The sequence below is a fragment of the Microbacterium sp. genome (genome assembly GCF_011620665.1).
Lineage (GTDB): Bacteria > Actinomycetota > Actinomycetes > Actinomycetales > Microbacteriaceae > Microbacterium.
Map to the genome: position 1 here is coordinate 61,300 of NZ_WOYQ01000076.1, position 44,878 is coordinate 106,177.

Annotated in this window: 41 protein-coding genes and 3 tRNA genes; 32 read left to right on the forward strand and 12 right to left on the reverse strand. The window is 68.7% G+C overall.

Features of this window, described 5'->3' with window-relative positions; genetic code table 11:
• A partial coding sequence (locus tag QZV81_RS09630) for an ATP-binding cassette domain-containing protein (RefSeq protein WP_292836373.1) occupies positions 1-1,967 on the reverse strand: 1,967 nt, incomplete at its 3' end.
• 24 nt (positions 1,968-1,991) lie between these two features.
• A complete protein-coding gene (locus QZV81_RS09635; protein WP_292836376.1) occupies positions 1,992-2,552 on the reverse strand; it encodes a hypothetical protein in 561 nt (186 codons plus the stop codon).
• 64 nt (positions 2,553-2,616) lie between these two features.
• Here QZV81_RS09635 and QZV81_RS09640 point away from each other — a divergent pair, with 64 nt between their 5' ends.
• Genes QZV81_RS09640 through QZV81_RS09650 form a run of 3 tightly spaced genes read left to right on the forward strand, consistent with a single transcriptional unit; the run spans position 2,617 to position 5,736 of the window.
• Entirely contained in the window at positions 2,617-3,525 is a 909-nt protein-coding gene (locus QZV81_RS09640; RefSeq protein ID WP_292836379.1) for a 1,4-dihydroxy-2-naphthoyl-CoA synthase, read from the forward strand.
• Positions 3,526-3,564: 39 nt separating this feature from the next.
• Positions 3,565-4,737: an AMP-binding protein gene (locus QZV81_RS09645; RefSeq protein ID WP_292836382.1), complete on the forward strand. Its 1,173-nt coding sequence runs from the start codon at positions 3,565-3,567 to the stop codon at positions 4,735-4,737.
• A 27-nt stretch (positions 4,738-4,764) separates the two neighbouring features.
• Positions 4,765-5,736 carry a 1,4-dihydroxy-2-naphthoate polyprenyltransferase gene (locus QZV81_RS09650; protein WP_292836385.1) on the forward strand — a complete coding sequence of 324 codons (972 nt, stop codon included), beginning with the start codon at positions 4,765-4,767 and terminating at the stop codon, positions 5,734-5,736.
• Positions 5,737-5,739: 3 nt separating this feature from the next.
• Here QZV81_RS09650 and QZV81_RS09655 read toward each other — a convergent pair whose 3' ends face one another.
• On the reverse strand, positions 5,740-6,018 hold the full coding sequence (locus QZV81_RS09655) for a DUF4229 domain-containing protein (RefSeq protein WP_292836388.1): 279 nt from the start codon (positions 6,016-6,018) through the stop codon (positions 5,740-5,742).
• A 53-nt stretch (positions 6,019-6,071) separates the two neighbouring features.
• On the opposite strand from QZV81_RS09655, the gene QZV81_RS09660 reads away from it, so the two are divergent.
• Positions 6,072-6,440 carry a PLDc N-terminal domain-containing protein gene (locus QZV81_RS09660; protein ID WP_292836391.1) on the forward strand — a complete coding sequence of 123 codons (369 nt, stop codon included), beginning with the start codon at positions 6,072-6,074 and terminating at the stop codon, positions 6,438-6,440.
• Position 6,441: 1 nt separating this feature from the next.
• Complete coding sequence (menD, locus tag QZV81_RS09665) at positions 6,442-8,235, forward strand: 2-succinyl-5-enolpyruvyl-6-hydroxy-3-cyclohexene-1-carboxylic-acid synthase (protein ID WP_292836394.1); 1,794 nt, start codon at positions 6,442-6,444, stop codon at positions 8,233-8,235.
• Positions 8,236-8,277: 42 nt separating this feature from the next.
• Here menD and QZV81_RS09670 read toward each other — a convergent pair whose 3' ends face one another.
• Positions 8,278-9,516: a chorismate-binding protein gene (locus tag QZV81_RS09670; RefSeq protein WP_292836486.1), complete on the reverse strand. Its 1,239-nt coding sequence runs from the start codon at positions 9,514-9,516 to the stop codon at positions 8,278-8,280.
• A 185-nt stretch (positions 9,517-9,701) separates the two neighbouring features.
• Here QZV81_RS09670 and QZV81_RS09675 point away from each other — a divergent pair, with 185 nt between their 5' ends.
• The 5 genes from QZV81_RS09675 to QZV81_RS09695 all read left to right on the forward strand — a co-directional run bounded on the left by QZV81_RS09675 (position 9,702) and on the right by QZV81_RS09695 (position 13,882).
• Positions 9,702-10,244, forward strand: a complete 543-nt coding sequence (locus QZV81_RS09675; protein WP_292836397.1) for a DUF402 domain-containing protein — start codon at positions 9,702-9,704, stop codon at positions 10,242-10,244.
• Positions 10,237-10,977, forward strand: a complete 741-nt coding sequence (gene ubiE, locus QZV81_RS09680) for a bifunctional demethylmenaquinone methyltransferase/2-methoxy-6-polyprenyl-1,4-benzoquinol methylase UbiE (RefSeq protein ID WP_292836400.1) — start codon at positions 10,237-10,239, stop codon at positions 10,975-10,977. The genes QZV81_RS09675 and ubiE overlap by 8 nt, the downstream gene beginning before the upstream one ends.
• Positions 10,978-11,041: 64 nt before the next feature.
• Positions 11,042-12,103, forward strand: coding sequence for a polyprenyl synthetase family protein (locus QZV81_RS09685; protein ID WP_292836403.1), 1,062 nt, complete (start codon positions 11,042-11,044; stop codon positions 12,101-12,103).
• A gap of 59 nt (positions 12,104-12,162) precedes the next feature.
• Entirely contained in the window at positions 12,163-13,566 is a 1,404-nt protein-coding gene (locus tag QZV81_RS09690) for an FAD-dependent oxidoreductase (protein ID WP_292836406.1), read from the forward strand.
• Positions 13,556-13,882: a hypothetical protein gene (locus QZV81_RS09695; protein WP_292836409.1), complete on the forward strand. Its 327-nt coding sequence runs from the start codon at positions 13,556-13,558 to the stop codon at positions 13,880-13,882. The genes QZV81_RS09690 and QZV81_RS09695 overlap by 11 nt, the downstream gene beginning before the upstream one ends.
• An 8-nt stretch (positions 13,883-13,890) precedes the next feature.
• On the opposite strand, the gene QZV81_RS09700 is transcribed toward QZV81_RS09695, so the two are convergent.
• The 3 genes from QZV81_RS09700 to QZV81_RS09710 form a co-directional block, all read right to left on the reverse strand.
• Entirely contained in the window at positions 13,891-14,541 is a 651-nt protein-coding gene (locus tag QZV81_RS09700; protein WP_292836412.1) for an arsenate reductase ArsC, read from the reverse strand.
• A complete protein-coding gene (locus QZV81_RS09705; RefSeq protein ID WP_292836414.1) occupies positions 14,538-14,954 on the reverse strand; it encodes an arsenate reductase ArsC in 417 nt (138 codons plus the stop codon). The genes QZV81_RS09700 and QZV81_RS09705 overlap by 4 nt, the downstream gene beginning before the upstream one ends.
• A gap of 298 nt (positions 14,955-15,252) precedes the next feature.
• Entirely contained in the window at positions 15,253-15,741 is a 489-nt protein-coding gene (locus QZV81_RS09710; protein WP_292836416.1) for a YajQ family cyclic di-GMP-binding protein, read from the reverse strand.
• A gap of 78 nt (positions 15,742-15,819) precedes the next feature.
• On the opposite strand from QZV81_RS09710, the gene QZV81_RS09715 reads away from it, so the two are divergent.
• The 7 genes from QZV81_RS09715 (at position 15,820) to QZV81_RS09745 (ending at position 19,924) form a co-directional block, all read left to right on the forward strand.
• Positions 15,820-16,314, forward strand: a complete 495-nt coding sequence (locus QZV81_RS09715) for an FBP domain-containing protein (protein WP_292836419.1) — start codon at positions 15,820-15,822, stop codon at positions 16,312-16,314.
• Between the two features lie 78 nt (positions 16,315-16,392).
• Positions 16,393-16,474 (forward strand) — tRNA-Tyr (locus tag QZV81_RS09720).
• 125 nt (positions 16,475-16,599) lie between these two features.
• Positions 16,600-17,454 (forward strand): hypothetical protein, encoded by an 855-nt coding sequence (locus QZV81_RS09725; protein ID WP_292836421.1) that lies wholly within the window; start codon positions 16,600-16,602, stop codon positions 17,452-17,454.
• 191 nt (positions 17,455-17,645) lie between these two features.
• A complete protein-coding gene (locus tag QZV81_RS09730; RefSeq protein WP_292836423.1) occupies positions 17,646-18,428 on the forward strand; it encodes an inositol monophosphatase family protein in 783 nt (260 codons plus the stop codon).
• A gap of 134 nt (positions 18,429-18,562) precedes the next feature.
• A complete protein-coding gene (locus QZV81_RS09735; protein WP_292836425.1) occupies positions 18,563-19,681 on the forward strand; it encodes a M23 family metallopeptidase in 1,119 nt (372 codons plus the stop codon).
• A gap of 62 nt (positions 19,682-19,743) precedes the next feature.
• Positions 19,744-19,815, forward strand: a tRNA-Thr gene (locus tag QZV81_RS09740).
• Between the two features lie 35 nt (positions 19,816-19,850).
• Positions 19,851-19,924 (forward strand) — tRNA-Met (locus tag QZV81_RS09745).
• Here QZV81_RS09745 and QZV81_RS09750 read toward each other — a convergent pair.
• Entirely contained in the window at positions 19,922-20,281 is a 360-nt protein-coding gene (locus QZV81_RS09750; protein WP_292836428.1) for a helix-turn-helix domain-containing protein, read from the reverse strand. The two genes, QZV81_RS09745 and QZV81_RS09750, sit on opposite strands and share 3 nt — an antisense overlap.
• 92 nt (positions 20,282-20,373) lie before the next feature.
• Between QZV81_RS09750 and QZV81_RS09755 the strand changes: the two genes are divergently transcribed.
• The 7 genes from QZV81_RS09755 to QZV81_RS09785 all read left to right on the forward strand — a co-directional run bounded on the left by QZV81_RS09755 (position 20,374) and on the right by QZV81_RS09785 (position 28,016).
• Positions 20,374-21,228: an SDR family oxidoreductase gene (locus QZV81_RS09755; RefSeq protein ID WP_292836431.1), complete on the forward strand. Its 855-nt coding sequence runs from the start codon at positions 20,374-20,376 to the stop codon at positions 21,226-21,228.
• A gap of 146 nt (positions 21,229-21,374) precedes the next feature.
• The gene (locus QZV81_RS09760; protein WP_292836434.1) at positions 21,375-23,102 is read left to right on the forward strand and encodes an ABC transporter ATP-binding protein; all 1,728 of its coding nucleotides are present in this window, start codon (positions 21,375-21,377) and stop codon (positions 23,100-23,102) included.
• Complete coding sequence (locus QZV81_RS09765) at positions 23,099-25,177, forward strand: ABC transporter ATP-binding protein (RefSeq protein WP_292836437.1); 2,079 nt, start codon at positions 23,099-23,101, stop codon at positions 25,175-25,177. The genes QZV81_RS09760 and QZV81_RS09765 overlap by 4 nt, the downstream gene beginning before the upstream one ends.
• Positions 25,174-25,959 (forward strand): sulfite exporter TauE/SafE family protein, encoded by a 786-nt coding sequence (locus tag QZV81_RS09770; RefSeq protein WP_292836440.1) that lies wholly within the window; start codon positions 25,174-25,176, stop codon positions 25,957-25,959. Before QZV81_RS09765 ends, QZV81_RS09770 begins: the two co-directional genes overlap by 4 nt.
• 22 nt (positions 25,960-25,981) lie before the next feature.
• A complete protein-coding gene (locus QZV81_RS09775) occupies positions 25,982-26,431 on the forward strand; it encodes a MaoC family dehydratase N-terminal domain-containing protein (RefSeq protein WP_292836443.1) in 450 nt (149 codons plus the stop codon).
• Entirely contained in the window at positions 26,428-26,862 is a 435-nt protein-coding gene (locus QZV81_RS09780; protein WP_292836447.1) for a MaoC/PaaZ C-terminal domain-containing protein, read from the forward strand. Before QZV81_RS09775 ends, QZV81_RS09780 begins: the two co-directional genes overlap by 4 nt.
• 17 nt (positions 26,863-26,879) lie before the next feature.
• Positions 26,880-28,016, forward strand: a complete 1,137-nt coding sequence (locus QZV81_RS09785; RefSeq protein ID WP_292836488.1) for a UDP-N-acetylmuramate dehydrogenase — start codon at positions 26,880-26,882, stop codon at positions 28,014-28,016.
• Between the two features lie 12 nt (positions 28,017-28,028).
• Here QZV81_RS09785 and QZV81_RS09790 read toward each other — a convergent pair whose 3' ends face one another.
• From QZV81_RS09790 to aceB, 3 genes are all read right to left on the reverse strand, one after another.
• Positions 28,029-29,228, reverse strand: coding sequence for a pyridoxal phosphate-dependent aminotransferase (locus QZV81_RS09790; RefSeq protein ID WP_292836449.1), 1,200 nt, complete (start codon positions 29,226-29,228; stop codon positions 28,029-28,031).
• A gap of 119 nt (positions 29,229-29,347) precedes the next feature.
• On the reverse strand, positions 29,348-30,943 hold the full coding sequence (locus QZV81_RS09795) for an isocitrate lyase (RefSeq protein WP_292836452.1): 1,596 nt from the start codon (positions 30,941-30,943) through the stop codon (positions 29,348-29,350).
• A gap of 60 nt (positions 30,944-31,003) precedes the next feature.
• On the reverse strand, positions 31,004-32,626 hold the full coding sequence (aceB, locus tag QZV81_RS09800) for a malate synthase A (protein ID WP_292836455.1): 1,623 nt from the start codon (positions 32,624-32,626) through the stop codon (positions 31,004-31,006).
• Positions 32,627-32,912: 286 nt separating this feature from the next.
• Between aceB and QZV81_RS09805 the strand changes: the two genes are divergently transcribed.
• On the forward strand, positions 32,913-34,373 hold the full coding sequence (locus QZV81_RS09805) for a helix-turn-helix transcriptional regulator (RefSeq protein WP_292836458.1): 1,461 nt from the start codon (positions 32,913-32,915) through the stop codon (positions 34,371-34,373).
• Positions 34,374-34,426: 53 nt separating this feature from the next.
• Here the strand turns inward: QZV81_RS09805 and QZV81_RS09810 are convergent, their stop codons facing one another.
• A complete protein-coding gene (locus tag QZV81_RS09810; protein WP_292836461.1) occupies positions 34,427-35,956 on the reverse strand; it encodes a PucR family transcriptional regulator in 1,530 nt (509 codons plus the stop codon).
• A 100-nt stretch (positions 35,957-36,056) separates the two neighbouring features.
• Between QZV81_RS09810 and gabT the strand changes: the two genes are divergently transcribed.
• The 7 genes from gabT to QZV81_RS09845 all read left to right on the forward strand — a co-directional run bounded on the left by gabT (position 36,057) and on the right by QZV81_RS09845 (position 44,706).
• Complete coding sequence (gabT, locus tag QZV81_RS09815; RefSeq protein WP_292836463.1) at positions 36,057-37,421, forward strand: 4-aminobutyrate--2-oxoglutarate transaminase; 1,365 nt, start codon at positions 36,057-36,059, stop codon at positions 37,419-37,421.
• Positions 37,422-37,532: 111 nt separating this feature from the next.
• Positions 37,533-38,891 (forward strand): NAD(P)/FAD-dependent oxidoreductase, encoded by a 1,359-nt coding sequence (locus tag QZV81_RS09820; RefSeq protein ID WP_292836465.1) that lies wholly within the window; start codon positions 37,533-37,535, stop codon positions 38,889-38,891.
• Positions 38,888-39,787 (forward strand): universal stress protein, encoded by a 900-nt coding sequence (locus tag QZV81_RS09825; RefSeq protein ID WP_292836467.1) that lies wholly within the window; start codon positions 38,888-38,890, stop codon positions 39,785-39,787. Before QZV81_RS09820 ends, QZV81_RS09825 begins: the two co-directional genes overlap by 4 nt.
• Entirely contained in the window at positions 39,784-41,346 is a 1,563-nt protein-coding gene (locus tag QZV81_RS09830; RefSeq protein ID WP_292836469.1) for an APC family permease, read from the forward strand. Before QZV81_RS09825 ends, QZV81_RS09830 begins: the two co-directional genes overlap by 4 nt.
• Entirely contained in the window at positions 41,343-42,809 is a 1,467-nt protein-coding gene (locus QZV81_RS09835; RefSeq protein ID WP_292836472.1) for an NAD-dependent succinate-semialdehyde dehydrogenase, read from the forward strand. Before QZV81_RS09830 ends, QZV81_RS09835 begins: the two co-directional genes overlap by 4 nt.
• Positions 42,810-42,831: 22 nt before the next feature.
• Positions 42,832-44,199 (forward strand): NAD-dependent succinate-semialdehyde dehydrogenase, encoded by a 1,368-nt coding sequence (locus QZV81_RS09840; protein WP_292836474.1) that lies wholly within the window; start codon positions 42,832-42,834, stop codon positions 44,197-44,199.
• Positions 44,200-44,268: 69 nt separating this feature from the next.
• Positions 44,269-44,706 (forward strand): pyridoxamine 5'-phosphate oxidase family protein, encoded by a 438-nt coding sequence (locus QZV81_RS09845; RefSeq protein ID WP_292836476.1) that lies wholly within the window; start codon positions 44,269-44,271, stop codon positions 44,704-44,706.
• The last annotated feature ends 172 nt before the right edge of the window (positions 44,707-44,878 follow it).

Here is a 44,878-nt window from a genome sequence, read left to right on the forward strand (position 1 = left end):
TCGCCGGTCGCGATGTGTGGGGTGAGGGCGCTGTTCGCGACCGGGGAGCGGGTGGGCTGGGGGCGGGGGGCCTCCGGGGAGCGGGTGGTGGGGGTGAGGATGCCGGCATCCATCGCCAGGTGACGTGACGCGAGCATCGCGGCGAACTCCGCATCGTGCGTCGCTATGAGGACGGCCGTGCCGGCGGACGCCTGCGCCTCGATCGCGGCGGCCACGAGCGCGCGGGCCTGCGGGTCGAGCCCGCGGGTCGGCTCGTCGATCAGCAGCACGCGCGGGGCGGATGCTGTCTGGATCGCGATCGCGAGCGTCCGGCGTTGACCGGCGGACAGGTCGCGGGGATGCCGCATCCGCACGGCGGCGAAGGCCGCGCCGGTGGGATCGAGGCCGAGGAGTTCCGCGAAGCGATCGGCGGTCGACGGCCCCGCGCCCCGCGGGTGACGGTCCGCGCGGCGGCACTCGGCCGTGACCGTGTCGCGGACGAAGAGGTCATCCGAGGCATCCGGGACCAGTGCGATCGCGCGGGATGCCGGCGCTGCGCCGTCGATCCGCACGTCGTGATCTCGGCCCGGGAGGGCGAGGGCCTGCAGCAGCGTCGACTTGCCGGCGCCGTTCGGGCCGGACAGCGCGACGATCTCGCCGGCGCGGAGGTCGAGGCCGGCGCCGTCGACCGCGAGGCGCGCGCCGTGGCGCACGGTGATCCCGCGGGCGGTCAGCGCGGGGCGGCGTCCCGTATGCAGGATGGGCGGGCGCCGTGCGCCGGGATCGCCCGCGCGAGCGGCATCGTCCTGCACACGGTGTGACACCAGGAGGCGTCCGTCCTCTACCCGCAGCGACCGGTCGGCGACGTCGTCGAACTCGGCCACGCGATGCTCGGCGACCACGACGCACATGCCCGCATCGTGGGCGAGGGCCCCCAGGAGCGCGACGATCCGGGCGCGCGCCGTCCGGTCGAGGTCGGCCAGCGGCTCATCCACGAGCAGAAGGATCGGATGCTCCACGATCGCGGCGGCGATCGCGACGAGCGTCGCCTCGCCAGCCGAGAGGCCGCGCAGCGGGCGGTCGAGAAGCGGTGTGATGCCCACACGTCCGGCGATCTCGCGGACCCGTGCATGGCGGATCGTCCGGGCGACGCCGCGCAGTTCGAGGGCGAGGCCGATCTCGTCCGCGACGCACTCGGTCGCGAACGCGTCGCGCGGATGCTGCAGGACGACCCCGACGGTCCGGGCGGTGTCGCGCGGCGGAGTCGCCTGGCGATCGAGACCGACGACGCGCACCTCGCCGGTCACGGTTCCTCCGTCGACGTGGGAGAGGAGTCCGCTGAGTCCGCGCAGCACCGTCGTCTTTCCCGCCCCGGTCGATCCGGAGAGGACAGCGAGAGTCCCTGGCGCAAGGCGGAGGGAAGCGATCCGGAGCGGGCCGGCGAAGCCCATCGATGCGTCCGAGATCTCCACAGGGCGCGTGCAGTCTCCTTCCCTGCCGAGACCGGCATATCCCCGAAGCTCGAGAGCGGCGGCGACCGCCGTCGCCCGCTCGAGCGTGCGCTCCAGCACGGGCGCCAGCAGGCGGGCGCCGGCGCGTTCGCCGCGCAGGCGCTGAGCGAATCGCACCGCGCGCACGGCGTCAGCGAGGGCAGGAAGAGTCGCCCACGCGATCGCGAGCGCACGTCCGATGCCCTGGAACGGGCCCCGGCGCGCGGCGCGCGCGAAAAGCCGGGACAGGTCGAAGAGACCGTTCATCAGCCCGAAGGCCAGGAAGACCGCGGCGATCGGCAGCGCGCCGGCCACGGCATCCCACACGCCCCCCGACGTCACCGGGCCGAACATCACGATGTGCGCGAACGGGGGCGGCAGGCGGAGCGCCGGCAGGGGCATCAGAACGACACCGGTGCCGTCCGCGCCGTGGAACAGGATGCGGTAGACGACCCGGACCGCGACGAACCCGACCGCCAGGGTGGCGGCCGCCTTCATCGGTCCGAGCCGGAAGCTCACGAATCAGGCGTCGGGAGAGACCGGCGCGCCGTCGAGAGTGAACAGGAGCTCGATGCTGTCGCCCGGCTGAAGCTGCAGCGTGGAGGCGCCCTCCTGCGCATAGTCCCAGGTTCCGCCGGCCGGCTTGATCCACAGCGACCAGTATGCGAAGGCCGCCGGCATGCTCTCGCACGTCTCGACGTAGGCAGGATCCTCCGTCGAGCCGACGGGCGCCGTGTCGGACGGCATCCCGTCGACACGACAGACGACCTGGTCACCGTACTCTTTCGTGCCTTCGAGCTGGACGCCCAGTGTGTCGAGCGCGTCGGCGGCGATCAGCGGCTCGTCGGTGAGGATGCACGACGCGCGGTCGGCACCCTCGCCGCCGGCGAGTGCACCCGCGTCGACGAGGATGCTGACTCCTTCGTCGCCTGCGCACGCGCCGTCCGCAATGGCGGCCTCCGGCGGTGCGAGGGTCGTCGAGGCCGAAGCTCCCGGGGCCGGGCTCTCGGCCGCGCAGGCCGACATGCCGAGCGCCAGCGCGCCGACGGTGATCAGGGTCAGGAGGCGTGGGAGAGAGGTCACGGCTCCAGGGTAGGGGGTGCCGGCCGTGCCGGGTGGCCACATGACGTGCGCGTAGGCTGGGCGAGTGACCACCCCTGCTGTCTCAGAGCTGTTCGATCCGTCCGAGTGGGTGCTTGCGCCGGGCGCCTCGGACTACATCGATATCACCGCGCATGTGTCGACCGACGGCCGGATCGCGCGCGTCGCCTTCGACCGTCCGGAGGTGCGCAATGCGTTCCGCCCGCACACGGTCGACGAGCTGTACCGCGCGCTCGACATCGCGCGGCAGGATCCGCGGATCGGCGTCGTGCTGCTGACCGGAAACGGGCCGAGCCCGAAGGACGGCGGCTGGGCATTCTGCTCGGGCGGTGATCAACGCATCCGCGGGCGCGACGGCTACACGTATGCGAGCGACGAGGCGACCGCGCCCGACCCCGCACGGGCAGGGCGGCTGCACATCCTCGAGGTGCAGCGATTGATCCGGTTCATGCCCAAAGTCGTCATCGCCGTCATCCCGGGGTGGGCTGCGGGCGGCGGGCACTCCCTGCACATCGTGTGCGACCTGTCGATCGCTTCCGAGCGGGCGAAGTTCAAGCAGACCGACGCGGACGTCGGCTCGTTCGACGGCGGCTACGGCTCGGCCTACATGGCACGACAGGTCGGCCAGAAGGTCGCCCGGGAGGTGTTCTTCCTCGCGGAGGAATACTCCGCGCAGCGGGCGTACGAGATGGGCGCAGTCAATCGGGTCGTCCCCCATGCTGACCTCGAGCGCGAGGCCATCGCGATGGCCCGCACGATCCTCGGGAAGTCGCCGACGTCCATTCGGATGCTGAAGTTCGCCTTCAACGCGATCGACGACGGAATGGTGGGGCAGCAGGTGTTCGCCGGTGAAGCGACCCGGCTTGCCTACGGCACCGACGAGGCGGTCGAGGGCCGCGACGCGTTCCTCGACAAGCGCGAGCCCGACTGGTCGCCCTATCCCTACCAGTTCTGACCGGATCGACGTGTCCGGTCACGCGTGCGGAGCGGGGCGATGACGCTCGTCCGTCCGGATGCCGGCGACCCCGGCGCCGTGCTCCGCGCCTTGCGCAGTGCGGTGCTCGGGGCTGGCCCGGCGGTTGCGCTCGGGGCGCCCCCCGGCGTCGCCGGTGCCGCGGCGGATCCTTCGCCGGATGTGCCGGCGGGCACCGCCCTGGTCGTCACGACCTCCGGCTCGACCGGATACCCCAAGTCGGTCGCGCTCAGCCGGCTGGCGTTGATGTCCAGCGCGCGAGCGACGGCCGACCGCATCGGCGAGGGTGCGTGGCTCCTCGCGCTGCCGGCGGGTTACATCGCCGGGGCGCAGGTGATCGTGCGCTCACTCGTCTCGGGACGTGAGCCGTCGGTCTTGGCCGGGAAATTCTCGGTTGCCGCGTTCGCCGCCGCGACCCGAAAGATGGCGTCCGTCCAGGGTGGCGCCCGCGTGGCCGCCTACACCTCCCTCGTTCCCGCGCAGGTGGCCACCCTGCTGGACTCGCCCGAGGGCGAGCGTGCGCTCGCTTCTTTCGAGGCTGTCCTCGTCGGCGGGCAGGCACTGCCGCCGCTCGTTGCCGAGCGCGCTGCTGCCGCCGGCATCCGCCTCGTACGCACCTACGGGTCGAGTGAAACCGCGGGCGGCTGCGTCTACGACGGGGTTCCCCTCGACGGAGTGGGGGTGCGCATCGCCGACGGTGAGGTGCAGGTGTCGGGGCCGACCCTCGCGGACGGCTACCTCGGTGACCCTGCCCGCACGCAAGCCTCATTCGTGCGGGATGCGGACGGAGTCCGCTGGTATCGAACCGGTGATGCCGGTTCGTTCGACGGCGTGCTGCGCGTCACGGGCAGGATCGACAACGTGCTCGTCTCGGGCGGGATCAATGTCTCGCTCGACCGCGTGGAGGCTGTCGTTCGTGCACTCCCGGGGCTTCACGCAGCCGTCGTCGTCGCTGTCCCCGATGAGCGGTGGGGTGAGGCCGGCGTCGTGATCGTGGACGCGGGCACACGCCCGGACGAGTCCGCGCTCGCCGATCTGCGATCCGCTGTCGAGGCCTCCCTCGGCGCCGCGGCCCGCCCGCGTGAGGTCATCCGCATCGATCGGATTCCACTGCTCTCGAGCGGCAAGCCCGACCGCGTCGCCCTGAGATCTCTGGCATCTGCGCGGGGGCGCCCATCCGCCGGATCGGCGTGATCGGGGGGATGCCCGTAGGATTCCCTCGTGGCAGGCAGCACCCGGAAGAAGAAGCGCACGGCCCCGCGCAGACGTCAGGGCAACTCGCAGAAGAGGCACGTCTCGCGCGATCCCGCGCACACTGAGCCGGCGACCCTGGGCGAGTGGATCGGCGCAGCGCGGCTACGTACGCTGCCGCTCTCGGTGACTCCGGTCCTCATCGGGACGGGCGCGGCCATCGTCGTCGATCGCGCCTTTCACTGGGTCATCGCCCTCGCGTGCCTGATCGTCGCCGTTGCGCTGCAGGTCGGCGTCAACTACGCGAACGATTACAGCGACGGCATTCGGGGCACCGACGAGCATCGCGTGGGACCCGCGCGCCTGACGGCCTCGCGGAAGGTGCAGCCGCGCACGGTTCTGATCGTCGCGCTCGGCTTCTTCGGCCTTGCCGCGGTGGCAGGCCTCGCGGTGGTCGTCCGCACCGGCCACTGGTGGATGCTGCTGATCGGCGCGGCGTGCATCGTCGCCGCCTGGTTCTACACCGGTGGAAAGAGACCCTACGGATACGCGGGCTGGGGCGAAGTGTTCGTCTTCGTCTTCTTCGGCCTGGTCGCCACGGTCGGTACGGCGTTCGTACAGGCGGGCAGCATTCCCGACGAGGCATGGGTCGGCGGCGTCGTCGCGGGGCTCCTCGCGTGTTGCGTGCTGCTGGCCAACAACCTCCGCGACATCGACCAGGACCGCGTGGTAGGCAAGCGTACGCTCACGGTGCGCATCGGCCGCCGCGCAACGCAGGCGCTCTACACGGGGCTGGTGCTTGCGGCCTTTCTGATCGTCGTCCTGCTCGCGCAGCTGTACCCGCTGGCGTGGCTGGGGCTTGTGGCACTGATCCCCGCCGCCGCGGCGATCCTGATCGTGTGGACCTATCGACAGCCGCGCGAGCTGGTCGTCGCGCTGGCGCTCACGTCGCTGACATCGATCGCGCTCGGGGCGTCGCTGCTCTGGGCCTTCGTCGGCTGAGTGTCAGCGCTGGTCCGGGGCTGAATGGCCCGTCACGGCGTCTTCGACGTCTTCATCGGTGACCACAGCGCGACGCGCGCGACGCGCGGCCATGTCGGCGGTGAAATCGTCCAGCGGCCGGCGGAGGAACAGCATCGACAGGCTCAGACCGATCAGGGCCGCGAAGATCGCCGACAGCCACGCGAACTCGCGCATGACGGGGATCAGCATCATGAGGCCGAACGGCACCAGGAAGGCGAGGAGCCGGAGAACCCCGAACACGACAGCCGGACGCACACGCATGCCTTCAGCATACGTCGGGCGGGGCAGGTCGCCCGCCCACGTAGAATAGAGGAGTGGTCCGGGTACTTCTGCCGCTGGCGCTGCTGCTGATCGCATTCTGGGTCTACAGCATCGTCGACTGCGCCCTTCAGCCGCCGACCCGCCACCGCGGCGTCAGCAAGCCGGTGTGGCTGCTGATCGTCTTCCTCCTGCCTGTTGTCGGCGGCATCCTCTGGCTCGTCGTCGGGCGTAGCCGTCTGCGCGGGCTGCCGGTGTTCCGCGCCCCCGACGACAACCCCGAGTTCCTCGGCCGGATCGGCTCGGCCAGCGACCAGGACGAACGGATCCGGCGCCTGGAAGAGGAGCTCGCAGCCCTCGATTCCGAGGACGAGAATCCGCCGCACCGGCCGGACGGCGATGACCGCCCGGACGCGCGCGCCTGACATGGGCGTCACACGGGCACCCGCGACGGATGCCGCGGCGGCGCTCCTCACGCGCCTTGTCGGGCGGGGCGTCGAGCACGTCGTCCTCAGTCCGGGGTCGCGGTCGCAGGCTCTCGCGCTTGTCGTGGCTGAGCTCGAGGCGCGCGGCCGCATCCATCTGCACGTGCGCATCGATGAGCGCGTCGCCGGCTTCACGGCCCTCGGCATCGGCCGTGAGACGGGCATGCCGGCCGCTGTCATCTGCACCTCCGGCACGGCCGCGGCAAACCTCCTGCCCGCCGCTCTCGAGGCTCATCACGCGGGGATACCGCTGCTGCTGCTGACCGCAGATCGACCACCCGAGCTCCGCGGTGTCGGTGCGAATCAGACGACGCGTCAGTTCGGCATGTTCTCTCCGAGCGTGCGGCTGGAGGCAGATCTGCCCGTGCCGGATGAGATCGACGACGATGGCACCAGCGAGCAGACGGCGATGCTGCGCGCGATCGCCGACGACGCAGTGATCGCCGCCCTCGGCGTCGGCACGCGTCAGGCCGGCCCGGTGCACCTGAACCTTCCCTATCGCGATCCGCTGGCCGGGGCTCTGCCCGGCTGGTTCGGGATGCCGGTGGCCGCGCCCGACCCCCTGCCCGACGTGCCGGATGCCATCGCCGGCGAGCTGGCCGAGCCCGAGCCGTCCGGAGCCCTCTACCAGGGCGGCGGGGGCATCGGCGAGGCGGATCAACCCGCCGAGCCCGCGCGTGACCCGCATGTGCTCTCGAGGGGTCCGCGCACGGTCGTCATCGCGGGCGCCGACGCCGGACACCGAGCTGCCGACCTCGCTCAGGCGGGCGGCTGGCCGCTGATCGCCGAAATCGTCAGCGGAGCCCGCTACGGCCGGCAGCTCGTGCACGGATACCGCACACTGCTGGCTGATCCCGAGCTGGGGGGCCGCATCGAACGTGCGGTCGTTTTCGGGCATCCGACCCTGAGTCGCGAAGTGACCGCGGTGCTCGCGCGCCCCGAGGTCGAGGTCCTCGCTGTGCGCGGACCAGGCGAACCGCTCAACCTCAACGGCGAGACGACCGCGGTCGACGGGGTGGTCGCGGCGATCGGCGACCTCGATCGCGACTGGTTCGGCGCATGGATGCGGGCCTCCCGCGCGGCAGCCGTCGATCTGAGCCCGCCCGCGCCCGACGCGGGCGCTCTGGCCTCGACTGTGCCGAGCGAGCGGCTCGGTGCCGTCGCCGCGGAGCTCGATGCGATCCGCGCGCCACTGGACCGCGTCGCCCTGGTCGACGCGGTCTGGCGCGCGACGTGGCCGCACGACCGCCTGATGTTCGCCTCGTCCCGCCTGGTCCGCGTGGCCGACCAGGTCCTGGGCGGCAAGAAGGTCCCGGTTCACGCCAATCGCGGACTCGCGGGGATCGATGGGACGATCGCCACCGGAACCGGAATCGCACTGGCAAGCCAGGCGGCCGGCGCCCCCGGCGTCACCCGCGTCCTCCTCGGTGATCTCGCGTTCCTCCACGACGCCGGGTCGCTGCTGCTCCCGGTGGGTGAGCCCGCCCCGCGCCTCCAGGTGATCGTGGGCAATGACGGCGGCGGCACGATCTTCGACGGGCTCGAGGTGGCCGGCGTCGCTTCGGCCGAGATCATGGAGCGCGTCCTCTACACGCCGCAGTCGGTGGCCCTCGAGTCGCTCGCCCGGGCCTACGCCTGGGACTATGTGCGAGTGGGCACCCGCTCCGCCCTCGACCAGGCTCTGACGGCACCCGTCGGCGCCCGCCAGTTGATCGAAGTCGCTCTGGAACGCTGAGTCCGGCATCGGTCCGGATGGCGCCGTCCCCTGTTCGACCGATCAGGCCAGCGCGTCGACGATCGGCCGGAACTTCACGCGGGTCTCGAGCATCTCGGCCTCGGGGTCGCTGCCGACGACGATCCCCGCTCCGGCGTGCGCCGTGAACGGGATGCCGGCATCGTCGGCCGCAGAAAGGTCGAACTGCGCGCCGCGCAGCGCGATCGCCCATTCGCCGTCGCCGCGCGCATCCACCCAGCCGACCGGCCCGGCGTAGCGTCCCCGATCGAACGGCTCGATACGGCGGATCGCGGCAAGCGCCGCATCCGTCGGTGTGCCGGCCACGGCCGCCGTCGGATGGAGCACACCGAGCAGATCGAGCGCGGAGGTGCCGGCGGTGGTCGTCGCCTCGACGTCCGTCGCGAGGTGCCACACGTTCGGCAGCGGCAGAGTGAACGGCTGCTCGCCGGCGGCCAGCGCTGCTGTGTGCGGCGCGAGCGCATCGATCAGGCTTCGCACGGCATAGCCGTGCTCAGCAAGATCCTTCGCGCTGGTCGCGAGGCCCAGGGCCGCATCTCGGTCGGCATCCGGGTTGGCGCCCCGGGCGACCGTGCCGGCCAGTACGCGTGCCGTCACGCGGCCGGCCATCACCGAGACGAGGGTCTCCGGGCTCGCCCCGATCAGGCCGTCGACCGCGTAGACCCACGTGTCGGGGTAGGCCGACGCGAGTGAGCGCACGAGCCGGCGAAGATCCGCGCCCGCCGGTACCGTGCCGACCAGGTCGCGCGCGAGGACGACCTTGCTGACCTCGCCCGCCTCGATCGCCGCGAGGCCGCGGCGGACCGCCTCCTGATACCCCTCGGGGGTGAGCGCGCCGGGGCCGACAGCCGCCGACCAGTGCGGCCCGAATCCGATCGGGTGCGGCTCGGCCGGGTCGGGGGCGCCGGCGTCGGGAAGAATCCAGGTCGCCCAGGTCCGGCCGTCGCGGTGCCCGATCGTCAGCCGAGGCACGGTGAGCACGGCCGTCGCGGCGGACCGCTCATCGAACGGCAGCGCGCCGAAGGCGACGAGCCCCGTTCCGGGGGCCTTCACATCGTCATCGATCGCTGCGGCGGCGACCACCTCGCGCCAGCGGGCGGCCAATGTCCCCACTTCCGCGCCGTGCGCAGTGAGGGTCAGGGCCGCACCGACCCCGACGAGCCAGGCGCCACGGCGCGTCCACACCAGCGGGTCGGCCGGGTCGGCGTATTCCAGCAGGTCCGCCGCATCTGGGATCTGCCGGGTCACCGTGCGCAGCCTCATCGGGCTCGCGGCGGCGTGTGTCACACCTGCAAGCCTAATCCGCTGCCCGCGTCCCGCTCCTCGTCCCCCGCGTGTACCCATGTCCGGACCGATGAGCCGGCGGGCTGCGCGCCGGGTGGGATCGCGCGAGCCGCGGCGGCGAGACCACTCGGCGGCCCGGAGAACGGTACGGCTAGGCTCGGCGTGTGACCGCACGCCCCGTTCCCGGTACCCGCATGACCTTCCGGTGGCGCAAGTGGGACGGTGCGCCGCACTGGGAACACGACAGCGTCTTCCTCGGCAGTGACGCGCACGGGGACTGGGTCGGTCAGCGCGACGGATGGCGCAGCGCGCGGCCGGGCGTGGTGGCGCCGTCGCACGGCGACAGCATCACTCTCATCCCGCCGTCGGGAGAGTTCGCGGCGACGATCAATGACACGCATCCGCGGATCCGCGTCTACATCGACATCGGGTGGGACGTCCGCTGGGACGGCGGGCGCCCCACGGGCATCGACATGGATCTCGACGTCGTGCGCGCGCTCGACGGCCGGGGGGTGTTCATCGACGATCTGGATGAGTGGGCCGAGCATCGCGAGCAATACGGATATCCCGGCGACATCGTCGAGCGACTGGAGTCCGTCGCACGCGAACTCGAGTCGCAGGTGGCGGCGGCGACTTCGCCGTTCGATGACGCGACGGCGGCATACTGGTTCGAGGTGCTGCGCGATCTAGGATCGAACGATGACTGAGCACACGGGCGACCCGCGCGCCGGCGACCCGCACCGGGCCGATCTCGGCAAGGACCCCGCTCGCGTGAGCGGGATGTTCGATGAGGTCGCACCGGCCTACGACCGCACCAACACGGTTCTGAGTCTGGGCAACGATCGCCTGTGGCGCCGCGCGAACACACGCGCCGTCTCGCCGCGTCGCGGAGAGTGGATCCTCGACCTCGCGGCGGGGACCGGCGCGAGTTCGGTGAGTCTGGCTCGGAGTGGCGCCGAGGTCGTCGCAGCCGATTTCTCACCCGGCATGATCGCCGAGGGACGCCGTCGCCACGGCGACATCGCCAATCTGTCGTTCGCCGAAGCCGACGCCACGGCGCTGCCGTTCGCCGACGACGAGTTCGATGCGGTCACGATCTCGTTCGGATTGCGCAACGTCAACGACCCGCGCACGGCGCTCGCCGAGATGCTGCGGGTCACGGCGCCGGGGGGTCGGATCGTGGTGTGCGAGTTCTCGCATCCGTCCTCCGCCGCGTTCGCTCGGCTCTACGGGTTCTACAACAACCGCGTCCTGCCGCTCGTCGCGAAAGCCGTGAGCTCCAATGCCGACGCGTACGACTACCTCAACGAGTCGATCCGCGATTGGCCCGACCAGACCACGCTCGCCTCATGGATGCGGGATGCGGGCTGGATCGATGTCGCGCACCGCGATCTCACGTTCGGGATCGTCGCTCTCCACCGGGCACGCAAGCCCGCGTGAGCGCTTCCGGTCGGGTGATGCGCATCGACGGCCGAGCGCAGGACCGGGCCGGTAGGCTGTGAGGGTGACTCCGAGATCTTCCGGTTCCGGCGCGCGCCTGTCCGCTCAATTGGGCCTGACCGAGCGCGTGCTCGCCGGTCCGCGCATGCGGAACCTGCTGGGCGTGGTCGAGGACGGTCTCGACCGCGTCGAAGACACACTCGCCCTCGAGCTCAAGGTGAGCGATGCGCTCGCCGACGCCACGACCCGTTACCTGTACGAAGCCGGCGGTAAGCGTGTGCGGCCCATGCTGACGCTGCTGACCGCGCAGCTCGGTGCCGGCGCGACCGAGAACGTCATCACCGGTGCGACCGCGCTGGAGATGACTCACCTGGGCTCGCTGTACCACGACGACGTGATGGACGGCGCCGACGTGCGCCGGGGGGTGCCGAGCGCGCACGCGGTGTGGGGCAACAACGTCGCGATCCTCACCGGCGATCTGCTGTTCTCGCGCGCGAGCCAGCTCATGGCGCAGATCGGCGAGCGGGCCATCCGGCTTCAGGCCGACACGTTCGAGCGCCTCGTCCTCGGTCAGATGCACGAGACCGTCGGCCCGCAGGCGGGCGATGACCCCGTCGCGTTCTACCTGCGGGTGCTCGCCGACAAGACGGGGTCGCTGATTGCGGCCTCCGCTCAGGCCGGCGTCATCTTCTCCGGCGCTCCGGAGGAGTGCCGCCTGCCCGTGCTCGCCTACGGCGAGAAGATCGGCGTCGCGTTTCAGCTTCTGGATGACGTCATCGATCTCTCGGCGGATGCCGCCGAAACCGGCAAGGTCCCCGGGACCGACCTTCGGGCCGGCGTGCCGACCATGCCGTACCTGCTGCTCGCTCGCGCCGGCGATGCCGCGTCCGGCGCGCTCAGGGCCACGATCGACGACGGCGTCGCGCGGATCGCGGACGGCGCCGACCCCAGGATCCTCGATGAAGCGATCGCGCAGCTGCGCGATCACACCGTGACCGCGGTGACGCGGCAGCAGGCGTACGACTGGTCGGATGCCGCCATCGCGGCCCTCGATCCGCTCCCGGCCGGCACGGTGCGTGATGCGCTCGTCCGTCTCGCGCATGTGATCGTCGACCGCTCGAGCTGATCGTCTTCGACAGGCTCCGGGGGCTGGATTCCCGGATCTTCAACGCAAAGGAACACCACATGACCAAGCTCCGGCTGGCCATCATCGGTGCCGGTCCCGCCGGCATCTACGCGGCAGACATCCTCTTGAAGGCCGAGCGCAAGTTCGACGTGGCGATCGATCTCTTCGACCAGCTGCCCGCGCCTTACGGTCTGGTCCGCTACGGCGTCGCGCCCGATCATCCGCGGATCAAGGGCATCATCAATGCGCTGCGGGATGTGCTCGACCGCGGCGATATCAGGGTCTTCGGCAATGTCCGCTTCGGCGAGGACATCACCCTCGACGATCTCAAGCGGCACTACAACGCCGTCATCTTCGCAACGGGTGCCATCAAGGACGCTGATCTTGACATTCCCGGGATCAACGCCCTCGGTTCGTATGGTGCGGCCGACTTCGTCAGCTGGTACGACGGGCATCCCGATTTCCCTCGAGAATGGCCGCTCGACGGCGGGTCGGTCGCCGTCATCGGCAACGGCAACGTCGCGCTCGACGTCGCACGTCTGCTCGCCAAGCACGCTGACGACCTGCTGGTCACCGAGATCCCCGAGAACGTCTATCGGGGGCTCGCCGCATCGCAGGTCACCGATGTGCACGTTTTCGGTCGCCGCGGTCCCGCTCAGGTGAAGTTCACGCCGCTCGAGCTGAGGGAACTCGGTGAACTCCGCGATGTGGACATGGTCGTCTACGACGAGGACTTCGACTACGACGAGGCATCCAGGGATGCCATCGCGTCGAACAAGCAGGTCATGGTGATGGATCGGGTGTTCCAGTCGTGGCGCCGGCGACCGAGTGCAAACGGCGCGGGCGGAGGGGCGAGCCGCCGACTGCACCTGCACTTCTATGCCAAGCCGGTCGAGGTGAAGGCCGACGAGAACGGCCGGGTGTCGGCGATCGTGTACGAGCGCACGCAGCCCGACGACCAGGGCGGCGTCATCGGAACGGGTGAGGTGCGCGAGATCCCGATCCAGCAGGTGTACCGCGCCGTCGGATACTTCGGTTCTCCGCTTCCCGGAGTGCCGTTCGACCGGAAGCACGGCGTGATCCCGAACCGCGAGGGCCAGGTGGTGCGCAGGGACTCCAATGAACGGGTTCCCGGGGTCTATGCGACCGGCTGGATCAAGCGCGGCCCGGTCGGACTGATCGGGCACACGAAATCCGACGCGATGGAGACGATCAGCCACCTGATCAACGACCAGGGCTCGTGGTGGAGCCCTGTGGATCCGTCGCCCGACGCCATCGTTGCCCTTCTCGCGGACCGTGGCATCGCCTGGACGGATCTCGACGGCTGGCACCGCCTGGACCAGCACGAGATCTCGCTCGGTGAGCCGCAGGAGCGCGCGCGCATCAAAGTCGTGGACCGTGACGAGATGGTGCGAGTTTCGATGGGTCACCGATCGTCGGCCGGAGGTTCCGGTGAACGCTGAGGTTCCAGACTTCGAGGAGTCCGAGATCGAGCAGGCGACCGCATGGCTCGAGAAGCTCACGCGCGACCCGATGGCGGATGCGGTCCTCGGTATGGCCAGGATTGTGGCCATCGACGACATCTCCGGCCGAGGTCGGTACCGGGAGTACCGGATCGATCTCTCGGCGGAGGGCCCGGGCATCCCGCCGACCGCTGTCGAGCAGCGCCTCGTGTTCGACAGCCGGACGCCGCCCCGACCCGGCACGCGGCTGCCCGCGCGCGTCTCGGTGAGCGATCCTCAGGTCGTCGAGGTCGTCTGGGACGCGCAGCCGCGCTGATCCAGGCTCTACGCGGCAGCGGGGATGAGCTCGGCAAGCAGGGCTTCGACCCTCGCGCGGACGTCGTCGCGGACGGCCCGGACGCCCTCCAGATCGAGATCCGCGGGGTCCGCGAGGTCCCAGTCGAGGTAGCGCTTGCCGGGGTAGAACGGGCATGCGTCCCCGCATCCCATCGTCACGACGGCGTCGGCCGCGCGGACCACGTCGTCGGTCAGCGGCTTGGGGTACTCCTCGGTGACGTCGATCCCGAGCTCGGTGAGGACGGTCACCACCGCCGGCAGGAGCCCCATTCCGGGCTGCGAACCCGCCGAGCGCACATGGATGCGATCGCCGGCGAGGTGGCGTGTGAGGGCCGCCGCCATCTGAGACCTCCCGGAGTTCTGCACGCACACATACAGCACTTCAGGAACCGGCTTGGCGATGAACCCTCGAGACTGTGCGAGCGCCGTGAGCCGTTCCCGCGCAAACCGCTCGGCCAGCGCCGGAAGGTGCGTGGTGACGGTCGCGGTGCGCGCGAGGGCCGCATACGACTCGAACACCACGCGTTCGACGGTCTCATCGTTCACCATCCCGCTGAACTGCTGGGCCAGGCGTGCGGCCGCGCGGTGCAGCACGGAGTCGGGGGACAGGAGGGCATCTTGCCCCTGACGATCGGTCATGCTGCACCCCGGTCGGAGAGAAGCTCGTCCACGAGCCCGGCGACCCGCCGATGGATCTCGTCGCGGATCGGGCGGACCGCCTCGATGCCCTGACCGGCCGGGTCCTCGAGCACCCAATCCTCGTAGCGCTTGCCGGGGAAGATGGGGCAGGCGTCGCCGCATCCCATGGTGATGACGACGTCGGACTCACGGACCGCCTCCACCGTGAGCACCTTCGGCTGCTGGCCGGCGATGTCGATGCCCTCCTCCGCCATCGCGTCGACGGCGATCGGATTGATCTGATCCTTCGGCTCGGACCCGGCGGAGAGCACCTCGATCTCATCGCCGGCGATGTCGCGGAGGAATCCGGCGGCCATCTGCGAGCGCCCGGCGTTGTGGACGCAGACGAAGAGGACGGTGGGTTTTGCACTCATGTTCGGACTCGCTTTCTCTCTCGATGAAAGCATAGATCAATATCTATCTATTTGGGTGAACGGATGCTGAACACGCACATCACGAGCAGCATCCCCCGCCGCCGACCGGGCCGTATCGCGCCGGCTCGATCTCCTGCGCGGCCGCGGCGTGCGTGAGCTGCCATTGGTCACGCACGCCGATTGTGGCCAACTTCCGAAGATCGCACGCGTTCTGCAACCGCTGCCTTCATGGCCGCCGTGGCGGATTCTGCGGACTCGTTGCGGACTGAGGAGGGAAAAGCCCCGGTCAGAAGCGTCCTTAGCGGTAATTGACGAACTGCAGGTCGAGGTCGAGATCCGCGGCCTTCAACAGACGCTGTACTTCCTGAAGATCATCACGGGACTTCGACTGCACACGCAGCTCGTCGCCCTGGATCTGGGCTTTCACCGACTTCGGTCCCTCGTCGCGCAGGATCTTGGTGATCTTCTTCGCGTTCTCAGACGAGATTCCCTCCGTGAGGGTCGACGTGATCCGGTACTCCTTCGATCCCACGACGGGGTCGCCCGTCTCGAGGCTCTTCAGCGAGATGCCGCGCTTGACGAGCTTGGACTGGAAGACATCCAGCACCGCCTTCGCGCGTTCTTCGCTGTTCGCCTTGATCACGATCGCGTCGCCGCTCCATGCGATGTCTGCGTCCGTGCCCTTGAAGTCGTAGCGCTGCTCGACCTCTTTGCGGGCCTGGTTGAGAGCATTGTCGGCCTCCTGACGGTCGATCTTGGAGACGATGTCGAAGGAGGAGTCAGCCATGCGCCGAGTCTACCCGCGCGACGATTCACGACGTTCTTGCCCGCCCGCACGGGCGGCATCCGTTCGTAGAATGGCCGGATGCAGCCGCTCACCGAAGAACAGGTGCGCTCCGCGCTCGTGAACGCGACGGCGGACGAGCGGGAACGGCTCGCCGTGCCGATGTCATTCGTGCTGGCGGACTGGGACCACCTCGACTTCTTCGCCTGGCTCGATCCCAGAGCTCGCGGCCGGGGCTACGTGATCGTCGAGCGACGCGGAATCCCCACCGGGATCGTCGTGCGCGCCGCGCACGGCAGCCGATCGCACGCTGCGCTGTGCAACATGTGCCACACGATGCAGCCCGGCAACCAGGTGGCTCTGTTCACCGCGCGACGGGCGGGCGCTGCGGGAGAGCGAGGCGACAGCGTCGGGACCTACATGTGCGCCGATCTCGGCTGCCACGAGAACGTCCGTCTCGCCGCGCCGCTGGCGCCCAGCGAGGTGCGCGCGAGCGTCGATCGCCGCATCGACGGCACGCGCCAGCGCGTCGAGAGCTTCGTCGATCGGGTCATCGGCGCGGAGTGGCGCCGGTGATTTTTCCCACGGGACGCGGGCGGGTAAGATGATTGATCGCGCCTCCGATCGACTGGAAAAGCCGGGCGGATGCGCATTGGCGAGTTACCCAAGCGGCCAAAGGGATCTGATTGTAACTCAGCTGACTTCGTCTTCGGGGGTTCGAATCCCTCACTCGCCACTCACGGAATGAAGCGCTCCCCTCGTGGGGGCGCTTCTTCGTTTCGCCCGGAGGTATTCATCCCCACCGTGTCGGTGTGGCGTGTCAGGATGGAGCCACAGGCCGCGGCGGAGGAAGGATCAACGATGACCGAGCAGATCGACGCGCCACAGACCAGCAAGATCATGAGGGCGGCGCTCTGGGTGGCGATCGGGGCACTGATCGCGGCAGCGATCGTGTGCGTGATCTGGGTGCTGATCGGCGACGCGAATGGGATTGTCGGCAAGGCATTTCTGACGATCATCCTGCTTGCCGGCTTTGCGGGGGTCGCGATCGGCGAGGCGAACATGGCTCCGCGTCGGCCGGAGTGGCTGACCCTCGCGAGCATGATCACCTGGGTGGCGATCCTGCTGATCGGCGCGGTCATGATCTGGATGCCGGAGCCCACCGATTACTCCTACGGCTTCGGTGGGGACCGCTTCTTCCGGTTCGTCCTGATCGCCTTGATCCTGCAGGGTGCGCTCCTGCACGTCCGGCTGTATCTCAAGGCCTACCAGCGATACGAGACGACGTTCACCTCGATCGTCACTTACGTGACGATCGGTCTGGTGGTCATCCTCTCCGTCATGCTGGTGCTTCCGCTGCTGCTCTGGGCAGACGTCGAATTCCGGCCGCTCTACTGGCGAGTCGTTGTCGCACTCGCGATCCTTGCTGCGGTCGGAACGGCGCTCGTCCCGCTCGTGAACGCGCTCTTCGCACCGAAGAAGCCGCGTCGAGCGGCTTCGGTGGCATACACGTCGCCGGCGGTGCCGGCGCAGTGGCCGACGTACGCCGACGGAATCACCCCGCTTCCGGTGCTGCCGGACGGGGCCACCCCCGACTGGAACGCCTACTACACCGGTCAACCGACCTATGCCGCGCCGGAGCAGGCCGGCGATGGACCCCGTCCGGGCTACGAGGGCTTCCCGCCGCCTCCGCCGCTGCCCCCGCAGCAGGGCTGATCACGCGACGGTCGCGAATCTGGAGACCGGCCATCGCGGCAGGTTGCCGCCGAACACCCCGGTCGTGCGCGCTTCGATGTGAATCGAGCCGTCCTGGCGCTGCCCGCGGCGTCGTGCGCGGCGCCGAGCACGACCACGGCGTCGTGGATCTCGCTCATGAGCTCCCCGCCGGTGCGCGTAGCGTGGGGCATATGCAGGAGCTTGCGGCACTCGCCGAGAACATCGCCCGCGAGGCCGGGGACCTCGCCCGCCGGCGCCGCGCGGAGGGTGTGACGGTCGCCGCGTCGAAGTCGTCCCTCGCCGATATCGTCACGGAGGCCGACCGCGAAGTCGAGGCGCTCATCCGGCGGCGGCTCGCGCGCGCGCGTCCCGGCGACGGCTTCGTCGGCGAGGAGTCCGGCGCCTCCCGCGGTACGTCCGGAATCACCTGGATCGTCGACCCGATCGACGGCACCGTCAACTACGCCTACGGCATCCCCCATTACGCCGTCAGCATCGCAGCCGTCACTGGCGAGCCGATTCCCGAAGAATGGATGCCCGAGATCGGCGTCGTCCACAATGCCGCGACGGGGGAGACCTTCACGGGCATCCGGGGTCGGGGGGCCCGGATCGGCCAGACGCGCCTGCGCGTGTCGATGCCGCCGAGCGCGGGCGCGCTGCTGGCGACCGGTTTCGGCTATGACCCCGCGCAGCACGACAGCGACCTCGCGCGCATTCGCGCCGTGATGCCGCTTGCGCGTGACCTGCGCCGCGCCGGTGCCGCGTCGCTCGACCTCGCCTATGTCGCCGCGGGGCGCCTGGACGGCTACTTCGAGAAGGGCCTGCAGCCGTGGGACCACGCTGCCGGTGGGCTGCTGGTGACCGAAGCCGGCGGCGTCATGGGCGGCGCGCCGGCCGGGCGGCCCGGGCGAGAGCTGGTGATCGCCGCGGGACCCCAGACGTACGAGCTGCTGCGTGCCGCGATCGACCGGTGAGCCAGGATGACAATTCCAGATCTCTCACGGTAGTGTTTATCCGATCGTTATCTTGGCCGCCCGAACGGCAGAGATGACCCGATGCCCGAGTACTTTCCCCGCTTCCCGACGGCGGCCTGACGAGAGTCTGCGATGTGACACCCGACACCCCGATGGCCGGCGGCGCACCCACACGCCGCGACCGCCGCCGAACCTCCGCGCTCACCGCGCAGGGGGAACCGGGTGTCCTCACTCGCGCGGAGTATCGTCGCCTGGCCGCCGAGGCCGCAGCATCCGCGTCACGATCCTCCCAGCCCGCGCTCGCTCTCGGACTTCCGCCGGAATCCGCGTCCACAGCCGCGGCCGACCCCGACCGCTCGGTCGACGAGTTCGAGTTCGCTGCTCGCCTCTTCTCCTTCACCGGCGCGTCACAGGTCCAGGCGCCTCCTGGCCGTGACTGCGAGGCGATGACCTCGGTCGCGGCGGTCGACGTGAACGTGGCCCGGGCTGAGGGTCATGGGCGCGTCGGCTTCGTGGTCCAGCGAGTGGCCGCGGCATCCTTCTCGATCGGCGTGATCGCGGTCGCCGGTCTTCTCGCCGTAGGGGCGACGATGCCCGCCGCGGTCGCCTCCGCGAGCGGCCCGGGCGCCGATCTCGCGCTGGCGAAGTCTGCGACGACGACCGCGCCCGACGAGATCCAGGCCTTCGTCGCCTCGTCGGAGGCCGGTGCTGCGGGCCTCGAGCGGACCGAGTCGTACGACGTCGCCTCCATGGTCGACCTCGCAGCCGACTCGGGTGTCACTCTCTTCGCCGGCACCTGGATCAACAACGCCGACGGGCCCATTCAGTGGCCCTTCCCGGTGGGGGTGCCGATCTCTGCCTCCTACGGCTCTGCCTCTTACCTGTCGCAGTTCGCTTCGCCGCATCGGGGAGTCGATCTGACGCCGGGCGCCGGGGCCGAGATTCACGCAATCGCGGCAGGCACCGTCCGCATCGCGACGACGGCGGGAGGTGACTACGGCGTCACGGTCGTGATCGACCACATCATCGACGGTCAGCTCGTCTCGACGCGATACGGTCATCTGCAATACGGCTCGCTCGAGGTCGAGCAGGGCGACACCGTTGCGGCCGGCCAGGTCATCGGCGCGGTCGGCCAGACCGGCAAGGCGACCGGTCCGCACCTGCACCTCGAGGTTCTGCTGGGCGGTGCCACGCAGACCGACCCGATGCCGTGGCTGTACGAGCACACAACCGGGTCGCACACCGTAGGCTGAGCTGTTTATCCCCGTGCCGTCGCTCTGATAAACTCCTCTAGTTGCCCGCGCGCGGGCGGCGTGCCCCGATAGCTCAGTGGTAGAGCACTTCCATGGTAAGGAAGGGGTCGTCAGTTCAATCCTGACTCGGGGCTCGCAGCATCCACATCTCGCCGTGTGGGTGCGGCGTGGCAGGGTAGCTCAGCTGGTCAGAGCGCACGACTCATAATCGTGAGGTCGCGGGTTCAAGCCCCGCTCCTGCTACAGAGGTTCATCGTCGGAGTTCGTCGCGATCCACTCCAGGAATGGCATCATCCGCTCGGCCAGCTCGCGTCCACGTGGTGTGAGGCTGTATTCGACGTGCGGAGGCACGCTCGCCAACGGCTCCCGATGCACGAGACCGTCGGTCGCAAGCGCGCGCAGCGTCGATGCCAGCATTTTCTCGCTGATGCCGTCCAGATCGCGGCGGAGCTCGCCCCAGCGTCGCGTGCCCTCCGAGAGGGTACCCAGCACGAGCACACCCCACGTGCTGCTGACGTGGTCGAGGACGAGTCGCGTCGGGCTGCCTTTGGCGAAGCATCCCGAGGATGACCCTTGGATTTCTGCAAAACTCACGTTCACCAAAGTACCTTACGTAAAAGTGGGTACGCCCCTGCCGGAATGTTCAGAGAGGCGGAGACGCTGACGCAGTGGTCACCGTCGAAAGGAACACAATGACCATTCTCGTCACCGGAGCAAGCGGGCACCTGGGTCGTCTCATCGTCGAAAGCCTCCTCGCACGCGGAGCGGCTCCGACCGACATCGTCGCCGGCGCACGCACGGTCGAGAAGGCCGCCGACCTCGCGGAGAAGGGAGTCCGCGTCGTCCCCCTCGACTACGACGACCCGCACTCCGTCGCAGCGGCGCTGGAGGATGTCGACACCGTCGCACTCGTGTCGGGTTCGGAAGTGGGAAAGCGGTTCCAGCAGCACAGCGCCGTCATCGATGCGGCCGTTGCGGCGGGAGTGGGCAAGCTCATCTACACCAGTCTCACGCGCGCGACCGAGAGCCCGCTGGTCCTCGCCCCCGAGCACGTCCAGACGGAGCAGGCGATCCGAGCGTCCGGCCTGCCGTACGTGATCCTCCGCAACGACTGGTACTCCGAGAACTATGCACAGGATCTCGCAGCCGCCGCTCAGAGCGGCGAGGTCACCGCAAGCGTCGGCGACGCCCGCGTCGCGAGCGCCAGCCGTCGAGACTTCGCGGAGGCCGTCGCCGTCGTGGCGCTCGAGGACGGACACATCGACACGACGTACGAGCTGGCCGGTGACGTCGCCTGGGACTACGACGACCTTGCGGCCGCGATGGGCGAGGTCCTCGGACGGGAGGTCGTCTACCGTCGCATCGACACGGCGGCGCAGATCGCGCTGCTGACCTCGTTCGGGCTCGATGAGGGCACCGCCGGGTTCGTCGCCGCGCTCGACGCCGGAATCGCCGCCGGGGCTCTCGACAGTGACGACACCACGCTGTCGCGCCTCATCGGCCGTCCCACGACACCGTTGGTGGAGGCACTGCGCACTCTCGTCTGACGGCTCGCCCGCGAAGACGTCCCGGTGTGGCGGGGGCGCCCTCGCGGGGATGGATGTCGGGGGGTGGCGATAGCATGGACCGTCCCCGCCCTGGCAGCAATACCGCCCCCGCAGAACCCTGCCCTCGCAGCAACGGAGTCACGCGCATGCTCGGAAAACTCCTCGTCCGCTATCTCGGCGCGTATAAGCCGTGGCTCGCAGGGATCCTGGTCTTTCAGTTCCTGTCCGCGATGGCCTCGCTGTACCTGCCCCGGCTGAACGCTGACATCATCGACAACGGCGTCTCAACCGGCGACACGGCCTATATCTGGTCGCGCGGCGGGTTCATGCTCGCGATCGCGTTCGGTCAGATCATCGCGTCGATCATCGCGACCTACTTCGCCGCGCGCGCCGCGATGAGCGCAGGGCGTGACATCCGCCGCGACGTCTACGAAAAAGTCAGCGGCTTCTCCGAGCGAGAGGTGTCGACGTTCGGAGCGGGCACGCTGATCACCCGCAATACGAACGATGTCCAACAGGTTCAGATGCTCGCGATGATGGGCGCGACGATGCTCATCACCGCACCGCTCCTGGCGATCGGCGGCGTCATCATGGCGCTGCGGCAGGATGTCGGGCTCAGCTGGCTCATCGGGGTCGCCGTCCCGGTGCTTCTGGCTCTCGCGGGCTTCATCATCAGCCGCATGGTGCCGTTGTTCCGGCAGTACCAGAGCAAGCTCGACACCGTCAACCTGGTCATGCGGGAGCAGCTCACCGGCGTTCGGGTCGTGCGTGCCTTCGTTCGGGAGCGCATCGAGGAGGCGAGGTTCCGAGTCGCCAACACCGACATCATGATCGTCGGACGCAAGGTCGGCGCGCTGTTCGTGATCATGTTCCCACTGGCGATGCTGGTGCTCAACGTCACGGTCGTGGGCGTGATCTGGTTCGGCGGCATCCAGGTCGACGCCGGCAACGTCGAGATCGGCACGCTCTTCGCCTTCATGCAGTACGTCGGTCAGATCCTGATGGGTGTGCTGATGGCGACGTTCATGACGATCATGATCCCCCGTGCCGCCGTTTCGGCCGACCGCATCGGCGAGGTGCTCGACTCCTCCGACGCGCTGCATCGCCCCGAGCACCCGGTGACGACCTTCCCCACTCCGGGTTCGGTCGAGTTCGACGACGTGTCCTTCGCTTATCCCGGCGCCGAGGTCCCGGTGCTGCGGGGCATCTCCTTCCGGGCGGAAGCGGGGTCGACCGTCGCGATCGTCGGGTCCACGGGCTCGGGAAAGACGACTCTCGTCTCACTCATCCCGCGGTTGTTCGACGTCACCGGCGGCACGGTGCGCGTCAGCGGCGTCGATGTGCGCGAAGCCGATCTCGACCGGATGTGGCAGGGGATCGGCTTCGTCCCGCAGCGCGCGTTCCTGTTCGCCGGTACCGTCGCATCCAATCTTCGATTCGGTCGCGAAGACGCCACCGACGAGGAGCTCTGGAACGCTCTCGAGATCGCACAGGGCAAGGACTTCGTCGCCGAGATGGACGGCGGACTGGGCGCCCGCATCTCGCAGGGCGGCACGAACGTGTCGGGAGGTCAGCGGCAGCGCCTGTCGATCGCGCGAGCGATCATCCACCGGCCGGATGTCCTCGTGTTCGACGACTCGTTCTCAGCTCTCGACGTCGCCACGGATGCGCGCCTGAGGCAAGCGCTCTGGCGCGAGTTGCCGGGGGTGACCAAGATCGTCGTCGCCCAGCGCATCTCCACGATCACCGACGCCGACCGCATCGTCGTGCTCGATGACGGTCAGATGGTCGGCATGGGGACCCACGACGAGCTCGTCGCGTCGAACGAGACCTACCGCGAGATCGTCCAATCACAGCTCGGGGTCGACGCATGAGCGCGGGAGATCCCTCGACGGGTGCAGGAACCGTCGAGGGCGTCAGCGATGAGGAACGTTACGAACTCGAGCTCGCCGAGCAGGCCAGGCTCAACTCGGGTGACTGGGACTCGGTCGCACCCGGCAAGGCTGCGAACTTCGGCCGGAGCTTCGGCCGGCTGATCGGGTTGCTCGGTCCGTCGAAGTGGGCGTTCCTCTTCGTCTCGGCGCTCGGCGCGGTCGGAGTCGTCCTGGCCGTCATCGCGCCGAAGGTGCTCGGCGAAGCGACCAACGTCATCTTCGAGGGAGTGGTTTCGGCGAGCCTCGGCGGGCAGTTCCCCGCGGGAGCGACGCAGACCCAGGTCGTCGAGGCGCTGCGCTCGGCCGGACAGACCGACGCGGCCAACATGGTCGCTGCGATGAACGACTTTCAGGTGGGCGTGGGTGTCGACTTCGAGAGGCTGAAGGGGGTCGTGGTCGCGGTCCTGGTCATCTATCTCGTCTCGGCCATCCTCACCTATCTGCAGGGTTATGTCATCAACATCATCATGGTGCGCACGATGTGGCGACTGCGTGAAGACGTCGAGGCGAAGATCAACCGGCTGCCGCTGTCGCACTTCGATCGCGTCCAGCGCGGTGAGCTGATTTCGCGGGTGACCAACGACATCGACAACATCTCTCAGACGATGCAGCAGGCCTTCTCGACCGCCGTGACCAACGTGCTCACCGTCGTCGGAGTGCTCGTGATGATGTTCTCGATCTCGTGGCAGCTCGCCCTCGTCGCTCTGGTCGCCCTGCCGCTCATGGCCGTCGTCTTCGGAGTCATCGGCCCGCGCTCGCAGAAGGCGTTCGCGACGCAGTGGCGAAAGGTCGGGCGACTGAACGCCCGGGTCGAAGAGTCTTTCTCGGGTCACGCGCTCGTGCGCGTATACGGTCGCGAGCAGGATTCGCGCGAGAAGTTCCAGCAGGAGAACGAGGAGCTCTACCAGGCTGCGTTCAAGGCGCAGTTCCTGTCGGGTCTCATGATGCCGGCGATGATGTTCATCGGCAGCCTGAGCTATGTGGGCATCGCGGTGCTCGGCGGACTCATGGTCGCCTCCGGCCAGCTCCGACTCGGCGATGTGCAGGCGTTCATCCAGTACTCGCAGCAGTTCACGCAGCCGTTGTCCGAGCTCGGCGGCATGGCTGCGGTCGTCCAGTCCGGCACGGCGTCGGCGGAGCGAGTCTTCGAGCTGCTGGATGAACCGGAGCAGGAGCCGGATCCCGCCGACGCCCCAGCGCTGCAGACCGGCCGCGGGGTCATCGAGTTCGAGCATGTCGCATTCTCGTACGCGCCCGACAAGCCGCTCATCCGTGATCTGTCCTTCCGGGTCGAGCCCGGGCAGACGGTCGCGATCGTCGGACCCACCGGGGCAGGGAAGACGACCCTCGTCAACCTGCTCATGCGCTTCTATGAGCTGGATGGCGGGCGCATCCTCCTGGACGGTCAGGACATCGCCGAGCTCACCCGTGACGACGTGCGCTCCCGCACGGGGATGGTGCTGCAGGATCCGTGGCTGTTCGCCGGTTCGATCCGTGAGAACATCCGCTACGGCAGGCAATCCGCTACGGACCTGGAGGTCGAAGAGGCCGCCGTCGCCACGCGCGTCGACCGTTTCGTACACGCCCTGCCCGACGGTTACGACACCGTGCTCGACGAGGATGCCGCCAACGTCTCGGCCGGCGAGAAGCAGCTCATCACGATCGCCCGTGCGTTCGTGGCGGAACCGAGCGTGCTGATCCTCGATGAAGCGACGAGCTCGGTAGACACCCGGACCGAACTGCTTCTGCAGCACGCGATGAACGCGCTGCGCGCGGGCCGCACCTCGTTCGTGATCGCGCACCGACTCTCGACCATCCGCGACGCGGACCTCATCCTCGTGATGGAGCACGGTGACATCGTTGAGAAAGGGACACATGAGCAGCTCATTGCGGCCGAAGGCGCGTACTGGCGACTGTATCGAGCGCAGTTCGAACAGGCGGCCGCCGATCCGAGCTCCGCGGACGACCGCGCGCTCGAGGATCAGAGCGTGAGTCCGGCAGGGGGAACGGCATGAGCGTTCGCCGGTCCCCACGGTTCATCATCTCGGGCGTGGGCGTGGGCCTTGCGGCCGGACTGCTGTCGGGCCTCTTCGGCGTCGGCGGAGGAACGGTGATCGTGCCGATGCTCGTCCTCTTGCTCGCGTTCGATCAGCGCCTCGCGGCGGGCACCTCGCTCGCCGCGATCGTGCCCACCGCCGCCGTCGGGGTCATCTCGTACGCCGTGCATGACTCGGTCGCATGGATCCCCGCGCTGATCCTCGCGCTCGGCGCGGTCTTCGGCGCGCAGGTGGGCACGTGGCTCCTCGTCCGTGTGCCGCAGAACGCACTCCGCTGGGGATTCGTGGGGTTTCTCGCGGTCGTCATCGCGACCCTGTTCGTCATCGTCCCCTCCCGCGAGGCGGAGCTGCCGCTGACCTGGGGGAGTGGGCTCGGCCTCGTCGCCTTGGGCGTGGTCACCGGCATCCTCTCGGGACTGCTGGGCGTGGGGGGCGGCATCGTCGTGGTCCCCGCCCTGATGTTCCTCTTCGGTTCGAGCGACCTGATCGCGAAGGGGACATCGCTGCTGATGATGATCCCGACCGCGATCTCCGGGACGATCGGAAATCTCCGCCGCCACAACGTCGATCTTCTCGCGGCCGCGCTCGTCGGGGTCTCCGCGAGCACGACCACGGCGCTCGGTGCGTGGATCGCGACGCTGGTGCAACCGCTGACCGCCAACATCCTGTTCGCCGTCTTCCTGACCTTCATCGCCGCGCAGATGGCGGTGCGTGCGGTCCGTGCCCGACGTGCGCGCTGAGACGCCTCGATAGGATCGAAGCGTGTCCGTCAATACTGATCTGGTCGGTCGCGCGTTCGCGCCGACTGCGCCCTACCTGGTCGGCCGTGAGAAGGTGCGGGAGTTCGCGCGCGCCGTCTTCGCGGAAGACCCGCAGCACGTCGATCCCGCCGCGGCTCGCGCGCTCGGGTACCCCGACGTCGTCGCACCGCCGACATTCGCGATGGTGATCCAAGACCTGACGCTGCAGCAGCTGCTGGCCGAGCCGGATTCGGGTATCGCTCTGGAGCGCACCGTGCACGCCGAGCAGCGTTTCCGCTATACGCGGCCGATCGTCGCCGGTGACGAGCTGGTCGCGCAGCTGGAGATCACGAACGTCCGCCCGTTCGGAACGGGCGCCATGGTCACCAGCGTCGCCGAGATCACGGATGCCGCGGGCGCACACGTCGTCACGGCCACCTCGGTGCTGCTGATCGGAGGCGAGGTCGCATGACGCCGACAGCTTCGCTCGGTTCGGGTGGCGCCCTGAAGATCGGCGACGTGGTCGCCGAACGCACGGTCCACCTCACCCGTGAGTCGCTCGTCCGCTACGCCGGGGCATCGGGCGACTTCAACCCGATCCACTACCGCGACGATGTCGCCTCCGCCGTCGGGCTTCCCGGCGTGCTCGCGCACGGCATGCTCACGATGGGCCTCGCGGTGGAGACGCTCGTTTCCTGGATGGGCGATTCGGGCCGCATCCTCGATTACGGCGTACGGTTCACCCGCCCCGTCGTCGTCGACGCCGAGTCGGGCGCCGACCTCGTGGTGTCGGCGAAGGTCGGCGCACTCGACGATGCTGTCGCACGGATCGACCTGACCGTGATCTCAGGTGAGACGACTGTTCTCGGCAAGGCGCAGGTGCGCGTGCGCCTGCAGGGGTGAGCGACGTGCCGCCGAGCGTGCGTGAGGTCTCGCCGCGTCCGCTCGCGGAGCTGACGACCCTTCGGGTCGGCGGCACGCCGGCGCGAATGCTCGAGGCCACCACACGCGAAGAGCTCATCGCCGCGATGACGCAGATCTGGGCGGACCGTGAGCCGTGGCTGGTGATCGGCGGGGGGTCGAACCTGCTGGTCGGCGACGACCCTTTCGACGGAACGGCCGTGCTCGTGCGCAGCCGGGGGATCGCGCGCATCCCGTCCGATCGCGAGGACAGGGTGCGTCTTCGCGTTCAGGCCGGTCACGATTGGGATGACCTGGTCGCCCATACCGTGACCGCGGGACTGCGCGGCATCGAGGCGATGTCCGGCATTCCGGGAACGGTCGGCGCCGCCCCGATCCAGAACATCGGTGCCTACGGTCAGGAGATCGTCGAGACCCTCGTCGAGGTCGAACTTCTCGATGAGGACACCGGGGAGGTCGAGATCGTCCCGGCGGCTGAGCTCGAACTGGGGTTTCGCACGTCCGTCCTCAAAGCGCACTACGGGCACGGTGCCCGCCGTCGCGGAGTGATCATCTCCGTGACACTCGAGCTCGCCGACGTCGGGCAGGTCGACATTCCGGTCGGTGGCCTGCAGCTGCGAAACGCACTCGGACTGACCGCGGAGGACGAGGTCTCACTCGGGTGGATCCGCGAGACGGTGCTGGCCACGCGGGCGCGCAAGGGCATGGTGCTCGACGACAGCGATCCCGATACGTTCAGCGCCGGGTCGTTCTTCCAGAACGCCGTGGTCTCGGCATCCTTCGCCCGCACTCTGCCCGACGCATGCCCCCGCTGGCCGCTGCAGGTCGAGCTCGACGCGGTGCAGGTGATTCCCTTGGAGTCCTACGCAGGGCTCGTGACGCCGCCGCTTTCCGAGCAGCCCGACGTGAAGGTCAGCGCGGCCTGGCTCATCGAGCATGCCGGCCTGCGCAAGGGGTTCCGGCTGCCGCACTCGCGCGCCGGCCTGTCGACCAAGCACGCCCTCGCGCTGACCAACCGCGGCGGAGCGACGGCCGCCGAGGTGGCCGAACTCGCTCGGTACGTCCAGCTGCGGGTGCAGTCCGAGTTCGGGTTGCTTCTGCAACCCGAACCGATTCTCATCGGCGTCGAGCTTTAGCGCCGCCGCGGGTCAGGCGAAGAGGCGCTGCAGGCGCCGCATGCCCTCGAGAAGTGCGTCATCCCCGAGCGCATACGACAGGCGCAGGTAGCCCGAGGGTCCGAACGCCTCGCCCGGAACCACCGCGACTTCGGCGGTGTCCAGGAGGAGGTCGGCGAGTTCCAGCGATGTCGTCACGGTCGTGCCGGCCCATTCGCGTCCGAGCAGTCCGGTCACGTCGGGATACACGTAGAACGCGCCGAGGGGGTTGGGAACGGTGATTCCCGGGATCTTCGCGAGCTCGGCGACGATGATCGTGCGGCGGCGGTCGAACGCCGATCGCATCTGCTCGGCCTCGGTCTGCGGACCGGTCAGTGCCGCGAGCGCCGCGCGCTGCGCGATGTTGTTGACGTTGGAGCTGAGGTGCGACTGCAGGTTCGCAGCAACCTTGATGGCGTCGGCGGGCCCCAGCATCCAGCCCACGCGCCACCCCGTCATGGCATAGGTCTTCGCGACGCCGTTGACGAGGATCGTCTGTCCGGCGAGGTCCGGCACCGCCTCGACGATCGACACCGCCCGCTTGCCCTCGTAGACCAGGTTCTGGTAGATCTCGTCGCTGATGACCCAGATGCCGTGCTCGAGGGCCCATTCGCCGATCTCGCGGGTCTCTTCGGCCGTGTACACGGAACCCGTGGGGTTGGACGGCGAGACGAAGACGAGCGCCGTGGTCTTGTCGGTGCGTGCCGCCTCGAGCTGGTCGACGGTGACCTTGTAGTCCTGGTCGGCACCGGCGAAGACCGTCACGGGGATGCCGTCGGCCAGCGCGATCGCCTCGGGGTACGTCGTCCAGTACGGGGCCGGGAGGAGCACCTCGTCGCCCGGGTTCACGACGGCCTGGAACGCCTGGTAGACGGCCTGCTTCCCGCCGTTGGTGACGATGATCTGCGTGGGCGAGACCTCGAGCCCCGAGTCGCGGAAGGTCTTCGCGGCGATGGCCTCGCGGAGCACCGGGAGACCGGCGGCGGGCGTGTAGCGGAAGTTCGCGGGGTCGCGGAGGGCCTCGGCCGCGGCATCCACGATGAACTGAGGCGTCGTGAAATCGGGCTCGCCGGCCGCGTACGAGATGACGGGCCGCCCGGCCGCCTGCAGGGCCTTGGCTTTCGCGTCGACCTTGAGGGTCGCCGACTCGGCGATGGCGGATAGTTTCCGGGAGAGCGGAGCGCGTTCGGTCACGCTTCGAGCGTAGTCCGCGCGCGGTGCGGATGTGGATCGGCGGATCGCGGCGCCCGTCACCGGGAGAGGGGGCCGGATGCCGAAGCATCCGACCCCCTCTCGAGTGGCAATCGATGTCGTCAGCTGAACTGATTCATCGTGTTGTCCGCGCCGCCCGCCTTGAGGGCGGCATCGCCGGCGAAGTACTCCTTGTGGTTGTCGCCCATGTCGCTGCCGGCCATGTTCTGGTGCCGGACGGTCGCGATGCCCTCGCGGATCTCGCGACGCTGCACGCCCCTGACGTACGCGAGCATGCCCTCCTCGCCGAAGTAGCCCTTCGCGAGGTCGTCGGTCGACAGTGCGGCCGTGTGGTAGGTCGGGAGGGTGATGAGGTGGTGGAAGATCCCGGCACGTGCCGAGCTGTCCTTCTGGAACGAACGGATCATGTCGTCGGCGAGACCCGCGAGCTCCGTGTCGTCGTACTTGACGTCCATGAGCTCGGCACGATCGTATGCCGACACGTCCTTGCCCTTCTCGACGAGCGCGTCGTATGCCTGCTGCCGGAAATTGAGCGTCCAGTTGAACGACGGGCTGTTGTTGTAGACGAGCTTCGCGTTGGGGATCTCCTTGCGGATCTCGTCGACCATTCCGGCGATCTGTGCGATGTGCGGCTTCTCGGTCTCGATCCACAGGAGGTCCGCGCCGTTCTGCAGCGATGTGACGCAGTCGAGCACACAGCGCGCTTCGCCCGTGCCGGCGCGGAACTGGTAGAGGTTGCTCGCGAGGCGCTTGGGACGCAGCAGCTTGCCCTCGCGCTTGATGACGACATCGCCGTTGCTGAGCTGGTCCTCCGAGATCTCCTCGACGTCGAGGAAGGAGTTGTACTGGTCGCCGAGGTCGCCGGGCGCGCTCGAGACGGCGAGCTTCTGCGTGAGGCCGGCGCCCAGCGAGTCGGTGCGTGCGACGATCACGCCGTTGTCGATGCCCAGCTCGAGGAACGCATACCGGACGGCGTTGATCTTCGCGAGGAAGTCCTCGTGAGGCACCGTGACCTTGCCGTCCTGGTGGCCGCACTGCTTCTCGTCGGAGACCTGGTTCTCGATCTGGATGGCGCACGCGCCCGCCTCGATCATCTTCTTGGCGAGCAGGTACGTCGCCTCGGGGTTGCCGAAGCCGGCGTCGATGTCGGCGATGATCGGCACGACGTGCGTCTCGTAGGTGTCGATCTGCGTCTGGATGAACTCGACGGCCGTCTCGTCACCGGCCAGGCGTGCGTTGTCGAGCTTCGTGAACAGAAGATCGAGCTCCCGGGCATCCGCCTGGCGGAGGAACGTGTAGAGCTCCTCGATGAGTGCGGGCACCGAGGTCTTCTCGTGCATCGACTGGTCGGGCAGGGGGCCGAACTCGGAGCGGAGGGCGGCGACCATCCACCCCGAGAGGTAGAGGTAGCGCTTGTTCGTGGACTTGAAGTGCTTCTTGATCGAGATGAGCTTCTGCTGTCCGATGAAGCCGTGCCAGACGCCGAGCGACTGAGTGTACACCGACGAGTCTGCGTCATACTCGGCCATGTCGCGGCGCATGATGTCTGCCGTGTACTGGGCGATCTCGAGGCCGGTCCGGAACCGGTTCTGCGCGCGCATGCGGGCGACGTACTCGGGATTGATGGCGTCCCAGCTGGAGCCGGCCTGTGCCTTGAGGGCTTCGACGGATCGGATGTCGTCGTCGTAAGTGGTCATGTTCGGTTCTCTTTCGGTGGTGTCTGTTCGGTGGTGTCTGTTCGGTGGTGTCTGTCGAGCTCAGTCAGCGTCTTCGAGGTAGTTCGCGTACGCGGTCAGCGTCAGGAACGTCGGGAAGTCATCCCCGAGGGCGACCTCGCGGAAAATCGCCGCGGCGTCGTCGAACCGGTCGCCATCGGTGCGCGGAACCTCCCCGAGCACCCTCTCGATCAGCCCTTCGATGTACTCGCGGGTGATGCGCGTGCCGTCCTCTGTGGAGCGATCCTGGTGGATCCACTGCCACACCTGGCTCCGGCTGATCTCGGCGGTCGCGGCATCCTCCATGAGGTTGTCGATCGCGACCGCGCCGATGCCGCGCAGCCACGCTTCGATGTAGCGGATCGCGACCGACACGTTGCTGTACACCCCGGCGGTCGAGATCGGCAGGCCGATGTGCACGTCGATCAGCTGCGAGGCGAGGACCGTGACTTCGGGGCGCTTCCGGTCGACCTGATTGGGCGCGTCGCCGAGGACGGCGTCGAACTCCGCCTGCGCGACGGGGATCAGGTCGGGGTGCGCCACCCACGTGCCGTCGAATCCGTCGCCGGCCTCGCGCTTCTTGTCTGCCGCGACCTTCTCGAACGCCAGCGCCGTCACCTCGGGATCGCGCCGGTTCGGGATGAAAGCGCTCATCCCGCCGATCGCGAACGCGCCCCGCTTGTGGCAGGTCTGCACCAGCAGCTCGGTGTAGGCGCGCATGAACGGCACGGTCATGGTGACCTGACTGCGGTCGGGCAGCACGAAGCGCGCGCCGCGGCCGCGGTAGTTCTTGATCATCGAGAAGATGTAGTCCCAGCGGCCGGCGTTCAGACCCGCGATGTGGTGCCGGAGCTCGAAGAGGATCTCCTCCATCTCGAACGCGGCCGGCAGGGTCTCGATCAGCACGGTCGCACGGATCGTGCCGTACGGGATGCCGATGTACTCCTCGCTGAACGTGAAGACGTCATCCCACAGCTTCGCTTCTTCGGCCGATTCGATCTTCGGCAGGTAGAAGTAGGGGCCGACGCCGTTTTCGATGAGGCGCTTCGCATTGTGGAAGAAGTACAGTCCGTAGTCGACGAGCGAACCGGATGCCGCCATTTCGCGCCCGGAGCGGTCTGCGACCCGCAGGTGCTTCTCGACGAGGTGCCAGCCGCGCGGGCGCATCACGATCGTGGGGGTCTTCTCAGCCGTGACGCGGTATTCCTTCCCCTCGGGGGAGGTGTAGGACAACTGCCCGCGGATCGCGTCGTACAGCGACAGCTGACCCTCGACGACGTTGCGCCAGGTGGGGCTCGTCGCATCTTCCTGATCGGCCAGCCACACCTTCGCGCCCGAGTTGAGGGCGTTGATCGTCATCTTCGGGTCGGTCGGGCCGGTGATCTCGACGCGGCGGTCCTCGAGGCCCGGGCCGGCGCCGGCGACCTGCCAGTCGGCATCCTCACGGATGTGCGCCGTGTCGGCGCGGAACTGCGGGTCGTGCCCGTTGCCGATCTCGAAGCGGCGGCGCATGCGGTCGGCGAGCCGGTCGTGGCGTCGGCCGGCGAAGCGGACGTGCAGCGCGGCGACGAAGGCCAACGCCTCGGGCGTCAGGATCTCGTCATAGCGGGGGCGCATTGCGCCGGTGATCTGGATGGGCGCGATGCCCGTCGCGGGAGATGTCATGGCCCTGTCTTTCTTATGAATGTACCTACCCATGTCCCACTTTCTGTCGCTTCAGGGATGCCGGCGCGACAGAAAGTGGGACATTCCCCGCTGCAGTGGGGACAAGGGGGTGGGGTCTAGCGGTGGAGCTGTGCGGCCTCGGTGGGTCCCACCAGGGCCAATGTCGCGCTGCCCGGGTTGCGCGCAAGTGGTCATGTATCTACCTTGCGTGAAGAATTCGCGACACGCCCACGATTCGTGCTGTGAAGTTTTGCCGAAATTCACGTTTCATGCCACAATTCCGTTCATGACGATCGAAGCAACCCGGTCAGGGCACGTTGCCGACGCGCTTACGATTGGTCGTCGCATCCGTCAACTGCGCACCGCGCGGTCGATGACTCTCGACGATCTGGCGGCATCCGTGGAACGTGCGCCCAGCCAATTGTCGATGATCGAGACCGGAAAGCGCGAGCCGAAGCTCACGCTGCTTCAGAGTATCGCCCGTGCGCTCGGAACGACGATCGACCAATTGCTCGAGGCGCAGCCGCTCGATGCGCGCGCCACGCAGGAGATCGCCCTCGAGCGTGCGATGAAGGGGCCCACGTTCCAGGCGCTCGGCATCGCGCCGTTCCGCATCGGCAAGGCGCTGCCCGACGAGGCGCTGCAGGCCATGCTCGCGCTGCAGGCCGAGATCGAACGGCTCACGGACGAGCGCTCGGCGACCCCCGAGGAAGCGCGCCGCGCCAACGTCGAGCTGCGGTACCTGATGCGCCGCCAGGACAACTACTTCCCCGAGCTCGAAGAGCAGGCTCGTGCGATCCGGGATGCGGTCGATCATCCGGGCGGGCCGCTGACGCAGCGCACGGCGTCCGACATCGCCGCGCACCTCGGCTTCTCGCTGCACTACGTCGCCGACCTCCCGCAGTCGACTCGCAGCGTCGCCGATCTCAAGAACGGCCGCCTCTATCTGTCGAGCACGGTGCCGGCCAAAGGCGACTCGCGGACGGCCGTGCTTCAGGCGCTTGCGAGTCGCATCCTCGGGCACAGCGAGCCGCGCTCCTACGCGGAGTTCCTGCGTCAGCGCGTCGAGACCAACTACCTGACCGGGGCGCTGCTGATCCCGGAGGCACACGCCGTGCCATTCCTGCAGGATGCGAAGGCGCGGCGCGCCATCTCGATCGAAGACCTCCGCGATGCCTATTCGGTCTCGTATGAGACGGCCGCGCATCGGTTCACCAATCTCGCGACCCGGCACCTCGGCATCCCGGTGCATTTCCTCAAGGTGCACGAGTCGGGAACCATCACGAAGGCGTATGAGAACGACGAAGTGAACTTCCCCTCGGATCGGCTCGGCTCGATCGAAGGTCAGATGTGCTGCCGGCGCTGGACGAGCCGTACCGTGTTCGACGTGCCGGACAAGTTCAACCCGTACTACCAGTACACCGACACCGGCAACGGCACCTTCTGGTGCACGGCGCGCGTCGAGGCATCGAGTGAGGGCGCGCATTCGGTGAGCGTGGGGGTGCGCTTCGACGACACGAAGTGGTTCATCGGCCGTGAGACGACGAATCGAGGCGTATCGCGGCACGCGGTCGAGGTGTGCTGCCGGCGAGCTCCCGGGGGACTTGAGGCTGCGTGGCGTGATCAGGCCTGGCCGAATGTGCGCACTCCTCGGACCCTGCTGGCGACGCTCCCGACCGGTGCGTTCCCCGGCGTGGACACGACCGACCTCTACGAATTCCTGGACGCACACTCCCCGGCATCCTGACGCCGGCTCTGGGCTCGGGCTCTGGGCTCGGGCTCTGGCTGGCCCGGGGCGCATCAGCCGGTCGCCACCAGAGCCGCCCAGAGCTCGGCGCGGGCGGGAAACGTCGACAGGTCGACGTTCAGCAGCGTCTGCGCGTGCGCGATGCGGGCCCGCACGGTGTGGCGATGGATGCCGAGGCTCTGCGCGGTGGCATCGATTCGCGCATCGTGCTCGAGCCACACCCGCACGGTTCGCAGGAGGGCCGTGCCGCGCGACTCGTCGTGCGTGCGCAGCGGTGCGAGGCGCGCAGCGGCGACGGCGCGGGCCTCGGTGCCGGCCAGCTGGGCGAGCACGCCTTCGCCGGCGAGATCGTCGAAGCGCGATAGGCGACCGGCCGCGCCGTGGCGGCTGTGCGCCGTGACGGCTTGCGCGTGCGCGAGCGCGAACGAGGTGTAGGCGCACGGTTGCGAGACGCCGACCGTCGCGTCGAAGAGGGTCGCGAACTCATCGAGCAGGTCGTGATCGCTCGTCGCGACGGCGACGACCAGGCCCTCGGGCCCGCGCCCGTGGAAGATCGAGCGATCGGTCGCGCGCAGTTCGAGCCAATCGGCGGCGGCATCCTCACGGGCCGGTGCGACCTCGGCGACGGCCACAAGGACGGGGGCCGCCGGCAGCGCGCCCCACAGCTCGCGGGCGACACGACGGGCGAGGCTCGGATCGTCGGTCAGGAGGCTGTGAACGAGGCCCGCGCGCAAGACGCCCCGAGCGCGGTTGAGGCCGACGTTCTGCTCGAGCGCGAGACCCGCCATCGCGATGACCGAGGTCACGACGCCGCGACCCTCGAGGTCGAGCTCACCGCCGGCGATGACGACAGCGCCGCGGAGATGTCCCCCGCGGCCGAGCGTCTGCAGTGTGAAGCGCTCGCCGTCGATCTCGATGCTCGATCCGGCACGCGCCCCGCGCCGCAACAGCGCGCCGACCTCCTCGGCCACTTCCGCCCGCGCGGCGGGATCGAGCGCGCCCGACGGGTGCTCGCGCACGAGCGCCCCCGTCGCATCGAACAAGCCGGTCCACGCCTCGAGCTGGCGTCCCAGCTCGGCGACCGTCGCGCCGAGTCCGTCGGGCCGCAGCGCCGCGAGCGAGATCGCGCGCTGCGCGGCCAACGCCCAGGTCCGGCGCGCGTAGGCCTGCGCGGCGACCGCCTCGGCGTTCGCGCGGGCGAGGGCGATGAACGGCGTCCGGTAGGGCACCTCGAACAGCGGCATCCGTGCATCGCGGCAAGCGCCGGCGAGCGCCGGGGGGATGCCGTCGCGCGCCACCTCGGTGCCGAACCCCAGGCCGTGAACTCCCCGGGCGTGCAGGCGCGCGATGTACGCGTGGTATTCGTCGTCTCCGGCGTCGGGTCCGAACTGGGTGCCGGTCGTCAGCAGCAGCAGGTCGTCGGTGAGAAACGGCGTCGGATCGGCGAGGTCGGTGCTGTGCACCCAGCGCAGCGGTGCGTCCAGCGCACCCGGAAGCAGCGTGTCCTCCGCGGATTCCAGGCGCAGGCGAAGATCGCGACGCTCGAGCAGCGCACGCAGAGTGGGCTGAGGGTCTTCGCTCATCCGCGCCTCCGTGGCTGATAGACGCCGTGTATAGCATCCTTTCAACAATGTACACATCGGCCGGTGCGGCCGCCCGCATCCGCGCCCTACGCTCGCCCGCATGAGCCTCATCGACTCCACCGTGACCGCGACCGACCCGCTCGGCGGCCCGACCCTCCCGCAGGAGCGCCGTCTGGTGACGGCGCTGCCCGGCCCGCGATCGCAGGAACTCCTGGCCCGCAAAGCGGCCGCCGTCGCCGCCGGCGTCGGTCACACGGTGCCCATCCACGCCGTCGCGGCCGGGGGTGGGGTTGTGATCGATGCCGACGGCAACTCGCTCATCGATCTGGGCTCGGGGATCGCCGTCACGACGGTCGGCAATGCGCACCCGAGGGTCGCCGCCGCGATCGCGGCCCAGGCGGCGAAGTTCACCCACACCTGTTTCATGATCTCGCCGTACGAGGACTATGTCGCCGTCGCCGAGGCGCTGAATCGGCTGACCCCCGGCGATCACGCGAAGAAGTCGGCGCTGTTCAACTCGGGCGCCGAAGCGGTCGAGAACGCCGTCAAGATCGCGCGCAAGGCGACGGGCCGTCAGGCCGTCGTCGCGTTCGACCACGCCTACCACGGCCGTACGAACCTCACGATGGGGCTCACCGCCAAGGCGATGCCGTACAAGAGCGGGTTCGGACCGTTCGCCGGCGAGATCTACCGTGCGCCGATGTCGTACCCGTACCGCGACGGATTGTCGGGCGCGGAAGCGGCCGCACGCGCCATCTCGCTCATGGAGAAGCAGATCGGCGCCGAGAGCCTCGCCGCCGTCATCATCGAACCCATCCAGGGCGAGGGCGGATTCATCGTCCCGGCCGAGGGATTCCTTCCGGCGATCGTGGAGTGGTGCCGTATGAACGGCGTCGTCTTCATCGCCGACGAGGTGCAGTCCGGGTTCGCGCGCACGGGGGCGATGTTCGCGAGCGAACTGTTCGGCATCGTTCCCGATCTCGTCGCGACGGCCAAGGGGATCGCGGGCGGCATGCCGCTGGCGGCCGTGACGGGCCGCGCCGAGATCATGGACGCATCCCACAGCGGGGGGCTGGGCGGAACGTACGGCGGCAACCCCGTGGCGTGCGCGGCCGCACTCGCCTCGATCGAGGTCTTCGAGGAGGACGGACTCCTCGAACGCGCCCGAGACATCGGCCAGATTCTGCGCGCACGGCTCGAATCGCTGCAGGCCGATGATCCGCGGATCGGCGAGGTGCGCGGGTACGGTGCGATGATCGCCGCCGAGTTCGTCGACCCCGCCACGAAGGCACCGGATGCCGCGCTGACAGCGGCCGTGGCCAAGGCCTCGATCGCGCAGGGAGTCATCGTCCTGACGTGCGGCACCTACGGCAACGTCATCCGGTTCCTGCCGCCTCTGTCGATCGGCGACGACCTGCTCCACGAGGGCCTGGATGTCGTGGCCGCCGCGCTCGCGGCAGCCTGATCACCACCGAGTGCGCCGGTTCGTGCCGACCGCGCTGCTCGCAAGCATCCACCGCCCGGCGCACTCGACAGCAACCAGCGCAGTCGACCCCGAGAGAACAGGAATCGCCGTATGACCGAGATCACCCGTGACGTCGTCATCATCGGAGCGGGGGCTGCCGGCCTCACAGCCGCCCACGAACTGAAGAAGGCCGGACTGTCGGTCGCCGTGCTGGAAGCGCGCGACCGCGTCGGCGGCCGGCTGTGGACCGATGTGATCGACGGTGCGATGCTCGAGATCGGCGGTCAGTGGATCAGTCCCGACCAGGAGGCGCTGCAGGAGACCGTCGTCGAACTCGGGCTCGAGACCTTCAGCCGTTACCGTGAGGGTGCCTCCGTGTACGTCGGCCCGGACGGCACGGTCACGCGCTTCACGGGCGACGTCTTCCCGGTCGCGCCCGAGACCGAGAAGGTCATCGCCGAGATCACGGAGCGCCTTGATGCCATGGTCGCCGAGATCGACCCGGATCGGCCCTGGGCGCACGACCGGGCAGCCGAGTGGGACAGCATCTCTTGGGACGCGTGGCTGCGTGCGCAGACCGACGACGATGAAGCCGTGCGCAATCTGGCGTTCGCCACCGGATCGGCGATGCTGACCAAGCCGACGCACAGCTTCTCGCTGCTGCAGTCGCTGCTGATGGCGGCTTCGGCCGGCAGCTACAGTCACCTGGTCGATGCGGATTTCATCCTCGACAAGCGTGTCGTGGGCGGATTGCAGCAGGTCCCCATCCTGCTGGCTGAACGCCTCGGCGGCGACGTGCTCCTCGGCCGGCCGGTCCGCGCACTCGTGTGGTCCGACCAGGGAGTGTCGGCGATCGCCGACGGCGTCACGGTTCGCGCGCGTCAAGCCGTGCTCGCGGTGGCGCCCGTGCTCTACAGCCGGATCTCGTTCATGCCGCCGCTCCCGCGCCTCCAGCACCAGATGCACCAGCACCTCTCGATGGGCTTCGTCATCAAGGTCCACGCGGTCTACGACCGTCCTTTCTGGCGCGACAAGGGACTGTCCGGCACAGCATTCAGCCCGTACGAGCTGTCGCACGAGGCCTACGACAACACCAACCACGCCGACGAACGCGGCACCCTCGTCGGCTTCGTCTCCGATCAGCACGCCGACGACGTCTTCCGCCTCACAGCCGATGAGCGCAAGGAGCGGATCCTCGAGTCCCTGTCGCACTACTACGGGCCCGAGGCCATGAACCCGATCGTCTACTACGAGAGCGACTGGGGCGCGGAGGAGTGGACTCGCGGCGCGTACGCCGCGAGCTTCGACCTCGGCGGCCTGCACCGGTACGGCTCAGAACTGCGCACGCCCGTCGGACCCATCCGCTTCGCCTGCAGCGACCTCGCCGGTGCCGGCTACCAGCACGTGGACGGCGCCATCCGCATGGGCCGCCTGGCCGCACAGCAGATCCTGGAGGAGAACCGCACATGACCGCGCACATCGTCGTCGGCTACACGGCAACCAAGACCGGACGGGATGCCGTGGCCTTCGCCGCGCGCCTCGCCATCGCGACGGGATCGGTCCTCGACGTCGCGATCATCCTTCCTGCCGACAGCCGCAGCGTCATCACACCGCCGGATGCCGGCTATGACCGGCTGCTGCGCGAACAGGCGCAGCAGTGGATCGCCGCCGCGATCGACGAGACCCCAGCGGATGTCGTCGCTCACGCGCACGTGCGTACGGCGGAATCCTTCGCCGAGGGCCTGATCTCTCTGGCCGATGAGCTGGGCGCCTCGCACATCGTCGTCGGCGCTGCCGATGGCGGCTCGCGCGGGCGCCACCGGCTGGGGACGACGACGACGGAACTGCTGCACTCCTCGGACGTGCCCGTGGTGCTCGTGCCTCGCGGCGCCCGCAAGATCGCCGCCGAAACCGGCGTGACCCGCCTGACCGTCGCCGTCGGCACGCGGCCGGGTGCCGACGCGCTGATGGAGGATGCGGCGGCTCTCGCGGCATCCACCGGAGCGTCGGTGCGACTGCTGTCGCTGCTGACCGTCGACCTGCCGCCGACGGCCGACACCGGTGCGATCCGCATCGCCGGGACGACCGAAGCCGGCGAGGTCCTCGCGGCCGCGCAGACGACCCTGCCGGAAGGCTTGGTGTCGGACGTCGTGGTCGCCGACGGCGAGAGCATCGAGGATGCCGTCGCCCACCTCGACTGGCAGCCCGGTGAGGTGCTCCTGGCCGGATCCAGCCGACTGGCGCAGCCGCGGCGCCTCTTCCTCGGCTCCACCGCGGCGAAGATGCTCCACGAAGTTCCCGTCCCCGTCATCGTCGTTCCCCGCACCCACGCGGACGGCAGCACCCAGGAAGGACCACAGCGATGAGTGCACCCGAAGCAGCACCGCTCGTCTCCGGCACCACCGACCAGGACGGCAAGGGGGGACTGTCCAGCAAGGGCCTGAGCGCCGGAACCATCGGCCTTCTCGGCGCCGTCGTCATCGGGATCTCGTGCATCGCGCCCGCGTACACGTTCACGGCGGCCATCGGCCCGACGGCGTCGGTCGTCGGCGCACAGATCCCGGCGATCATCCTCGTCGGCTTCATCCCGATGCTCCTGGTGGCCTTCGGCTACCGCGAGCTCAACAACCGGATGCCGGATGCCGGCACGTCCTTCACCTGGGCGAGCCGGGCTTTCGGGCCCTGGATCGGCTGGATGGCCGGGTGGGGGCTGATCGTGGCGACGATCCTCGTCCTGTCCAATCTCGCCGGTGTCGCCGTCGACTTCCTCTTCCTGCTGATCTCGCAGATCACCGGCAATCCCGACATCGCGGGGATGGCGGCTGAGACTTGGATCAACATCACGGTGTGTCTGCTGTTCATGCTTGCCGCGACCCTCGTCTCGTATCGTGACATGCAGACGACCCAGAAGCTGCAGTACGTCCTGGTGACCTTCCAGGTGGCGGTGCTGCTGATCTTCGCCGTCGCCGCGATCGTCCAGGCCACCAGCGGCGGGGGATTCGACTTCATGCCGTTCGACCTCAACTGGTTCAATCCGTTCGCCGTCAGCTCGTTCAGCGCGTTCGCGGCCGGCCTTTCCCTGTCGATCTTCATCTTCTGGGGGTGGGATGTCACGCTCACGATGAACGAGGAGACAAAGGACCCCGAGAAGACGCCGGGCCGGGCGGCGACCGTGACGGTCCTCATGATCGTGTCGCTGTACTTGCTTCTCGCCGTCGCGATGATCATGTTCGCGGGCGTCGGCACGGGAGAGCTCGGTCTGGGCAACGAGGACATCCAGGGGAACGTCTTCTTCTTCCTGTCCGATCCGGTGCTGGGCCCGCTCGCCTTCCTGGTGTCGCTGGCAGTGCTCACGAGCTCGGCCTCGTCGCTGCAGTCGACGTTCGTGGGGCCGGCGCGCACGCTCCTGTCAATGGGGCACTACGGGGCGCTGCCACCGGCATTCGCGAGGGTGAGCCCGCGCTTCTTCACCCCCGGGTACGCGACGATCGTGTCGGCCGTCGTGGCCTCGGCGTTCTATGTCGTCATGCGCATCGTGAGCGAGGACACGCTGTGGGACACGATTCTGACGCTCGGCATGATGATCTGCTTCTACTACGGCCTGACCGCGTTCGCGTGCGTCTGGTATTTCCGCAAGCAGTGGTTCGATTCGGTGCGCAACGTCTTCTTCACGTTCTTGTTCCCCCTCGTGGGCGGCGTGATCCTCGCGGTGCTGTTCTTCACGACGCTCATCGATTCGATGGACCCGGCGTACGGCTCGGGGTCGCAGATCGGCGGCATCGGCATCGTGTTCATCCTGGGCATGCTCATCATCGTCGTGGGCATCGCGATCATGGTGTGGCAGGCGATCAAGCGTCCCGCGTTCTTCCGTGGCGAGACCCTGTCGATCGATGCCCCGGAGAGCGTGCGGAGAGCGCGCCGATGAGTGCGGAGAGCGAGCGCGCGCTGCGGGATTCGCTTCCCACGCAGCTGCTGATCGACGGGCGGTGGACGGATGCGGCGTCGCGCGCGACTTTTCCCGTCTACGACCCGGCCACCGGTCTCGCCATCGCGGAGATCGCCGATGCGAGCGCGGACGACGGCATCCGCGCTCTCGACGCCGCCGTGGCGGCGCAGGACGCGTGGGCGGCGACGTCGCCGAGGGAGCGCAGCGACATCCTCCGCCGGGCGTTCGATCTGGTGCAGCAGCGCCGGGAGGATCTCGCCCTCGTGATGACCCTCGAGATGGGCAAACCGCTCGCAGAGGCGCGCGGTGAGGTCGCGTACGGCGGTGAGTTCCTGCGCTGGTTCAGTGAGGAAGCGGTGCGCATCGCCGGTCGGTACGGACTCAACCCGGAGGGCACGGGGCGCGTGGTCGTCTCGCAGCGTCCGGTCGGGCCGTGCTTGTTCATCACGCCCTGGAACTTCCCGCTCGCGATGGCCACGCGCAAGATCGCCCCGGCGCTCGCGGCCGGGTGCACCGTCGTGATCAAGCCGCCCGAGCTCACGCCGCTCACGACCCTGCTGTTCGCTCAGCTGCTTCAGGATGCGGGTTTGCCGGCCGGTGTCGTCAATGTCGTCACGACGACCCGCTCGGGCGAGCTTTCGGCCCCGATCATCGCAGATCCGCGGCTGCGCAAGCTCTCGTTCACGGGCTCGACTCCGGTCGGCAAGAAGCTCATCGCGCAGGCGGCGGAAGGCGTGCTGCGGGTGTCGATGGAGCTGGGTGGCAACGCCCCCTTCGTCGTCTTCGGCGATGCCGACCTCGACAGAGCGGTCGACGGGGCGATGGCGGCGAAGTTCCGCAACATCGGACAGGCATGCACCGCCGCCAACCGCTTCATCGTGCACACCTCCATCGCGGACGAGTTCGCACGGCGCATCACCGAGCGGGTGTCGGCCATGACGATCGGACGCGGCACGGACGAGACCGTGCAGATCGGGCCTCTGATCGACCAGAGGGCGGTCGCGAAAGCCGACGAGCTCGTGACGGATGCGCTCGATCGCGGCGCGCGCCTGCTCACCGGCGGCCGCGCGATCGCGGGTCCCGGCACGTTCTATGCGCCCACGGTCGTTGCCGATGTCGCCGCCGGCAGCGCGATCCTCCGCGAGGAGATCTTCGGCCCCGTGCTCGCGATCGCGACCTTCGAGGACGAGGACGAGGCCGTACGGCTGGCCAACGACACGGAGTACGGTCTGGTGTCCTACGTCTTCACGCAGGACCTCGCGCGCGGCCACCGGATGATCGATCGCCTCGAGACGGGGATGATGGGACTCAACGTCGGTGTCGTCTCGAATGCGGCCGCACCGTTCGGTGGCGTGAAGCAATCGGGGGTCGGCCGCGAGGGCGGCCTCGAGGGCATCCACGAATTCCTGTCCACCAAGTACACCCTGATCCCCGTCGCCTGACGCGGGACGAGATCGGAGAGTCATGAGCGACTACGCCGTCGTCAATCCCGCCACGGGCGAGACCCTCGCCACGTACGACACGTTCAGCGACGCGCAGGTGCAGGGCGCCGTCGCGGCCGCGGAGGCGGCCTACCGCACGTGGGGGCGCATGTCGTCGGTCTGGGACCGGGCGGCGCTCATCCGCCGCGTCGCCGAGCTCTACCGGGAGCGGCGCCAGGCGCTCGCCGCCACGATCGTGCGCGAGATGGGAAAGCCCCTCGCCGCGGCGCTCGGTGAGGTCGATTTCGCGGCCGACATCACCGAGTTCTACGCCGACAATGCCGAGAAGATCATGGCCGATCAGCCGATCGACATCCTCGGTGACGGCACCGCCGTGATCCGCAAGGCGCCACTCGGACCGCTTCTCGGGATCATGCCGTGGAACTTCCCGTACTACCAGGTTGCTCGATTCGCCGCGCCGAACCTGCTGCTGGGCAACACGATCCTGCTCAAGCATGCGCCGCAGTGCCCGGAGTCCTCGGCGGCGATCGAACGGCTGCACCTGGATGCCGGTTTCCCCGCGGGTGCGTACGTCAACGTCTATGCGACCAACGACCAGGCGGGCGATGTCATCGCCGACCCGCGCGTGCAGGGTGTCTCGCTGACCGGATCCGAGCGGGCGGGGGCGGCCGTCGCCGAAATCGCCGGTCGCAACCTCAAGAAGGTCGTGCTCGAACTCGGCGGCTCCGACCCCTTCATCCTGCTGTCCACCGACGACCTCGACGGGGCGGTGTCGTCGGCGGTCGAAGCTCGCCTGGACAATACCGGTCAGTCGTGCAACGCGGCCAAGCGCTTCATCGTGGCCGACGAGCTCTATGACGACTTCCTGGAGAAGTTCACCGCGGGTATGACCGCTGCCTCCGTGGGCGATCCGTTCGCCGAAGGAACCGATCTCGGGGCGCTCTCGTCGCTCGCGGCGGCCGAACGCCTGCAGGAGCAGGTCGCGCGCGCGGTCGCGCAGGGTGCGACCCTCGTGGCCGGCGGCACCCGCGAGGGTGCGTTCTTCGGCGGCACGGTGCTGGCCGATGTCACGCCCGAGATGGACGCGTACCGTGAGGAGTTCTTCGGGCCGGTCGGCGTCGTCTATCGAGCGGCCGATGAGGATGCGGCGATCGCGATCGCGAACGGAACGCCGTTCGGTCTCGGGTCCTACGTCTTCACGACCGACCCCGATCAGGCCGCACGCGTGGCCGACCGGATCGAAGCGGGCATGGTCTACGTCAACCTCGTGCTCGCCGACAGCCCCGAACTTCCGTTCGGCGGCGTGAAGCGGTCGGGCACGGGCCGGGAGATGGGCCTGCTCGCCGCGGATGAGTTCGTCAACAAGAAGCTCATCCGCACCGCCGGCTGAGATCCTGCGGCCGATCCTCGTTCGGCGCGGGGGCTGTCCTGAAGTCGTGAAGCGGGCCATGATGGACTCATGGACGAGAACGCGGATGCCGTCACTTTTCTCTCCGATCGCCAGTGCTGGGAACGGTTGAGAGAGCAGGAGCTGGGGCGGCTGGTCACCCGGGTCGGGGACGTGCTGGACATCTTCCCGGTCAACTACACGGTCGACGGCGAATCCCTCGTGTTCCGCACCGCTGAGGGCAGCAAGCTGACCGAGCTCACGATCAACAGCGAGGTGCTGTTCGAGGTGGATGACTACACCGATGTCGACGCCTGGAGTGTCGTCGTCCGGGGCACGGCGGTGAAGCTCGACACTTCCGCCGAGGTCAGTGCGGCCGACCGGTTGCCGCTGAAACCGTGGATCCCCACGCTCAAGTACAACTACGTGCGGATCGTCGCGGCATCCGTCTCGGGGCGCGATGTGCGCCGCGGCGAGGAGCCCGATCGGTACGGAGTGCAGCAGTACTGACGCGCCCGGGCGGGTTCGCTTGCCGCTGAGGCATGACGTACACTGGGAGAGCAGTTGAAGTCTGCATTCTTTTGCCGTGCCCGCGGATCGGGACCTCCTCAATCTCAGACACGGTAGGAGTGCGGGCTTCTCCGAGGTCGCGAGATCTTTAGGGGTCGCGAGATCTTTAGGG

What these genes read in the sequence shown, in the direction of transcription:
- QZV81_RS09690 (WP_292836406.1), top strand. Translation starts at nt 12,163, where the DNA reads ATGACCAAGCTCCGGCTGGCCATCATCGGTGCCGGTCCCGCCGGCATC.
- QZV81_RS09700 (WP_292836412.1), bottom strand. Translation starts at nt 14,541, where the DNA reads ATGACCGATCGTCAGGGGCAAGATGCCCTCCTGTCCCCCGACTCCGTG.
- QZV81_RS09770 (WP_292836440.1), top strand. Translation starts at nt 25,174, where the DNA reads ATGAGCGTTCGCCGGTCCCCACGGTTCATCATCTCGGGCGTGGGCGTG.
- QZV81_RS09805 (WP_292836458.1), top strand. Translation starts at nt 32,913, where the DNA reads ATGACGATCGAAGCAACCCGGTCAGGGCACGTTGCCGACGCGCTTACG.
- QZV81_RS09810 (WP_292836461.1), bottom strand. Translation starts at nt 35,956, where the DNA reads ATGAGCGAAGACCCTCAGCCCACTCTGCGTGCGCTGCTCGAGCGTCGC.
- QZV81_RS09655 (WP_292836388.1), bottom strand. Translation starts at nt 6,018, where the DNA reads ATGCGTGTGCGTCCGGCTGTCGTGTTCGGGGTTCTCCGGCTCCTCGCC.
- QZV81_RS09845 (WP_292836476.1), top strand. Translation starts at nt 44,269, where the DNA reads ATGGACGAGAACGCGGATGCCGTCACTTTTCTCTCCGATCGCCAGTGC.
- QZV81_RS09725 (WP_292836421.1), top strand. Translation starts at nt 16,600, where the DNA reads ATGACCGAGCAGATCGACGCGCCACAGACCAGCAAGATCATGAGGGCG.
- QZV81_RS09820 (WP_292836465.1), top strand. Translation starts at nt 37,533, where the DNA reads ATGACCGAGATCACCCGTGACGTCGTCATCATCGGAGCGGGGGCTGCC.
- QZV81_RS09825 (WP_292836467.1), top strand. Translation starts at nt 38,888, where the DNA reads ATGACCGCGCACATCGTCGTCGGCTACACGGCAACCAAGACCGGACGG.
- ubiE (WP_292836400.1), top strand. Translation starts at nt 10,237, where the DNA reads ATGACTGAGCACACGGGCGACCCGCGCGCCGGCGACCCGCACCGGGCC.
- QZV81_RS09645 (WP_292836382.1), top strand. Translation starts at nt 3,565, where the DNA reads ATGACGCTCGTCCGTCCGGATGCCGGCGACCCCGGCGCCGTGCTCCGC.
- menD (WP_292836394.1), top strand. Translation starts at nt 6,442, where the DNA reads ATGGGCGTCACACGGGCACCCGCGACGGATGCCGCGGCGGCGCTCCTC.
- QZV81_RS09705 (WP_292836414.1), bottom strand. Translation starts at nt 14,954, where the DNA reads ATGAGTGCAAAACCCACCGTCCTCTTCGTCTGCGTCCACAACGCCGGG.
- QZV81_RS09780 (WP_292836447.1), top strand. Translation starts at nt 26,428, where the DNA reads ATGACGCCGACAGCTTCGCTCGGTTCGGGTGGCGCCCTGAAGATCGGC.
- QZV81_RS09765 (WP_292836437.1), top strand. Translation starts at nt 23,099, where the DNA reads ATGAGCGCGGGAGATCCCTCGACGGGTGCAGGAACCGTCGAGGGCGTC.
- gabT (WP_292836463.1), top strand. Translation starts at nt 36,057, where the DNA reads ATGAGCCTCATCGACTCCACCGTGACCGCGACCGACCCGCTCGGCGGC.
- QZV81_RS09755 (WP_292836431.1), top strand. Translation starts at nt 20,374, where the DNA reads ATGACCATTCTCGTCACCGGAGCAAGCGGGCACCTGGGTCGTCTCATC.
- QZV81_RS09730 (WP_292836423.1), top strand. Translation starts at nt 17,646, where the DNA reads ATGCAGGAGCTTGCGGCACTCGCCGAGAACATCGCCCGCGAGGCCGGG.
- QZV81_RS09830 (WP_292836469.1), top strand. Translation starts at nt 39,784, where the DNA reads ATGAGTGCACCCGAAGCAGCACCGCTCGTCTCCGGCACCACCGACCAG.
- QZV81_RS09670 (WP_292836486.1), bottom strand. Translation starts at nt 9,516, where the DNA reads ATGAGGCTGCGCACGGTGACCCGGCAGATCCCAGATGCGGCGGACCTG.
- QZV81_RS09835 (WP_292836472.1), top strand. Translation starts at nt 41,343, where the DNA reads ATGAGTGCGGAGAGCGAGCGCGCGCTGCGGGATTCGCTTCCCACGCAG.
- QZV81_RS09840 (WP_292836474.1), top strand. Translation starts at nt 42,832, where the DNA reads ATGAGCGACTACGCCGTCGTCAATCCCGCCACGGGCGAGACCCTCGCC.
- QZV81_RS09710 (WP_292836416.1), bottom strand. Translation starts at nt 15,741, where the DNA reads ATGGCTGACTCCTCCTTCGACATCGTCTCCAAGATCGACCGTCAGGAG.
- QZV81_RS09795 (WP_292836452.1), bottom strand. Translation starts at nt 30,943, where the DNA reads ATGACCACTTACGACGACGACATCCGATCCGTCGAAGCCCTCAAGGCA.
- aceB (WP_292836455.1), bottom strand. Translation starts at nt 32,626, where the DNA reads ATGACATCTCCCGCGACGGGCATCGCGCCCATCCAGATCACCGGCGCA.
- QZV81_RS09715 (WP_292836419.1), top strand. Translation starts at nt 15,820, where the DNA reads ATGCAGCCGCTCACCGAAGAACAGGTGCGCTCCGCGCTCGTGAACGCG.
- QZV81_RS09760 (WP_292836434.1), top strand. Translation starts at nt 21,375, where the DNA reads ATGCTCGGAAAACTCCTCGTCCGCTATCTCGGCGCGTATAAGCCGTGG.